Consider the following 57671-nt stretch of genomic DNA (forward strand, 5'->3'; position numbering starts at 1 on the left):
GTTTCCTTTAGTTTCCCCATCATTCCCATAAGATCTCCAAACATAATTTTATATTTTATTAATTTCAGTACAAAGCTATTTAATTTTCATATTTTTGAGGCCAATAATTCAGTTAAAATTTTTCACTTTTGAAAAACACTATATTCCCTCCTAAGGCTAAAATAGTCCCAAAAAAACTTGTTGCTCATAACGATGTTCGAATAGATAATTACTATTGGTTAAACGATAGAGAAGACCAAGAAGTATTAGATTATTTACATGCTGAAAATAATTATACTAAAAGTATTTTAAAACATACAGAAGCCTTTCAGAAAGACTTGTTTGAAGAAATGAAAGGAAGGATTAAAGAAGACGATCAATCCGTTCCTTATAAGTTAAACGGTTATTGGTATGTAACACGATTTGAGAAAGGTAAAGATTATCCTATTTATGCTAGAAAGAAAGAATTTATAGAAGCACCAGAAGAATTACTTTTCGACTGTAATGAGATGGCTAAAGAGCATTCCTATTTCAACTTAGGTAGTATTTCAATAAGTCCAGACAATACACTTGCAGCGTTTTCTATAGATACTGTAAGTAGAAGGCAATATATTATTCAAATAAAGAATTTAGTTACTGGAGAAATTTACCCTGAAAAGATACTCAATGCCACAGGAAGTGTTACTTGGGCTAACGATAATGAGACTGTTTATTATTCTCGTAAAGATGAATTAACGCTTCGTTCTCATAAAATTTATAGACATAAGTTGCATACTCAAGTAGAAGACGATATTGAAGTGTATCATGAAACAGATGAAACTTTTAATACGTTTGTTTATAAAACGAAGTCTAGAAAATATATAGTCATTGGATCTTCAAGCACCTTAACTTCAGAATATCGTATTCTAAATGCTAATAATCCTAATGAAGAATTTCGTTTATTTAGTAAGAGAAAAAGAGGTGTAGAGTATGCAATTGCACATTATAGCGATAGCTTTTATATTCTAACAAATAAAGACAAAGCTCATAATTTTAAACTACAAAAAACAAAAGAAACACAAACCGAAAGTAAATATTGGCAGGAGCTTATTCCACACAGAGAAGATGTTTTGTTAGAAGATATTGAAATTTTTAAAGATTACTTAGTTGTTAGTGAAAGAGAACAAGGCTTGAATAAAATTAGAATTATAAGTTGGAATGGAGCAGAGGATTACTATCTGCCTTTTAATAGCGAAACTTATACAGCAAATACAGGAAATAACCCAGATTTTAATAGTGAGTACCTACGTTATAGTTTTAACTCTTTAACAACACCAAGTTCTGTAATTGATTATAATTTTAAAACTAAAGTTCATGATGTTAAGAAAGAGCAAGAAGTTTTAGATGCCAATTTTAATAAAGAGAATTATGCTTCAGAGCGTATTTGGGTTACTGCTAGAGATGGTGAAAAAGTTCCAGTATCTTTAGTTTATAGAAAAGACATGAAAAAAGAGTCTGGAAATCCTTTAATGCTTTATGCATATGGATCTTATGGTTCTACAATAGACCCATATTTTTCTACTGTTAGATTAAGTTTATTAGATAGAGGTTTTATTTATGCTATTGCTCATATTCGAGGAGGAGAATATTTAGGACGTGATTGGTACGATAATGGGAAGCTTTTATCTAAAATGAATACTTTTTTCGATTACATTGATTGTTCGAAATACTTAATTGAAAAAAAATACACAACTCAAAAGCATTTATATGCTTATGGAGGTTCTGCTGGTGGTCTTTTAATGGGAGTTATAGTAAATTTAAATCCAGAATTATATCATGGTGTTTTAGCAGCAGTTCCCTTTGTAGATGTCGTTACAACAATGCTTGACGACACCATACCATTAACAACAGGAGAATATGACGAATGGGGAAACCCAAATAATAAAGAATATTACGATTATATGAAATCGTACTCTCCATACGATAATGTGTCTAAACAAGATTATCCTAATATATTGGTTACTACAGGTTTGCATGATTCGCAGGTACAATATTGGGAACCAGCAAAATGGGTAGCTAAGCTAAGAGAATATAAAACAGATAATAATCTTTTATTATTGCATACAGACATGGATTCTGGTCATGGTGGAGCTTCTGGTAGATTTGAAAGTTTAAAAGAAGTAGCCTTAGAATATGCTTTTATATTAGATTTAGAAGGAATTTCTTATTAAGAAAAAAAATATGTATTTTTGCAAGGTTTTAGGATACTATAAATTATATTGTAGTAGCTTTTAAATAACATGTATGGAAAATAATAAAAAAGTTTTTAATAATGTTCTAGAATTAGTTGGTAATACACCACTAATCAAGCTAAATAAAATAGCATCTTCTTTTAAAGGAAACTACTATGCAAAAGTAGAAGCTTTTAATCCTGGTCATTCATCTAAAGACCGAATTGCACTTTATATTATTGAGCAAGCAGAGAAGAAAGGTATAATAAAGCCTGGAGATACTATTGTGGAAACTACTTCAGGAAATACAGGTTTTAGTATTGCCATGGTAAGTATTATTAAAGGTTACAAATGTATTCTTGCTGTAAGTTCTAAATCTTCTGCAGATAAAATAGACATGCTTAAAACTATGGGAGCACAAGTATATGTGTGCCCAGCACATGTTAGTGCAGACGACCCAAGATCTTATTACGAAGTTGCTAAACGTTTACATGAAGAAACGGAAGGATCTGTTTACATCAACCAATATTTTAATGAGCTAAACATTGATGCGCATTACCATTCTACAGGACCAGAAATCTGGAATCAGACAGAAGGTAAAATAACTCATTTAGTAGCTTGTAGTGGTACTGGTGGAACAATTTCTGGAATTGGTAAATATTTAAAAGAGCAAAATCCAGATATTAAAATCATTGGTGTAGACGCTTATGGTTCTGTTATTAAAAAATATCATGAAACTCAAGAGTTTGATGAAAAAGAAATATATCCATATCGCATTGAAGGATTAGGAAAAAATTTAATTCCTACGGCAACAAAATTTGAAGTTATAGACGAGTTTGTAAAAGTTACAGACGAAGAAAGTGCTCATACTGCTAGAGAAATAGCAAATACTGAAGGACTTTTTGTTGGTTATACTTCTGGTGCTGCTATGCAAGCTATAAAGCAATTAAACGAAGATGAAACTTTTACTAAAGATTCTAACGTTGTTGTAATATTTCCAGACCATGGTTCACGTTATATGAGTAAGATTTATAGCGATAAATGGATGAATGATCAAGGGTTCTTTGATACCATTCACCAGGAAGCTGCTGAAAGTATTCAAATTATTAAATAACTAAAGATATAACGATTGAATAGGTAATTTCCTATTTTGTTAATAATAGTGCATAAAAAGATTATGTTGTAAACATATAAATATCTAATTTTGCACCAACCAACTATGATTAATAGCTTATATGAAAGACTTATTCGATAAAATTTATAGAGATAAAGGACCACTTGGAAAGTGGGCTTCTCAAGCAGAAGGGTATTTTGTGTTTCCAAAATTGGAAGGCGAGATATCTAATAGAATGAAATTCCAAGGTAAAGAGGTTATTACTTGGAGTATTAATGATTATTTAGGTTTAGCGAATCATCCTGAAGTTAGAAAAGTTGATGCTCAAGCTGGAGCAGATTACGGTTCTGCTTACCCAATGGGAGCACGTATGATGTCTGGTCATACAGATTTACATGAAAAACTTCAAAACGAATTAGCAGCTTTTGTTAATAAAGAAGCAGCTTACTTACTAAACTTTGGTTACCAAGGTATGGTTTCTACTATTGATGCCTTAGTAGCTAAAGACGATATTATTGTTTATGATGTGGATGCACATGCTTGTATTATTGATGGCGTGCGTTTGCATATGGGAAAACGTTTTACATATAAACATAACGATATTGTAAGCTTAGAAAAAAACCTTGAAAGAGCTACTAAAATGGCTGAACAAACTGGAGGAGGAATTTTAGTGATTTCGGAAGGTGTGTTTGGTATGCGTGGTGAACAAGGACGTTTAAAAGAAATAGTTGAACTTAAAAAGAAATTCAACTTTAGATTTTTTGTTGATGATGCTCATGGATTTGGAACTCTAGGTAAAACAGGAGCAGGAGCAGGAGAAGAGCAAGGTGTTCAAGATGGCATAGATGTGTATTTTGCTACATTTGCAAAATCTTTAGCTAGTACAGGAGCCTTTATTGCTGCAGATAAAGAAATTATTGATTACTTAAAATATAACTTACGTTCTCAAATGTTTGCAAAATCTTTGCAAATGCAATTAGTTGTTGGTGCTTTAAAGCGTTTAGATATGCTTAAAACTATGCCAGAATTAAAAAACAAACTTTGGGAAAACACCAATGCGCTTCAATCTGGATTAAAGAAAAGAGGTTTTGATATTGGTACTACACAAAGTTGTGTTACTCCAGTATATTTAGAAGGAAGTATTCCTGAAGCTATGGCTCTGGTAAGAGACTTAAGAGAAAATCACGGCATTTTCTGTTCTATTGTGGTGTATCCAGTAATTCCTAAAGGAATGATTTTATTGCGTTTAATACCTACTGCTACACATACATTAGAAGATGTTACTGAAACTCTTGATGCTTTTGATGCTATTAGAGAAAGATTGGTAAACGGAACTTACAAAAGAATGTCAGCTGCTGTAACTGCAGCCATGGATAAATAAACACTAAAATGTATATTTTAAAAAATCCGATAGTGTGATGCTATCGGATTTTTTTTTTGCTAATTATCTTTTTCTTTGTTTTTCATTATCTGAAAAAAAAGTCAGATGTGCTATTCCATCACTATTCTCATCAACCTTATCTGCTTCTCGTTCAAGAATTTCATAAACTTTATTATTGAAGTCAATAAAAATTTCTTTTTCCTCAATCCATGAAGGAGAGTTAATAACTAGTTCACGGGATTCTGTAATATCAATTTTAAGTTTCTTATTTAATTGAGCTATAGTTTGAATAACCCCAAAATCAAGATTTTTTAAATCTTCAATGAATTTATTGATATCCGAAACATTATTATTCAATTTTTTATTCAAAAGTCTCCTCAATTTTAAATTTAGCATTGTCTTAAACATTTCTTCATATGTCTTACTGAAAAACTATATAGCTACAACTCTTTTCTAAACGTTTTTCGTCGTTTAATAATTTCACAATCAAAATCTTTCCAAATTTGTTGCGAAGCAAAATTGTCTACTAATTCAGGGAGTCTAATACAAGTTTCTATATCGTGTTTTTTAAATGTTTTGTAAAACTCATTAAAGATAATAGCTGTAACCCCTTTATTATGATAATGTGGGTTTACACCAATTAAATAGAATAGTGCAGTTTTACTATGCTTTTTAGCTTTTAGCAATTCTAAAAATCCAAAAGGAAACAACTTACCTTTTACTTTTTGTAAAGCTTCAGAGAAAGAAGGTAGAACTATTGCAAAAGCTATCATTTTATCATTTTTATCAAAAACGAACTTAACGTATTCTGGATTAATAAAATTGATGAATTTCTTTTTAAAGTATTCTTTTTGTAAATCTGAAATGGGTACAAATGTAGATAGTTTCGCGTAAGATTCATTTAACAATTCAAACATATCATCTATATGTGGTACAATTTCTTTTGTTTTAGTGAATTTGCTTGGTCTTAGCTCAAAACGTTTAGTTATTATATCATTCACTCTTGTAAAACGCTCTAAAGGAATGGTTTTAAAAGAGAATTTACTTTCTATGTATTCCTTTTCCGGTAAAAAGCCTAGTTTCTCAAAATGTGTTATATAATAGGGATGATTATACCATGTTGCCATAGTGCCAATATGATCGAAACCATATGTTAATGCACCATTTTTATCAAGATTAGAGAAACCTACAGGACCTTCAACAAATGCTAAGTTGTTTTCTTCTCCTATTTCAAAAACTTTATCAAATAAGGCCTTAGATACTTTAAAATCGTCGATAGCATCAAACCAGCCAAAACGCATTTTTTTAACATTTTGCTCGTTTATCTCTATCTTATTTATAATAGCAGCTATACGACCAACAATAGCTTTTCCTTTAAAAGCTAAGAAAAAGTGAGCATCAGCATGCTTAAATGCTGGGTTTTTATCTGCACTTAGCGTTGCAACTTCATCAGAAATTATTGGTGGAACCCAATATTTAGAATCTTTGTATAATTGAAAAGGAAAGGTTACAAATGTTTTTAACTCTTTCTTATTTGTTACTTCTTTAAGTGTAATCATAGGTTTAAAAACATCAATTTAGTTTTCAGAATCGAAATCTACGTCTTCTTTTTTACGTTTATTCTTTTTCTCTCCTCTAGCTTTATTTTCTTGTCTTTCTAGTTCGTCTTCTGCCGAAGTACCATCGTCTTTTTGTTCCTTATCCTTATGGAAATCTAATCTGTACGAAGCGCCTAAAGTTACAGCAAAAACAGATGGAGTATCTTTGGTATTAAAGGTAAATGCTGTGTCTAATTGTAAGTTTTTACTCCATAAATAAGCACCACCAAAGCGAATTAAATTGTCAGCATAAAAATCACTACTAATATTTTGAGATTCAGCAAAAATAGCCCATTGATCTGTAATGGATTTTGTTAGAGTTAAAATAAACGAAAAGTCTGATTGGTCTGTACCAATCCGATCTTTTATAAAATTCATTACAAAAACCCATCCTCCAGAAAAGTTGTTTTGGGTTGCAATAGCCACTTTTGGACTAAAACCTTCTACACCTACTGCTGTGTATGGATTATCAGAAGTATCATAATTACCACCAACATAAACAGCAACTGCAGGAATTAAATATTTCCATTTAAAACTATGGTTTGCCTTCCAGCTATATAAATTGGGTTTATCTTCTTCATCATTTTTAAATGGATCGTAAACCAAATATTTGGCTCCAAAAGTTAAAGTTTTAAAATTACTAAATGAATCTTCGTTTGGAACTGTATTGGTATAAGTTCTATTTGTAGATTGAAATGTAGTCTGTAAATTCAATTCTAATTGTGGCCATAATAAGCCATATCTTGCTGTAAAATCTATACCATAACTTTTATCTTCTCTATCAAGTAATGCATGGTTTTCGTTTAGCATATATGGACCTCCTTCAACCTGAATAACATTGGTTCCTACTGAAAAAGCACTTTGTGAAACTCCAGGTCTATTTGAGTTAATTACTTCAGTATATTGCGAATATCCATGGAGAGAAAAAGCAAAAGCAAATAAAAATACATGAATTTTTAATGGTTTCATATGTAAAATGTTTTATTGATTTGGAGCACATTTATTTATAAGTCGTTCAAAATAATTGCTTTATAAATAAATTGAATTGTACTCTTTAATTGCTATTTTGTTTGAATCAAATATATTGATTTTATATTTTTTTTAAGTATTTATTACAGATTTTAAAAAATGAGATTTGTATTTTTGTTTAAAATTACATTTATGCTACAGTACGCATCTATAACAGGAGTTTTAAGAGTTATTTTAATCATACTATTAATATATTATGGAATTAAAATACTCTCAAGAATTTTTGCTCCTTATTTAATGAAGTATGTTGCCAAAAAGGCTGAAGAACGTTTTGGCGGACAATTTGGACAGTATCAAAGTCCTAAACAAGAACAAAATAAAGAAGGAGAAGTTACAATAGATAAAGTGCCAAAAACTTCAACTTCAAATAAAAAGGTTGGTGAATATGTAGATTACGAAGAAATTGATTAATTTTCGCTTTCAAAGTTTAATACATATTCATGTCATTTTCAATAAAAAAAATACTTCCTCATATCCTAGTTTTAATAGGATTTATAATTATTTCCTTAGCTTATTTTAGTCCTGTTTTAAAGGGAAAAGCCATTTATCAAAGTGATATTGTTCACTATATTGGTATGGCTAAGCAGCAAAAAGACTTTAAACAAGCTACTGGAGAAGAGACATATTGGACAAATAGTGCTTTTGGAGGCATGCCAACGTATCAACTTGGAGCCCATTATCCAAATAATTACATTAAAAAACTAGATTTAACACTTCGGTTTTTACCTCGCCCTGCAGATTATCTCTTCTTGTATTTCTTAGGATTTTATATCTTACTTTTAGTTTTAAAAGTTGATTTTAAACTAGCAACTTTAGGTGCTTTGGCTTTTGGTTTTTCAACCTATCTCATTATTATTCTTGGTGTTGGACATAATAGCAAAGCGCATGCTATTGCTTATATGCCTTTGGTTTTAAGTGGCATTCTATTAACCTTTAGGAAGCAATATGTTCTTGGATTTTTACTAACAGCTGTTGCTATGGCATTGGAGTTGGTAGCAAACCATTTTCAAATGACTTATTATTTGTTCCTTTTAGTTTTAGTTTTAGGAGCAGTTTATTTATTTGATGCTTATAAAAAAACCGAATTAAATCATTATTTTAAATCTTTAGGGATATTGATTTCTGCAGTTGTGTTAGCTATAGGTCTGAATGCTACAAATATTCTAGCAACTCAAGAGTATGCTAAAGAAAGTAATCGTGGACAAAGCGAATTAACTATTAATGCTGATGGTTCTCCAAAAGAAATTACTACTGGATTAGATAGAGATTATATAACGGAATATAGTTATGGTATTCTTGAAACATTTAACTTATACATTCCAAGATTTTTGGGAGGTGGAAGCCATGAAGATGTTGGTAAAGACTCAGAATCCTATCAATTCTTCTTAAAACAAGGAGTCCCTCCACTAGAAGCTAGAGAATACACAAAACAAACACCTACATATTGGGGAGAACAGACCATAGTAGAAGCACCAGCTTATGTTGGAGCTGTCGTGTTATTTTTATTTGTGTTTGCTCTGTTCTTAGTTAAAGGTCGTTTAAAATGGTGGTTAGTTGGTGGATCCATTTTGTCTTTAATTTTGTCTTATGGAGATAGTCAGCCTTTTAAATTTATAACCGATTTCTTTATTGATTATGTACCACTTTATAATAAGTTTAGAGCAGTAAGCTCAATTCAGGTAATATTAGAACTTTGTATTCCTGTTTTAGCGATTTTTGGACTTGTTAGGCTGTTTAACAATTTTAATAAAGATGAAGAAAAACAAAAAGCTTTAAAATATGCAGTTGGTATAACAGCTGGACTTGCAGTTATTTTCCTATTGTTTAAATCGTCTTTATTCAACTTTATTGGTGGAAGTGATGGGTTCTATCGTCAGAATTATGGACAACAATTTATGGATGCACTTATTGCAGACAGAAAAACGTTCTTTACACAAGACACCTTAAGAACACTTGTATTAGTGTTACTTTCAGCTGGAACTATTTATTTGTTCTTAAAGAAAAAACTTTCAGAATCTAAAGTGATTATAGCATTTGCAGCATTAATTTTAATTGATTTGGTTGGTGTTGACAGACGTTATGTAAATAACGATAACTTTGTATCTTCTATTCAAATGAATAAGCCATATCAAGCTACAGAAGTTGATAAGGCCATCATGCAAGACCCAGAACACTTTAGAGTTTTTGATTTAGTTTCTAGATTACCTGCAAAGTCTTCCTATTATCATAATTCTTTAGGTGGTTATCATGCAGCAAAATTAAAAAGATACGATGAATTATATGACTTCTATATAGCAAAAAACAATATCAACGTGTTAAACATGTTGAATACTAAATATATTATAGCCGAAGACGAAGAAGGTCAGCCTTTTCCCTACACAAATCCAGACGCAAATGGTAATGCTTGGTTTATTGAAGACTTGAAGTTTGTTAGTTCTGCTAATGAAGAAATTCTTGCTTTAGATAGTTTAGATACTAAACGTGTTGCTGTTATGGCTTCAGATAATGACTATGCTGCTTATTTAAAGGAAGACATCATGATTGATACAGCTGCCACAATTAAGGTAGAAGAGTATAGTTCAAATTTTATAAAATACAATTCTTCAAGTGCTGTTGATGGTTTTGCGGTTTTTTCAGAGATATATTATGGAAATGGATGGAACGCATATATCGATGGTGAATTAAATCCTCATTACCGAGTAAATTATGTGTTAAGAGGTATGAAAGTGCCAGCAGGACAACATGTTATTGAATTTAAATTTGAACCACAAGTTATTAAAACAGGAAGTGCCATTGCTTTAGCAAGCTCAATAGCATTCGGTTTGTTACTTATAGGAGGATTGTTCTATAATTTTAAGAAAAAAGATTAGTTACCACTTTAGCCATGACCTAAATTAAAAATGACCAAAACTAAGGTTCTTATCATCACTTATTATTGGCCACCAGCTGGAGGCCCAGGTGTTCAACGTTGGTTAAAGTTTGTAAAATATTTACCTGAGTTTGGTATTGAGCCTATTGTATATATTCCTTCTAATCCTAATTATCCAATTATTGACGAAAGTCTAATTCAGGAAGTTTCAGACAATATTACCATTTTAAAGCAGCCCATTAAAGAACCTTATAAGTTTGCTGGATTTTTATCTAAAAGTAAATCGAAGACTATAAGTAAGGGTATTATTCCGGAAGAAAAGAAACAGACAGTTATTGAAAAATTATTATTATTTGTTAGAGGTAATTTTTTTATTCCTGATGCTAGAAAAAGCTGGATTAGACCTTCTGTACAATACCTAGACACTTATATTGAAGATTATAATATTAAAACCATTATAACTTCTGGTCCTCCACATAGCTTGCATTTAATTGGTTTGTCTTTACAGAAAAGTACTGGTGTTAAATGGATTTCAGATTTTAGGGATCCTTGGACAACTATTGGTTATCATAAACAATTAAAATTAACAAAGTTAGCTAAGCAAAAACACAAAAATCTAGAGAAAAAAGTATTGCTGGCATCAGACAAAATAATAGTAACTAGTGAAGTTACAAAAAATGAGTTTTCTAGTATTACTAACAAACCTATAGAGGTCATAACTAATGGTTACGATATATCTTCAGCAAAAATACCAGAGTTAGATAATAAATTTACATTATCTCATATTGGATCATTACTTTCAAAAAGAAACCCTGAAGTTTTATGGCAAGTATTAAAGGAGCTTATTGAAGAGAATCCAGAATTTGCTAAAGATTTAGAACTTCATTTTGTAGGTTCGGTAAGTAAAGTTGTTCTAGAATCTATAAATTTACATAGCTTAAGTAATTATGTAATTAATCATCCTTATGTGTCACATAACAAGGCTATTGAATTTCAAAAAAAATCACAAATATTATTACTTATTGAAATAGATTCAGAAGATACTAAATGCATTATACCAGGAAAGTTATTTGAATATATGGTTTCAAATAGACCAATAATTGCTATTGGTCCACAAGGTTCAGATGTTGAAACACTAATTAAAGAAACCAATACTGGAGACTATTTTTTATATGATGCTCACGATGCTTTAAAAAGTGTTATTATAAATCATTATAAATCTTATAAAGCTGGTAATTTAAAATCTCATGCTATAGGTTTACAGAAGTATAGTAGAAAAATGCTTACAGAAAAATTATCTAAATTATTACAATGGGAATAGTTGTAAATCAATCAATAAAAAATACGGTTGTAACGTATATAGGGTTTGGTGTTGGAGCTATTAACGTCTTGTTTTTATATACGTCTTTTTTAAGTGATGAGTATTTTGGATTGGTAAGCTATCTACTTTCAACAGCTAACATTATGATGCCATTAATGGCTTTTGGTGTACATAATACCATAGTAAAGTTTTATTCATCATTTAAAACAAAACAATCGCAGAATAGTTTTTTAACCTTAATGTTATTCTTGCCTTTATTGGTAATTATACCCTTTGGATTGATTGGCCATTTTGCGTTTAATTTCATAAGTGCTTGGCTAGCTGGAGATAACATTATTATTATCGACTATGTGTGGCTTATTTATATAGCTGCTATTACATTTGCATATTTCGAGATTTTCTACGCTTGGTCAAAAGTGCAAATGCAAACAGTATTTGGTAATTTTATGAAAGAAGTGTTTCATAGATTAGCTACTACAGTTTTACTTCTCATGTTAAATGCTGATTTTCTTACTGTTAATCAGTTTATATATAGTGTGGTAGGTGTTTATGTAGTACGAATGATTATTATGAAACTGTACGCATTTAGCCTGCGTTTTCCAAAGTTTAAATTCGATAGAATTCCTAATCTTGTTAGCATTTTAAAATATACTACTTTAATTATTATTGCTGGATCTGTAGCTAATATTATCCTTGAAATAGATAAGTTTATGATAAATCGTTATGTAGCTATTGAAAATGTAGCGTATTATGGAGTAGCAATTTATATAGCAACAGTAATTGGCGTTCCTTATCGTTCTATGCATCAAATAGTCAATCCTTTAACGGCAAAACTTTTAAATGAAAAAAACAAAGTAGATTTAAAAATACTTTACAAGAAAAGTTCTTTAACATTGTTTATAATAAGTGGGTTTATCTTTCTTTTAATTATTCTAAATATTAATGAACTCTATAAATTAATAAATGAAAGTTATGTCGATGGGTTAGTAGTAGTATTTGTAATTAGTTTAACTAAGTTATTAGACAGCATTCTTGGTAATAATAATGCTATTCTCTTTAATAGTGATTATTATAGAATGGTCTTAATTCTTGGTATTTTTCTTGCAGTTTTAACCATAATTTTAAACATTTTATTTATTCCTATCTATGGAATTAATGGTGCTGCTTTTGCTACTTTTATTGCTATATTTTTATATAATTTGGCAAAGATTGGATTTGTTTATTATAAATTTAAAATGCTTCCATTTAGTGTAAATACTATAAAAGTTGTTTTACTATTATTAGTTAGTCTTGGTGTGTTTTATTTTTGGGATTTTTCTTTTCACCCAGTTTTTAATATTGCATTAAAATCCATACTAATTTCTGCTAGCTATGGTTTAGTAGTGTATGTATTTCATCTATCAGATGACATATCTGTTTTAATAAATAAGATTTTTTTTAGAAGTAAATAAAATCTCTTAAAAGAGAAAATCCCACGAGCTTGCTTTGAGGCATACCACTCGCAGGACTTTCCAACTAACCAACCAAAATCTAATTATCTTTTGCTTCTAGTATTCGAAGCTATTTGTCTGTTATTGTCACTCTTATTATATGTACGATTATTTTTAGCCTTTGGTTTTCTTTCAGGTACATTGCGTTTTACTAGAGGTTTTGTTGTATTATCTCTAGTTTGTGTTCTAGGCTTTACAGCCACAGAATTATTTGTTCTAGGCGAATTAACTTGTGTGCCATTTCTAGGTTTTACAGTATTATTTCTAGTTCTAGGTTTGGTCGTCACAGAGCTATTCGATCTAGGTGCATTCATTTGAGAACCTTTACGTGGTCTTACAGTATTTGTAGCAACTTGATTATTTGTTCTTGGCTTCTCGCTTCCAACATCGCGTCTAGGTGTGTTATTTGCTCTACTTGGCAGTGTAGCCAATTCACTTTGTCTAGAAATAGTATTACCACGTCTACTCGCAACAGCAGTTGTGCGTCTATAGTTGTTAGTATATGGTTTTGAATATGCATATCTAACAGGAGCATAATATTGTCTGTATGGTGTATGATATACAACACAATGGTTATAAGCAGGAACTCTATAATATGTATGCCATGGTCTATAAACATAATATCTGTTGTAAGAGTTTATATATCCTGTATAATGAGAGAATCTGTAATATCTATTATAATGAATAAAAAGGCCTCCAACTCGTGTTACATATCCATATCTGTTATAATTAACATTTACATTTCCAATTTGAGTTACTCGACCATAAAAATCATAATAAATTGGTACGTGTTGGATTTGAATGATTGCTCCAAATTCATCGTATTGTAAATAAGGGTTATAATCATAACCAGAGTTAAAACTGATGCTAATTCCTGGAGCAGATACATTGATATTTGGTCCATAAGATGGCATATAAAAATCAAATTGACCATCTGGGAAAACAGAAAACTCAATACCATTTTCAACAAATATGAAAGAATTACCATAACCTCTCCATGTTGTTGAATTGTCTATTTGGTTTGGTTTGTTGGTGTTTGATGCACTAACAGTTAGTCCTCCAAGAACTAAAGCTGTTATTAAAAACATAAATTTTTTCATAATTGTTAATTTTAAATGAAACTTGCTCAATATAAAACAAACAACATGCCAAAATTTAAAACACCAATAACCTTTTGTTTTAATTAGCTGATAATAAAATAGTTAAACAAGATGATTGTTCTATTAATAATTTTTGTGGCTTCATAAAAACCCTTAAATGAATTGGTATAGGATTTGATTAGTATTTATTATCTTTAAAAAGAGTATTTTTATAACCTACACAATGAACTTTTTTATAATGATAGAAAAAATTAAATTTCATATAGTTTACCTCTTATTTATTTCAATAACAATAAGTGGGTATTCGCAAACAATTACTGGTTCTGAAGAAAATGAGGAAAGTAAGGAGTTGGGAATAAAAGCAGATAGTCTTAAAATTAATGATGGTCCTTATGTATTTATTGAGAATGATGTTCTAATTGAAAAAAGCATTATAGATGGAAAGGTTTTTAGCAAAGAATTGCCATTAGACGCTTATAGAATAGAATTCACTCCAGAAGAATCAACCTATGAAGATGTTGAGAACATAGTCGTTTTAAGCGATATTCATGGTCAGTTTGATTTAGCTATCGAAATTTTAAAAAACAATAGAATTATTGATAACAATTTAAATTGGAATTTTGGAAATGGACATTTAGTTATTGTTGGAGATATTTTTGATCGTGGACCTAAAGTAACTGAAACGCTTTGGTTTGTTTATCACCTAGAGAAACAGGCATTAGAAAGTGGAGGCAAAGTTCACTTTACTCTTGGAAACCATGAATACATGATACTTCATAAAGATTTAAGATATCTAAATAGTAAATATAGAGTTACTTCTTATTTGTTAAAAACTAATTATACAGATTTGTTTAATAATCAAACTGTTTTAGGTCGTTGGTTAAGATCGAAGCCAACTGTATTAAAAATAAATAAAGACACCTATGTTCATGGAGGATTATCAAAAGCGTTTTTGTCTTTAGGATATAATATAGAAAACGTAAACAAATTAATGAGAGAATCTATAGACATTTCAAAAGAAGAATTAAAAGCAACTTCATTTTACGATAATTATTATAGATCTTCTGGGCCAATATGGTATCGAGGTTATTTTAACGACAATCTACCAAATAGTGAAATAAAAGAAATTTTACGACTTATTAAATCTAAGCACATTATAGTAGGACATTGTTCTAATGAAGAAGTGGTTCAGCTTTATAACGAGAAAATATTTGGTGTAGATTCTAGTATTAAAAATGGTATTTACGGAGAAGTTTTATTAATAAATGGTAAAGAATATGTTCGTGGTACCATGGAAGGGAAAAAGGAATCATTTAAAATTGAGTCCACTAATATAGATTAATATGAAATTCTTATTAAAATCTATTTTATTTCTAACTCTAATTTTTTTAATAACTGCATGTTCTGGGACTAAGAACTTTAATGCAAAAAATCTTAACGAAAGTGGTTTCACTAAAGCAGAAATAAATTTAATCATGCAAAGAGATAGTTCAATACCTATGCGTGTTTATAAGATTAATAGTAAATCTGATTCTCTTTTATTAAGAACAAAAAGTTCACATGTTACAGTAAATCCTAACGATCCTATTCTTCAAAATTTTGTAAATAGATTATACAGTACAGTTAGAGATAGTATGTCTTTAGGTGTTGGTATTGCTGCTCCTCAAGTAGGAATTTTAAAAAATATTATTTGGGTTCAAAGATTTGATAAAGAGGAATTTCCGTTTGAAGTTTATTTAAATCCAAAAATAATTCAGTATTCAGATCAAAAGCAAACATTTATAGAAGGTTGCTTGTCCATACCAGACAGGTCTGAAACTTTATATAATCGCTCTTATTCTATACAAATAGCGTATGATACCATGGAAAATACACATAAAACGGAAACTGTTGAAGGGTTTACATCTGTCATTTTTCAGCATGAAATAGATCACTTAAACGGTATTTTGTATTTAGATCATTTAGAAAAGGAAGTAAAAGACTCTGAATAATTTCTTTTTCTTACATTTATAAAACCAATTTTTAAAAAATGTCAACCAACCAAACTACTTGTAAAAATTGCGAAAAACCCTTTGAAAGTGACTTTGCTTTTTGTCCTCATTGTGGTCAAAAGTCTAAAGACGAGCTTACAATTGGTGTTTTGTTTTATAATACGATTAGCAACTATTTTTCTTTTGATGCGCGTTTTTTTAAGAGTTTTATTCCTTTATTAATTAAACCAGGTTATTTAGCTAGTAAGTTTATTGAAGGTAAACGCCTATTATATCTGCATCCAGCTCAGATGTATTTATTTATATCAGTCATATTTTTCTTTTTATTTACCATTTTAGTTCGTCCTCAAACTGAAAAATTAGACAAGGAATTAAAGAAAACATTTGATAAACCTCTTATAAATGATTCAATAATTAAGAAGCCTGAAATGGATTCTTTAGATATTGAGAATTTGCTAAAGCCTTTAAAGGATAATCAGAAAGTAATTGGAATGGATGAAGCTGAATTAAAAGTTTTAGACTCAGTACTTAAAAACGACTTGAGTTCTAATTCTAATGATTTAACTTTTGATTTTGATGAAAAGAAAGTGGACTCTTTAATTGAAATTGGTGCAACAGATCAAGAAATTTATAAAGCTATGGGTTTAGAGGAAGATGCTGGTTCTTTTAAACGACGCTTGTATACTCAAATGCTGAAATTCTATAAAAAACGTGATGGAGGCAGTTTGTTAGGTGCTTTTTACGATAGTATCCCTTTAGCTATGTTTATCTTGTTGCCAATATTCGCATTGCTTTTAAAAATCTTTTATTGGAGACGTGGTACATTTGCACATCATTTAGTATTTAGCTTTTACTTTTTCTCCTTCCTATTTATGTTGTTTAGCATCATTATAGGAATCAACTTTATTTTAGATATACCAGACTGGATAGATTGGCTTATTATCTGGTCTTCGTTTTTCTATCTATATGTTGCTTTAAGACGTTTTTATCAACAAGGTTGGTTTGTAAGTTTTTTTAAATGTAGTGTGGTGTCTTTTACCTTTTTGATGATGGTATTACCTTTTGCTGCAATTATAGTAGGTCTAGTAACGTTTATGTATTATTAGAAATCAGAAAAATTAAAGTTTTTCTTTTAAATATTTTCCAGTAATTGAATCTTTGTTTGCTACAATTTCTTCAGGAGTTCCTAAAGCCACTAAATAACCACCATTTTCACCACCTTCAGGACCTAAGTCAATAATATAATCAGCACATTTAATCAATTCTAAATTGTGTTCTACTACAAGTATAGAATGTCCTTTTTCAATCAATGCATTAAAAGATCTTAGGAGCTTTTGTATATCGTGGAAGTGTAATCCGGTTGTAGGTTCATCAAAAATAAATAAAGCATTATCACTTTTACTTCCTTTGCCTAAAAACGATGCTAATTTAATACGTTGAGCTTCACCTCCAGAAAGGGTAGAAGAGCTTTGTCCTAATGTAACATAACCTAATCCAACATCTTGAAGAGGTTGTAATTTTCCATGAATTTTAGTTTGTTCATGTTTTTCAAAAAAAGCAATGGCATCATCAATCGTTAGATTTAAAATATCATCTATACTTTTTTCTTTGAAATTTACTTCCAATACTTCTTTCTTAAAACGTTTCCCATTACAAGTTTCACAAGTTAGGTGAACATCTGCCATAAATTGCATTTCAATAGTCACTTCGCCTTCACCTTTGCAGGTTTCACAACGTCCACCATCTACATTAAAAGAGAAGTGCTTGGCTTGGTAATTTCTTATTTTGCTTAATTTCTGACTAGCATATAAAGCACGAATATCGTCGTAAGCTTTAATATAAGTAACAGGATTAGAACGAGACGATCGACCTATTGGGTTTTGGTCTACAAATTCAATCTGTTTAACATTGCTGAAATTTCCAGTTAATTCTGAAAAATGTCCAGGTTTATCACCAAAATCCGTAAGTTTCTTTTGAAGTGCTGGAAACAATATTTTCTTTACCAAAGTGCTTTTACCACTTCCTGAAACACCAGTAATAACAGTTAACATTCCAAGAGGTATGGTAACATCTATGTTTTTTAAGTTGTTTTCCCTAGCTCCAAGAATATTTACTTGATACTTAGAAGTTCTTCTTTTTTCTGGAACCTTAATTTCTAGTTTTCCATTTAAATATTGTGCAGTTAAAGAATCTGAAACTAAAATATCCTGATATGTTCCAGTTGCCACTACATGACCTCCAAAAGTTCCAGCTTCTGGACCTATGTCAATAATTTCGTCGGCTTCTTTCATAATGTCTTCATCATGTTCAACCACTATAACTGTATTTCCTAAATCACGAAGAGATTTTAATACACCAATCAATCTTTCGGTATCTTTAGGATGCAGACCAATACTAGGTTCATCCAGTATATACATGGAGCCAACCAAGCTGCTTCCAAGTGAAGTTGCTAAATTGATTCTCTGACTTTCACCACCAGAAAGTGTATTCGATTTTCGATTTAGAGTTAAGTAGTTTAAACCTACATTTTCTAAGAATAACAAACGATTGTTTATCTCTTTAAGTAAGCGTTTAGCTATCTTTAATTCGTAGTCGTTTAATTCTAATTGATTAAAGAAATTTGCTAGCTTATTTAAAGGCATATCGACTAAATCTGTAACCGTTTTACCACCAATTTTTATATATTCAGCTTCTGGCCTTAAACGTTTTCCTCGACAGGTTTTACATTTTGTTTTTCCTCTGTAACGAGAAAGCATCACACGATTTTGAATTTTGTAAGCTTTAGATTCTAGTTCTGCAAAAAATGTATTTAAGCCTTCAAAATATTCATTGCCATTCCAAATAAGTTGTTTATGCTCATCACTTAATTGAAAATAAGGTTTATGAATTGGGAAATCGAATTTATGTGAATTGTTTACTAATTCATCACGATACCAACTCATGCTTTCACCACGCCAAGCGAAAATAGCATTTTCAAAGACTGATAAGGCAGTGTTTGGAATAACTAAATCCTCATCAATACCAATAATATCTCCATAACCTTCACATTTTGGACAGGCTCCATATGGATTATTAAAACTAAACAGATGGACATTAGGTTCCAGAAAATCGATGCCATCAAGTTCAAATTTATTACTAAAAAATTGTTGCTTATTATCTTTTAAAAGTTCAATATAACATTCGCCTTTTCCTTCAAAAAAAGCTGTTTGTATGGCATCAGCTAAACGATTATAAAAGTCTTCTTCATTTTTTGTGATGATTCTATCTACAACTAAAAAAACAGTTTTATTTTTAGAAATATCTGTAGCTTCTTCAATTCTTAAAACATTATTATCTACTTTAACTCTAGCATAACCTTGTTGTTGCAAGACTTTTAGTTTATCGTTCATGGAACGATCTTTTTCTAAATGAATAGGAGATAGGAGTAGTAATTTTTCACCTTCATTAAACGTTTTAATGTATTTTAAAACATCTGCTACTGTATCTTTTTTAACTTCATCACCAGATACTGGAGAATATGTTTTTCCAATTCGAGCAAATAATAGTTTTAGATAATCGTAAATTTCTGTAGAAGTACCAACAGTTGAGCGAGGATTGGTTGAATTAACTTTTTGTTCAATTGCAATAGCTGGAGCAATGCCTTTAATATATTCAACTTTTGGTTTATTAAGTCTGCCTAGGAATTGTCTTGCATAACTAGATAAACTCTCAACATATCTACGTTGACCTTCAGCATAAAGTGTATCGAAAGCTAAACTAGATTTTCCAGATCCAGATAAGCCAGTTATTACAACTAATTTGTTTCTAGGAATAACAACATCTATATTTTTTAAATTGTGCAAACTAGCACCTTTTATAATAATGTTTTCTTTTGGATTTACTTCAGAAATATTAGCTATCATAAGTTGTTTCAACAATAATTCTGCAAAGATACTATAAGTAAATCAGCCTAAAAAATGGAATGTTATCGAATATTTTTTGTAAAAAAATAATATTTTATTTGCAATTTGTAGTAGAATGTTATTATATTTGAAACTTACTAATCTTAAAATCACTAGTCTAGCCTATAGCATAATTTTACTTTTTAAAACTATTTAACCCCAAGCATAAAGGATTCTTTATGTTAAAAAGTAATGATTATGCCAAACGAACTTATCACAGACGCTACATTAGTTAGGAACTACATAAATGGTGATGAACCTGCTTTAGAGAAACTTATCATCAGACATAAACAACGTGTTTATAGTTTTATTTATTCGAAAGTATTTGACAGAGATATTGCTGAAGATATTTTTCAAGACACCTTTATTAAAGTAATTAGAACTTTAAAAAAAGGTAAGTATAACGAAGAAGGTAAATTTTTGCCTTGGGTTATGCGCATCTCCCATAATTTGGTAATTGACCATTTTAGAAAAAATAGCAGAATGCCAAAATTTAGTAATGCTGGCGATTTTAATATCTTTTCTGTGCTTAGCGACAGCTCGCTAGATGCCGAGAAGAGTATTATAAAAAGTCAAGTAGAGTCTGATGTTAGAAAGATAATTGAAGAACTCCCAGACGATCAAAAAGAAGTATTAATGATGCGTATGTATAACGATATGAGTTTTAAAGAAATATCTGATAAAACTGGCGTTAGTATTAATACAGCTCTTGGAAGAATGCGATATGCATTAATTAATATGAGAAAGATTATTGATAAACATAATATTATTTTAACCAATTAAACAATAAAATATAATTTGTTACGTTAGTAAGGTAAATAACCCATAATTAATATTTAATGGCAAAACTTTACTCTCAAAAAAATCCCCAAAAACAAATTAATTTGAACCCAAAGGATGAAACAATTAAGTTTCTTCTTGATTATTCTAAGGCTTTAAGTGTTATAAATTGTAATAAGATGAAGTTTGAAGCACTTCTCAACTAAACTTTGAAAAAGTCCTAATTAGTCGTTAGGACTTTTTTGTTTTATAATAGTTATTTAAAACCGATTTTCTACCAATTGTTTTAGTAATAATATCTTTTTCTAAATCCCAACCTCTAGCAGGCGAATATTGACGACCATACCATATAATTTGAAGATGTAAATCGTTCCATAATTCTTTAGGAAACAATCTTTTAGCATCTTTTTCTGTTTGAACAACATTTTTCCCATTTGTAAAACCCCAACGATACATTAGTCTATGTATATGTGTATCTACTGGAAAAGCAGGAATACCAAAAGCTTGAGATAAAACAACTGCTGCAGTTTTGTGTCCAACGGCTGGTAACTCTTCTAGTTCTTCGTACGTTTTTGGTACTTGACCATTATGTTTGTCAATTATTATTTTTGAAAGCCCGAAAATACCTTTGCTTTTCATTGGAGATAAACCAACAGGTTTAATAATTTCTCTAATTTCTTCAATAGATAATTTTACCATATCATATGGATTATCTGCCTTTGCGAATAATAATGGTGTTATCTGGTTTACACGTACATCTGTACTTTGTGCAGACATTAAAACGGCAATTAATAAAGTGTAAGGATCTTTATGATTTAATGGAACAGGAATAGTAGGATACAGTTTGTTTAACGTATTTATAACAAAATCTACCTTTTCTTGTTTAGTCATAAGTTGTATTTTTGCAAAAATTAAAGTTTAACAAATATACTATGACAAATTTAGAACCAGGAGATAAAGCACCAGATTTTACTTCTAAAGACCAAGATGGAAACACTATTTCTTTAGCAGATTATAAAGGAAAAAAACTGGTTTTATTCTTTTATCCAAAGGCTAGTACACCAGGTTGTACAGCAGAAGCTTGTAATTTAAGTGATAATTACTCAAGATTCCAAAAAGCAGGTTATGATATCCTTGGAGTAAGTGCTGATAGTGAAAAGCGACAAACTAATTTTAGAAATAAATATAAGTTTCCTTATCCATTATTAGCAGATGAAGATAAATCCGTTATTAAGGCCTTTGGTGTTTGGGGACCAAAAAAATTTATGGGACGTGAGTATGATGGTATTCACAGAACCACATTTGTTATTGATGAAAATGGTATTATTGAAGATGTTATATTAAAAGTAAAAACTAAAGAGCACACTAATCAAATATTGAAATAAAAAAAGCGACCAATTTTGGTCGCTTTTTAGTTTGAAAATTATTTTTTATTCATCTCTAAAAACTTCTTCAGTTTCGCAACCAAATAAACTTTTTTCTTTTATTAATTTTGAAACACCTTCAGGTAACATAGCTTCCCAGCCTTCTTCACCATCTGCTATCATTTTTAAAACTGTTCTTGAAAAAACCGATAAAATACTTGTGTCATAATCTGCAATATCTATAACCTTTCCATTGTATTTAAAGAATTTATACAATTCCTTCATTCTTGGATGTACTTTTAGGTTTTCACTATTTGTTATTGTACCATCTTCATTTTGCATAGGATATAGATACACTCGTAAATCCTTGAAGAATAGTTTTCCAAAGGCTTCTAAAATACCACCACTTAAATGACGATAATATTTTTCATCGAAAATATCCACAAGGTTGTTTACTCCCATTGCAAGTCCCATACGACTTTTTGTGTATTGAGAGAAGTATTCTACTAATTTATAAAATTCCTGAAAATTTGAGATTAAAACAGTTTGCCCTAAAGAACAAAGAAGTTTTGCCCTATCCATAAAATCTTGTTCATCAATTTCTCCTTCAGCACGTAAATTGGATAATGTTATTTCAAAAACTACTTGGGTTTTATCTAAATCAACTTTATTTTCTTTAATAAACATGTCGTAAGATTTTTGAAACATGTCCATATTTACTTTAGTAACAGGTCTAAAACTACCTCTAAGAGCTAAGATGTTTTTCTTATAAAGAACCCTTGCAGGTAGAACATTATTACCATCTGGTGCAAACATAACGGCATCTGTCATGCCATTTTTAACTAATTGTAAGCTCATTAAACGGTTGTCAACATCTTCGAAAACTGGTCCAGAAAAGTTAATCGTATCAATTTCTAATTGATCTTTGTCTAAATGGTCGTATAAATAACGCAGCAACTTTTTTGGCTCATTGTATTTATAGAAAGCGCCATACATTAAATTAGTACCTAAAACACCTAAAGTTTCTTGTTGCAATCTAGCATCATTCTCTTTAAAACGTAGGTGCAAAATAATTTCGTTATAATCTTGATCTGCTTCAATTTGATACCTTATACCAACCCAACCATGTCCTTTATATTTTTTGGCAAAGTCAATAGTTGTAACAGTATTAGCAAATGAAAAGAATAATTTATTAGGATGTTTATCTCTAGTTAATCTTTTTTCAATAAGACTAATTTCATGATCTAACATTTTACGTAAACGCGCTTCAGTTACATAACGGCCATCATCTTCAATACCATAAATAGCATCACTAAAATCTTTATCGTATGCAGACATTGCCTTTGCAATAGTACCAGAGGCACCACCAGCTCTAAAAAACTGTCTTACAGTTTCTTGACCAGCTCCAATTTCTGCAAATGTCCCGTAAATGTTTTCATTTAAATTTATACGAAGTGCTTTAGTTTTTAATGAAGGAATCTCTTCAAACTCTTTATCTCCTTTTAAGCTAATTTCCATTCTAGATTGCGATTATTTCTTAAACACAAAGGTATTAAATTACCATGTTAAACAAAAAAATAACCTTATTTTTGTTTTAAAATAAAAAGGATTGAAAATTACATTTTTAGGTACAGGAACTTCTCAGGGGATCCCAGTTATTGGAAGCTCTCATCCTGTTTGTTTAAGTACAAATTCTAAAGATAAAAGGTTACGTGTTTCGGTATTAATAGAGTGGGATAATTTTTCCTATGTTATAGATTGTGGACCAGATTTTAGGCACCAAATGTTGAAAGCCTCTTGTACAAAACTGGATGGCATACTTTTTACACATGAACACGCAGATCATACTGCAGGATTAGATGATATTAGACCTTACTTTTTTAGACAAGGAGATATTCCTATTTATGCGCATAAGCGTGTTATAAGCGAGCTTAAGCGAAGATTCGATTATATTTTTGAAATAGAAAACAAATATCCTGGTGCTCCTGGCGTATCAATTAATGAAATTGAAAACAAGCCTTTTAAAATTTCAAACTTGGAAGTTATACCTATTAATGGGTTACATTATAATCTTCAAGTATTTGGATATAGATTAAATAAGTTTGCATACTTGACTGATATGAAAACTCTTGAAGCTAAAGAAATTAAAAAACTTAAAGGTTTAGATGTTTTAGTTGTAAATGCTCTAAGGGAAACGCCACATATTTCTCATTTTAATTTAGAAGAAGCTTTAGATTTTATAAAAAAAGTAAATCCTAAAAAAGCCTATTTAACACATATTAGTCATCTATTAGGTTTTCATGACGAAGTACAACAAAAATTACCAGAAAACGTTTTTCTGGCTTACGATAACTTACAAATTACTATATAATGAAGAATAGAATATTTATGTATCTTTTTATTTTCACGCTTTTACTTGTTGTTTTTCAATATGTAAATTCAAAAAACATTATTGAATCTTATGATGACAAATACGAAAGAAGTCTAGAAAAATACTTGATTTACCAAGATACTATTTCAAATTTAAGAGATCAGGTTTTAACCTTATCTGAATTTAAACTAGATGAAACAGAAGCTGCTTTAACTTATTTTGAAGAAAGAGGATATGACGTTACAGAGTTAATACCTTTTATAAAAGATGAAATATATGAGTTAAATGTTATGAAAGGAGAGGAGCATCCATTAATACCATATGCTTCTATGTCTGGAGGAAAAATGCTTATAAATTCAATTAGACTCTTAAACCATAAATGGATAATTGCTAATTTTTCAGATGGAAGGTATTGGGGAGAATTGTTTATAGCTTATGAAATAACTGAAGACGAACAATTAAAATTTAGATTAATCGAATCGTTTTTATACCCAACACAATAAAAATTAAATTCTATCGACTAACCATTTTCTAAATTCGTAAAAGTTTTGTGGTGCTACACCATGTCCAACTGGAAATTCAGAATACTGATGCTCAATATGCAGTGCATCTAAAAACTTAGGAGCTTTCCTAGCCCATTCAACAGGCAATACTTGATCAACACTACCATGAGAACAATAAAAACTTAAATGAGAATAGTCTTTCTCTGAGACATTATCTGGAATAATATTCGAGTTTATATAACCACTCAAAGCAATTACTTGTTTCACTTTTTCAGGATAGGTTAGAGCTACAGCATAACACAAAATAGTACCTTGACTAAAACCTAACAAAGTAACATTGTCTTTATTTACAGGATACTTGCTACATGCTTCATCTATAAAATTGGCTATTAAATCTCTAGAAGATTTTGCCTGTTCGTCATCACTCCATTTGTTTTGTTCTGCATCAAAATTAATTGCATACCAAGCATTTCCATAAGGTTGTAATTGATAAGGTGCTTTTAAAGAAATTATAAATAGTTCTTCAGGTAATTCTGAAGCAAACGAAAACAAGTCGTTTTCATCGCTACCATAACCATGACACATAATTAATAATGGTGCGTTTTCTTTTAAAGTAGAAGGTCTTGTAATATATGATAAACTCAAATTTGTAATTTTTTAATTAATGTTTTTAAACCATTCTTGGAATTTTTCGCCTAATAAAGGAATAGGTTTTGCTTCGCCTTTAGCAGCATGGAACATTCCAAAAATCCAACAAACAAATGTTATTATCCATAAAATGGTTCCTAACCAACTATTTACATAGGCTTCAATAACGTTAGAAGATATTAGCATAATAATTAACCCAAGCATTTGTCTAATATGGAAAAAAGTGAATGGATTCTTTTTTTCAAGATTCATTATAATGGCTATAATTAATCCAACAAATGTTAAATAGCTAACTATAGCTAATGTTCTTCCTTCTTGTATAGTTTGTTCTGTCATGAATTTAATTTAAAATCATTTTATTGTTGGAAATAATACCATACACATTTCCTTTTATGGCTCTATTTAAGAAGATACTATTTTTTGAAGTAGATATAATGTTTTCTAATCCAAAGGTACTATTTCCACTAGGATTGAATAAGCTTAAATCTGCTCTATTACCAATTTGTATTGGTTTGGAAACAATACCAAATCGTTCTTTTCCTTTAGTTAATAATTCTATGGTTTTTTTAGTGCTGAAAGCAGTATTTAGAATTCCAAAGGCAGATTCTAAACCTATTGTTCCATATTTGGCAAAATCGAATTCTATTTTTTTATGTTCAATATCTAATGGATTATGGTCGCTAGTAACCATGTCAATTGTTCCATCTTTAATTCCTTCAACTAACGCGTCAATGTCTTTTTGAGTACGTAAGGGAGGCAATACTTTAAAATTTGTATTAAAACTTGTTAGGTTTTCATCTGTTAGAGTAAGGTTGTGTATGGCTACACTACAACTTATATTTAACTTTTTTTGTTTTGCAGCTCGAATTAATTCAACAGATTTAGCAGTAGAAATTGTTGGAATATGTAGTTTCCCTTCAGTATATTCTAAAAGGAATAAATCTCTTGCTATTTGAAGCTCTTCAGCCATATTTGGTAAACCTTTTAGACCTAAAGATGTGCTGGTAATTTCTTCATTCATGACACCATTTCCAGAAATCTTGTTTTCCTGAGGAAAAGAGCAAACCAAACCATCAAAATTGCTTGCATATTGTAAAGCTATTTTTAAAAGATTTGGATTTTCAATGGGTTTCTGATAATCGCCAAAAGCAATAGCTCCTGCATTTTTCATATCGAATAACTCGGCTAAATCGATACCTTTTCCTTCTTTGGTTAATGCTCCAATAGGATATAAATTAACAGCATGTTTTTCTGCTTTAGATTTTATAAAAGAGACATCTGCATTACAATCTATAACTGGATTAGTGTTTGGGTTTAATGCAACAGATGTAAAACCTGAAAGAGCAGCAGTCTTTAATCCATTTTCAATAGTCTCTCTTTCTTCATAACCTGGTTGACCAAAACTTACACTAGAATCAAACCATCCTTGAGATACACAAAGATTATCTAAATCTAATTCTTTAAAGTTTTTGGTGTTTTTAATGCGTTTAGAAATTTGAGAAATCGTACCATTTTCAATTAAAATATCGACTGTTTGATTATGGAAATCGCTTTTTGAGTCAATAATAGTGGCAGATTTTAAGAGTACGTTCATTTAAAATATTTTAAGATGAGCATTTCAATTGCTAAAAAGACTAGTGCAAAAATAACAAACCATTTCCATAGCTCGTTAATTTTTGAGTCACTTTTTAAAGTATCGAATAATTTAGCTACTGAATCTGATTGGTTAATATGATTTATTGATGATAAATCTTGATACTGTAAAGAACTTTCTTTTCTATTGTAATTATAGCTTACATTTTCAATTAATTCTGTTTTATTATTTACATTATAAGTACCTGCTATTGTAGGTATTTCGTTAGTTATAATAGATACTTTATTATTAAAATATTGTTGTTGTGGAATAATGTTTTCTTCACCAAAAGACAAGGATAATATCTCGTCTTGTTGTAAAATTACTGGTATATCGAAAGTGTTTTCTTCTCCAATAGTATAATATAAATTAGATGTTTTTAAACTCTGTTTTCCAATGTTATAAAGTGTTGGAACTATTAAAGGAGAGTTTTTAAAATTTGAATTTTCAGAATTTAAAGCCGAAGCAAAAACAAACACATTGCTAGTGCTTGCCAAAAATGGATTACCATCTTCAAATTGAAGTGGAGCAGTCGTGTTTCTTGAATTTATTGGATAATAACTTGATACTTTTGGATACTGAAAATTAGTTACTCTTTTATTAAAAACATCGCTATATAGTGGATGCGAATAATTGATTGTAGTCACTTTCTTTTCAGTCTTATTAATAGGACTCATTTGAATATTATAACTCAATAAAAAGTCATTATATGTTTGAAGACTGTTGTTTGTTGATGGTATAATTAAAACAAAGCCTCCATTATTTGTATACGAAATTAATGCTGTTTTTAAAGAAGAAGGAATACTTTCCAACTCGTTAAGAATAATAAGATTTTGATTTTCAATTTGGCTATAATTTAATTCATTTAATATAGTTGAATTAAGTTGAAATTCTCCATCTGTATAAACACGTTTTAAGAAGTCTTCATTAGATTCAGAGATAGAAAGGACTTTTGCTTTATTGGGTTTATTGATATTAAAAAATAGTGAGTTATCAAATGGTAAATTAGAATCATCAATTACAATTTCTCCTATAATTTTCTGGTCTCTACTTAGAGTGAAGTTTGCAACAGCCGTTTCTTCGATATTAATTGAAGTCTTTGTAATAAGTTGTCCTTCACTATATAAAGATACAGGCACATTTTCTATAACATTACCTTGATTAATAATATTGACAGTCAATTCTAAGTTTGTTGCTGTTTGGTTTGAAATAAACAAACTATCAATTTGTAAATTGTTTGTGGAAACAGGCTTTAATTGTACTGTGTTTATATTAATAATGGAGTCTAAACTTGGATTAAATTGAGTTTCTTTAATTTGAAAATCTGAAATAATAATTGCTTGTTTCAAGATTCCAGAATCAGGACTAAATAAATTTTTACACTTTAATAAAACAGCATCATAAGACAATTGGCTTGGAGCAAAATCTAATTGAAGTAATTCGTTTTTTATAGCATCAATAGATGTGTTTCTGTAAGTGGCATTGTTAGTGAAGAGAGTAATTTTTTCACTTTCATCAATGTTTTCAATAAGATCTTGAATAGCCCTTTTAAATAGCTCACCTTGTTCTCCTTTCGCTTGCATGCTAAAAGAATTATCAAGATAAATAACGGTTTCTTTTTTTGTATTAAAAGTATTTGTTTTTGAGGTGTATGGTTGTGCAAAAGCCAAAATTAAAGCAGCTAAAAGAAGCATTCTAGCAGTTAATATCAGCCATTTTTTTAGTTGAGAACTTTTTCGAGTTTGAGAGGTTACTTTTTTTAGGAAAGCCACATTTGTAAAGACTTCTTTTTTAAACTTTCTAAGTTGAAATAAGTGAATAATAATTGGGATAAGCAGCGCAAATAAAGCGTAAAGAAGTTCGGGATGTTTAAACTGCATTCCTGTTGTTTATTTACAAAAATAGTGTTTACAATGAAATAGAAAACCTTTTAACAACAAATTAATTATTTAACAAAAGAAAAAGTAATCTTGCATGGCTTGTTTATTTGCGTTTTTAAAAAAGGTTCTTATAGTTTGTTGTGACTTTTTATTAGCTACTGTTATAATGCTTTGAGCATTTTCAAGCTCTTTCAAATAATTAAAACTGTATAGTTTTTTTTCATAAATATGCTTACCTATTTTCTTTGGATTGTTGCATATCCAAATAAAGTCTACATTTTTATTAATTAATAGTTTAGCAATATTTTTGCCTTTATTTCCTGCTCCCCAAATTACTAGTGGTCTTGAAGCATTATAATCTAGTTCAAGAAAATATTTCAGTTTTATTTCTAAAAAATAATTTTGAGCATAGTGTTCATGAGTTCTGGAAGTTCTGTTGCTGTAATCTCTCCAGTAATGTAACACTTTGTTGCATGGAATAACTTTTAGTTGGTATTTGTAAAACCTAAAAGTTAAATCGTAATCTTCAGGATAATCATCTGGATTAAAAGCATCACATGCTAATAAATCGTCTTTATGAACCATCCAGCAAGGAGATGGAATAACACATTCTTTGTATATTTCAGAATAGTTGTTCCCATCTAAAGTTAGTTTATTAAGCCAGTTTTCATAATTTTTGTATCCATCATTAATACCTTCTTTACTAAAGTAGCTCACTAAACCAGTAGCAAGATGTTTTTTACCATGTAATAATAAATTGTTTAGTAAAATTTCCAGTTTATTAATAGGCATTATATCATCGCTATCCATTCTGGTAATATAAGTGCCTGAACTTTTTTTAAAAGCTAATCTTAATGCTGCAATAATTCCTTCACCATTATTTTTAAAGAGCTTGATACGCTTATCTTGTTCAGTATAGTTATTAACTATTTGATAGCTATTGTCTGTAGAACCATCATCTATTATAATCAATTCCCAATGAGTATATGTTTGATTTAAAATAGAATCCAGGCATTCAGGTAAAAACAGAGCTGTGTTTTTAAATGGAATAAGAATGCTAATCAAATGTTTTTGCATAAGGCGAATATAGCAATAACTCATTTTAACAAAAAGTTAAGGTTTAAATATGTAACACATTGTATTTTTGAGCGTCAAAGTGATATACTAAAAATTAAAAAATGAAAAAACTAATAACCATTTTTGGAATCAGTATGATTCTTGTTGCCTGTGGATCTTCCACAAAAACCTCTGCAGACCTTGCAGTAAGCACACCTATTGAAGCTTCAATAGATTTAACTAAAGTAACTGACGATAAAGCTCCTGTAACAATCAATCCAGGTAGATTTACTGTAGAAACTGTAACTTATAGATTACCTAAAGTAGTACAAGGAACTTATTCTGTAAGTGATTTTGGAAAGTATGTAGACGATTTAAAAGCATACAACTATGAAGGAATTGAAATAGAAGTAAATAAAGTAGATACCAATACTTGGACAATTAGTGGAGCTACTAATTTAGATTACATCACATATTATGTTAACGATACTTTCGATGTAGAAGTTGCAGGTGGAATAGGAGGAGACACACCTTTTTCTCCGGCTGGAACTAATATTGAACCAGACAATTACGTGTTAAATTTACATGGTTTTATTGGTTATTTCGATTCTTTAAAAAATAACCAATACAAAATAGATATCACTGCTCCAGCAGATTTTGTTAGAACATCTGCATTACAAAATGTAGCTGAAAAAACAAGTGAAGATGGAAAAACTATAACTACTAGTTATTTTGCTCCAAGGTATTTTGACGTTACAGATAACCCAATGATGTATGGTAATCTTGATGTTGAAGAATTTGAAGTTGGAGGTATTAAAGTGGTTTTAAGTGTCTATTCTCCAAATCAAACACATACAGCAAAGCAAATTGGTGAAACAATGAAAACCATGATGCAAGCTCAAAAAGCGTATTTAGGAGATATAGACAGTACGCCTCGTTACGATATTTATTTGTACTTATCTCGTGGTGAAGCAGATTCTCCTAAAGGATTTGGTGCTTTAGAACATCATACATCTACTGTTGTTGTAATGCCTGAAGCTATTCCAGCTGCTGCACTTGCTGAAAGTATGGTAGATGTGGTTTCACATGAATTCTTTCATATTGTAACGCCTTTAAGTGTTCATTCTGAAGATGTTCACTATTTCGATTATGCTAATCCAACATTCTCAAAACATTTATGGATGTATGAAGGTGTTACGGAATATTTTGCAACGTTATTTCAAGTAGATCAAGGTTTAGTGACTGATGAAGAATTTTACAGTAAAATAATGGGTAAAATTCAAACAGCTTCTGCAATGAACGACACTATGAGTTTTACTATTATGAGTGAAAATGTATTAGACGAACCTTATGCAAGTCAGTATTATAATGTGTACCAAAAAGGTGCTTTAATTGGTATGTGTATTGATATTTTAATGCGTGAAGAAAGCAATGGAAATAGAGGTATTCTTTCTTTAATGAAAGAATTATCTACTAAATATGGTAAAAACAAACCATTTGTAGACGATAACCTTATTGCTGAAATTACAGAAATGACTTATCCTTCGGTTGGTGAGTTTTTACAAACTCATGTAGTTGGAGACTTACCTATAAATTATAATGAGTTCTTCGCTAAAGTTGGACTTGAAATGGGAGAAAGTAAAGTAGAAACAAATTTTGTACAAAATAATGGAGCATTAATATTTGGAGCTAATCAAGAAAATGGAACTATTTATTTTAATAATTTAGTTTCTCAAAATAGTTTTTGGCATGACAATGGTGTAAAACCAAACGATGTTGTTAAATCTGTTGAAGGAGAAGAAGTTACTATGATGACTGCAAATACTGTTTTCCAAAAAGTATTTATGTGGCAACCTGGAAAAGAAGTTGTAGTTGTTTTAGTTAGAGAAGGAGAAGAAGTTGTTATTAATGCAACGGTTGAAACATCTTATACAATAGGAAAAACGTTAGTTCCTAATCCAAATGCTACAGATGCTCAAACTGCATTGCGTAAAGCATGGTTAAAAGGATAAAAACAAAAAAGATATATTTAAAAAGCCTGATAATTTTTATCAGGCTTTTTTTTGTTTAGTACTTAGCAGCTCCTTTAGCAGCTGAATCTTTTATAAACTGCCTGATGTCGTCTGTGGAAGTTTTTAAATCTTCATTTCTTAAATACATCATGTGCCCACTTCTATAAGCTTTAAAATAAATTCGATCCTTCATTTTACCACTAGGATCCATTTGCCAAGCCGTATATTTTGCAGCAAAATAAGTAGTAGCTCCATCGTAATATCCAGATTGCACTAACACTTTTAAATATGGATTTTGTGCCATGGCTTGACGTAAACCATCTCTAGTGTTATCGTTTTGTCTATCCCAAGGATGCACATTCCCAAACATATTGTATTTTATGTCTGTTTTAAAATTTAGCTCTTCTCTTAGATAATAATTTATTGCAGGTGTAAAAGAATGTAGCCAAGAGGTTAATTCTGCACTATAATCAGGGGAAGTTCCTGCATCCATTTTATCAATTCCTAAATAGCGTGAGTCTAGTCTCCCAATGGTATAACCTTCATCTCGTAATAGTTCTTTCCAAAAGAAATTTGTTGGCACATTTAGATTATAATCTAAGATGGAATTTTTGTCTAAACCAGAATAGAAGCTCATTTTCTCAGCAACTGCGTCTTTTTCTTCTGCTGAAATAAAACCACCTTTTGCTAAAGCTGGCATTAAATTATTTATAGTATAAGTTTCTACTTCAGGTAAGATTTCTAATAAATCTTTTTGTTGTAAAGAAGCAGGCAATGCTTTTTGATGCCAAGCTGCAGCTGTAAAATATGGTAAATTTAAAGCAGAGTAAATAGGCTGATTGGTCGAGTATATTTTATAATCGGCTGGAGATACTAAAATCACACCATTTAAATACATCCATTGATTGTTTTGTAATTCGTTAGATAAGCCCATAACTCTTGGTCCTCCATAACTTTCTCCAATTAAATATTTTGGCGATTCCCAACGGTTATTTCTAGTTACAAAAGTATTCATCCATTCGGCTAAATAGGAAATGTCAGCATTTATCCCGAAGAATGTTTTTCTATCAGGAAGTTTTCCATCTTTATCTTCAACCATTCTGGAATAACCTGTATTTACAGGATCAATAAAAACAATATCTGCAACATCTAAAATAGAGTTTGGATTGTCTTTAACGCCATAAGGTTGAACTGGATAACCTTCATCATCAATATTCAAAACTACAGGTCCAGTATAAGCAATGTGCATCCAAACAGATGCAGAACCTGGTCCACCATTAAACGAAAAGATAATAGGTCGTTTTTCCTTTTCGCTATTACTCTTTTTATAATAGGTGTAAAATAGCGTGGCAATTGGTTCTCCTTTGCTGTTCCAAACTGGTTGTGTTCCTGCTGTTGCTTGATAAGAAAGACTTTGTCCTTTTATTACAACATTATGATTGGTAACAACCATCGTGTCCAAAGGGATTTTTTTTACTTGCGAAAAAAGCAAACTTGTAGAAATTGTGGCTAATAATAAAAAGATATTCTTCATAGGTTATCATTTAAGTTTTAAATATAAAATGTTTTATTGGAAGCTGTTTTCAAAATATGTTAAAATCCTTCAAAAACTCCTAAACCAAACAAAGCAAAATCATATTTTACAGGATCTTCAGAATCCAGTTTTCTTAAGCTATTATCTAATTCTTGTAATGCTTTAGCATCGTTTTGTTTGCGTTTTAGTAAACCCAATTTTCTGGCTACATTCCCAGAGTGTACATCTAATGGACATGATAATTGGGAAGGAGATATGTTTTTCCAAATCCCGAAATCCACTCCAGTATTATCATTTCTAACCATCCATCTTAAATACATATTAATTCTTTTTGCTGCCGAATTTTTCAACGGATCACTCACATGTTTTTGAGTTCTAGGTAAATGCTCTATTTCAAAAAATACCTTCTTAAAATGATGGATTGAGCTTTGTAAAGAGTGTTTTTCATTATTTTTAGAAAATACACTTTCCAAACCTTGATGCGATTTATAAATATGCTGTAAACCCTTTATAAATGTGATAAAATCGATTCCATTAAATGTTCTATGAACAAAAGGTAATAAGGCTTCTAAATCTTGTTCTTGATGGTTCATAACAAATTCGTAAGGAGAATATTCCATGAAAGTCATCATCTTTTTGGAATTGTTGATGATACTTTTTCTATTTCCCCAAGCTATTGTTGCAGTTAAAAAACCTGAAATTTCAATATCTTCTTTTTTGCTAAAAAGATGTGGAATTTGAATAGGATCGCTTTCAATAAAATCTGGACGATTGTATTGTAAAACTTTCGCGTCCAAAAACTCCTTTAATTCTGTTCTGTTCAATTTTGTAAACTTTGAATCCTTAAAAATAGGTATCTATTTTTACAAATTCGAAGAATCTCTTTTGAATTATTCATATAAAAAAAACTAACTTCGTTACTCTTATTTTCAATTCAAAAAACAAATCATGTCTGCTGATTATTCCAACATAAAAATTCAACCAGAACAAGCTAAAAAAATATCGAAAAGCCTTTATAATATAGAAGGTAACGTAAAGCCTTTGCCTGGAGAACTTGATTTTAATTTTCTCATTAAAACCCATTCAGAAAAATATATTTTAAAAATTAGCAGACCAGATGAAGACTTGGAATATTTAGAATACCAGCAAGGGATCCTTCAATATCTTTCTAATGGAGAATTAAATTCACCTAAATTTTTTCCAGATATTCATGGAAATATGATTAGTTCTATCAAAGACAATTCTGGAAATACAAGACATGTAAGATTATTATCTTGGATTGATGGTAGGTTATGGTCTTCGGTAAACCCAATTAAAGACGAGTTGCTTTTTAGTTTAGGCAATGAAGCTGGTAAAATAACCAAAACTTTAACAAGTTTTCAGCATCCAAAAGCACATAAACAATTTGAATGGGATTTAGAACAAGCCGAATGGACATATAAACATTTAGGTTTATTTACAATTGAACAACAAAACATTATTTCATATTTTCAAAAACAATATCAAGCCTTTCAAAATAATTATAAAGAGCTTAGAAAAAGTGTTGTTCATAATGATGTAAACGACAATAATATCCTAGTTTCTTCAGATTTAATAAATCCTGAAGTGAATGCAATTATAGATTATGGAGATGCAGTTTATACACAAACTATAAACGATTTAGCAGTTGTTATATCTTATGCCATCATGAACAAACCAGATCTGCTATCAGCATCTTTACCAATAATTTCTGGATATCATAAAGCATTTCCATTATTAGAAGTAGAACTTCCGTTTGTATATAATTTGGTTGCAATGCGTTTAGTAATTAGCGTGACTAAATCGGCTTTAAACAAACAAAAGGAACCTGAAAACTCATATTTGTTGATAAGCGAAAAACCTGCTTGGTATGTATTAGAAAAATGGATGCAACTAGATGAAAACTTGGCTCATTATAGTTTTCGTGATGCTTGTGGATTTGCAGCTCATCCAAATGAAGAACCTTTTTTAAAATGGGCAGAAAATCAGGATGTTTCCTTAAATGATTTCTTTCCTACGCTCAATTTTAATCACATTCACACTTTAGATATGAATGTTGGTAGTATATGGTTAGGTAATGAAAAGGAGTACAACGATTTAGAATTAACAAGTTTTAAAATTAATAGGCAACAAGCTGAAATGCCAAAAGCTTTATTAGCTGGAGGTTATTTAGAAGTCAGGCCATTTTATAGTACGAAAGCCTATCAAAAAGAAGGAAATTCTGGGCCAGAACACAGAACAACACATTTAGGCGTTGACTTTTGGGTGAAGGAAAACACACCAATTCATGCGCCATTTGATGGAGACGTTTTTAGTATTTACAACAATGGAAACAATAAGGATTATGGGCCAACTTTAATCTTAAATCATCAAACAGATTCTGGAATTCCTTTTTATAGCTTGTATGGACATCTGTCTGAGAGTAGTTTGCATTTAGTTACACAAGGGCAAAAAATTAAGAAAGGTGATTTGATTGCTTATGTTGGAAATGCCAATGAAAATGGCGATTGGTCACCACATTTGCACTTTCAATTGATGTTAGACATGTTGGATAATACACGCGATTTTCCAGGTGTGGCTTTTCCGAAGAATGTGTCGGTTTGGAGTAGTATGTGTCCAAATCCGAATGTCTTGTTTAAATATGAAGGGTTACATGAACATCAAAATAAATCTAACAGTGAACTTATTGATTTCAGAAAAAACCATCTTGGCAAAAGCTTGAGTTTATCTTATAAAAAGCCATTAAAAATCTTAAGAGGTTCTGGTGTGTATTTGATTGATGATCTAGGAAGAAAATATCTAGATACTGTAAATAACGTGGCTCATGTTGGTCATGAGCATCCAAGAGTTGTAAAAGCTGGACAGGAACAAATGGCAGTTTTAAATACGAATTCTCGCTATTTACATGAAAATATCCATGTTTTTGCAAAGGAATTATTAAGAACATTTCCTAAAGAACTCTCCGTTGTGCATTTTGTTAATTCTGGTAGTGAAGCTAACGAACTCGCTTTGCGTATGATAAAAGCTTATACGAATGCTAAAGACATGATTGCTTTAGAAATTGGTTATCATGGAAACACCAATGCGTGTATTGATATTAGCTCTTATAAATTTGATGGAAAAGGAGGTCAAGGAGCTCCAGAAAACACGCATATTGTACCACTTCCTGATAGATTTCGAGGTTTGTATCAAGGTGAGAATACAGCTGAACTATATTCGAAACATATTGATGAGCAGATTAAAAACATACACTCAAAAGGAAGGAATGTTGCTGGCTTTATTTGCGAAAGCATTATTAGTTGTGGAGGACAAGTAGAGTTGCCTGAAAACTATTTAAAGTTAGCCTATCAATCTGTTAGAGAAGCTGGAGGACTTTGTATTGCAGACGAAGTACAAACAGGTTGTGGACGTGTAGGACAGACGTTTTGGGGATTTCAGTTGCATGATGTAATTCCAGATATCGTTACTATTGGAAAACCTATTGGAAATGGCCATCCACTAGCTGCAGTTGTATGTACCCAAGAAGTTGCCAATGCATTTGCAAATGGCATGGAGTATTTTAACACCTTTGGTGGAAACCCAGTTTCTTGTGCCATTGGAAATGAAGTTTTACGAGTTATTAAAGATGAAAAACTTCAGGAGAATGCTTTAAAAGTTGGAACTTATTTAAAAGATGCATTAATAACGCTTCAAAAAATATTTCCTATTATAGGAGATGTTAGAGGACAAGGATTGTTTTTAGGTTTTGAATTAACAGATGAAAATAAAAATCCTCTGACTGAAAAAGCAAGCTATTTAGCTAATAGAATGAAAGATTTTGGCATTTTAATGAGTACAGATGGGAAAGATAACAATGCTTTAAAAATTAAGCCACCAATGGTGTTTTCAATCGAAAATGCAGATGAATTATTAAATAGGTTAAAACAAATACTTCAAGAGGATTTTATGAAATATTAATCAATTTCCTTTAAGTAAAAACCATCTTTTAAATTCTCAGTTCTTTGTTGAGGCATCACTTTAAAATGGGTTTTAAAATAATCTAATTGTTGCTTGTTTAAAGCAGGTAGTTTTGTGTTTCCTGTTCCCCAAAAAAACTCGATGTTTGTTGGTGTGTTAATCTGTGTGTTCTCAAGGTTTAAAGTTTTATATTCTGTTTTAAATTGACTGTTTTCATGTGGCTCAATGAGGTAGCTAGTTAAAAATGTACTCGTTTTAAGATTCGGAATAGTAAAAAACAAAGGAATCGTTATGAGTATCGTACTAACGACTAAAATGCTTTTTACAATTTTTTCAGATTTAATAAATTCAGCAATAAGAAAAAGCGAAAGTATTAATAGAAATGGTACATAGAATCTAAATTGAGGAGATGTTATAAACAGTATAAAAAGCTGTAACCATGCAATTCCATATATAAACAAGATGGCTTTATTACTTTTAAACTTCTTTAAGAATAATAAGAATAACACTAATACTAATAGTATGAGCTTATTAAATAAACCATCTATTCCTGTTTGTAATATCCACCCTTTAATTAAAGTTACATAAGAACTAGTGTTATAGACTTCTGGAGTTACAGCATAACCGTAAGCTTTAGCATAATTATAAAAGTAAGTCTCGATGTTTGTAGGCAAGCTCCAACTAGCTTTTAAGCCTTCAATTCCTGCTAAGGGATAAATTGGATTTCCAGTAATCAAAATGTTTTTAATAATAATCAAACTTATAGTTAGAAACACAACCATACTTATTTTAAACGTGTATTGTTTCACATGTTTATAATGCTTGATATAGATAATCAATGGGAATAGCACAAAAACAAGCGTCGTGGCTTTAATAAGAATTAAAAATGAAGTAAGTATTACTAAAGAAACGATTCCATTTTTACTGCACGCATGGTAATTCATCAAAAAACCATAGAACACAATTAATGACAAGACATAAACAGCTAAATCTGGTGATGGTGAACTATCAAACTGAAACAAAAACACATTAAAAATAGGGAAGAGGCCAACAACTAAATTCAATGGATTGCTTTTATACTTATAATATTCATTCAACTTTACAATTACATAATAATTTCCAAGTAAAAGACAAAGACCGTTTATGTCATTAAAATTATTATATAAAAAACTAAAATTAAAGGCACTTTGCAAGATGTGCCAACCACTAGTTTGCCCTAGAAATAAATGTAGATTTATAAGTCCATTTACAAACCCGAACTCATTTAACCAAGCTATGGTTTGTATATAATAAGATTCATTATCTAACAAGAAAGGAGGTGAAGCAGATTGTGCTAAAACAAGTATAAATATAACAATTAATATCATTTTAAAGAACTTGGATAATTTTTCAAGTTCATGTTTAAAAGAATTTATATAATTCTTTATTTGTGAAGTGTTTACAAAAATTAAAACAATTATAAAAAATAAAAGGAACGTACAAAATTGCCAATTAATTGCTGAAAACACAGACCAAAATCCAGCTAATAAACTGATGCCAAATAAGCCATGAAATAATACTAAAATATGATTGACATCTTGTAGTTTTAATAAGCGATTGATGCTTACTCCAGCCACTAAAGTAATTGCTAAAATATAAATCCAAGAAAGAAGTATGAATAGCATGTAGTTTGATTAGTTAGTCTACCACTAATATATAATTTTTCCATCAACCATGGTCAGTTTTCTATCTGCCATGTCTGCTAGTTCTTGATTATGTGTTACAATTACGAAGGTTTGACCAAATTCATCTCGTAGCTTAAAAAATAATTGATGTAAGTTTTCGGCAGATTCGCTATCTAAATTCCCCGAAGGCTCATCGGCAAAAATAAGTTCCGGATTATTAATTAAAGCTCTGGCAACAGCAACACGTTGTTGTTCGCCACCCGAGAGTTCGTTAGGTTTGTGGTGGTATCTGTCTTTCAATCCTAAAAAATCTAATAATTCTTTAGCTCTTTTTTCAGCTTCATTTCTCTTAGTTTTTTTAATATAAGCTGGAATACAAACATTTTCTATAGCTGTAAACTCTGGTAAAAGTTGATGAAATTGGAATATAAACCCAAGATGTTCGTTTCTAAACTTAGCCAAAGCTTTATCGTTTAACGAACTAATACTTGTGCCATTTATTATAAAGTCGTTTTTTTCTTTTGAAGAAGGTTTATCTAAAGTCCCAAGAATTTGAAGTAAAGTTGTTTTTCCAGCTCCAGAAGCACCAACAATAGATACTATTTCACCTTTTTTAATATTTAGATCTACACCTTTTAATACGTGTAAATCTCCAAAGTATTTATGAATGTTTTTTGCCTGAATCATTTAAAACCTAATGTTGTGGTGAATTTAAGACAATAAGACGTTCTGTACAATTATCAACTGTTTTTCTTTTTAAAAATGTTTTTAACATTATTGTAGTCAATAAAATATACAACTCTTAATGAGAAGTTATGATCTATTGGTTGATCAAATAGATTGTTCACACTATCAAAATATGTATCTCTAGAAGCGTTAGAATAATCGAATAAACTGTTTCTGTAGAGTGCAGTTACTGTACTTCCAGGAGCAAATTGCCATGAATAGCCAAAATCTAGATTCCAAGTATTAAAATTTACGTTTGGGTCGCTTATATCTTCTAATGTGTATCCATCTTCAGTACTTAAACGTCCATCATTTTCTAATGTATATAATTGATTATTGTAATCAACAACACTCCAATAGTTCCTAAAGGTTAATGATAAGGCGTGCAACACATTAAAATTATAGTTAGCGGTTAAGCTATTAACTAAAGTTGTTCTGTCTCTTTGTCCAAAAATAATTTCGTTATTTAAATCTTGAATATAACCTCTTCCTCCATTAGAATTATTAAAGTCAATACTATATATAAGAGTAAACCTATCGTTAAAACGTACTCTAGGACTTAATCTAAAATTAAAATTAAACATGTCTCTATCATCTTCAAACATGGTCCCAAAACCTAAATTAATATCGTAAGCAAAGGTCTTATTGTAATTTGAAGATATCCATGTACTAGAATTAACCCAATTCTCATAAATAAAATAACGTCCTTCTGTACGTGCTTCAAAATAATCGTATTGTTTTCCTACTTCATAATTGATACTTCCACCATAAGCAAGAAGATTTTTATTTTGAAAGTAAAGACGACCACCAATATTTTTTCCTGTGTAAGTATTTGGATTGTATAACATTCTATAGTTCGCCCATATATTGTAATTGAAACCTATAAGATTACCTACTGGTTCGAAAATGCGATATGAGAAATCGGCACTAAAATTACTGTAGTTATTTCTGAAATTTATTCCTAAATCATTAATATCATAATATTCATCTGCTAATTCATATTCAAAACTGTATTGATAGTTGCCACTAATTTTCCCTATTTCAAGTTCTGTATTAAATCCATTCTGATTGCCTTCTTCTAAATTCAAAAAACTATGTTTTACTGCTGCTTCAACTCCAATGGTGTTATTCTTATTAGCATAATCTAACAAAACAGCAGTAACATTAGCATCACGAAAATGACCATTTCTAGTAACATTTGTATTAATTAAACTTATGGATGAATTTCCGTTAAACTGTTGATCTATAACAAAAATGTTATAATTAGCTAGAGGTTCTACAACTTGTTTACTAGATAAATTGGTAATCGTGTCTTTAATTGTAGCAAAGGTTTTTTCGGTAATAGCATTAAAAACACCAACACCTAGTCCATTTTCAGTTCTCCCAGAAATTTTAAATGCGTTAATTGTCTGTACTTTATTTGGATAATCTGTTACAATTTCATCTTCTTTTAAAGTTGGATTTCCTGTAGGAGCATTTCCAATTCGCCTAGAATAAAATAAATTGCCTTTTGTAAATAGGTCTACGCCTTCTGTAAAAAACTGACGCTGCTCAGAAAATTGCTGTTCAAAAGGGCCTAAATTTAATTGTACATTATCGAATCCAACTTGACTAAAATCGGGTATTAACGTAGCGTCTAATGTGAAATTTTCTGTGATACCATATTTTAAATCAAGTCCAATATTGTATTCATCTTCAATATCATTGTCTCCTTTTTTACTAATTACTGTTGAAGCATAAGGATAAAGCATTAATCTAACAGGAGGTTGAATATCTTTTAAACCCTTTAATTCTCCATGATATAAGCTTGTTCTACCAACTGAAGGGTCTATTGGATTCCAAGAATATTGAGATCTATTAGTTCTAAATTGTCTACGAAATTGCAATCCCCAAACATGTTCTTTTTTATTTGAAAAACGTAAAGCAGAATATGGTATTTTCATTTCTACAATCCAACCATCTTCAACTATTTTTACTGAACTTTCCCATACTGCATTCCAACCAAAATCTTGACCAATATTTGGCGATGAGATTGCATCTGCTTGATTGCCTGTTGGAAAGACATAAAATTCTGTATCGTTTTGAGAATCGTTATTTGGATTGATTATAACACCAAAAAAATCGTTAATACCAAAATTATCACGACTTTGGAATTGTTTCATAATTTCATCTGGATGATCGTATAAGTAAGCACCAAAATATATAGCGTCGTCATCATAAGTTACACGAACTATAGATTTCTGATAATCTTTTTCAGCAACACCAACATCTGGGTTATATTGTATGAAGTTTTCAGCTAACTCTGCATTTTCCCAAGCAATGTCGTTTAATATACCATCAATTTTTGGAGCAATTGTAGCTCTTTCAATATTCAGCGATTTTTTTTCTTGACTAAAACTTTTAGATACAAATAGACATAATGTTAATAGGAGTACAATATGTTTCATTTTGTGATTGATTGGTTGATTGATGTAATTATGACAACTTAAAAGAGACTTTATTACGATTTAAAAGAAAACAAAATTAAAATTGTATATAGGATTTTATGCCAACTAAAAGTTAAAAACTCCTATAAATATGTTAATATTTAACATGGTTCGTTATAGTGTTGTCTGAGAAAATGGCACAAATTAATTTATGGAATACTATTTGCTAATAGTTTATTATTTAACATATTAATAAATGAATTTAGACAAAAACTCAAAAACAAAAAAACTATTAATAGGCATCTTCTTTGACTTATTAGGATATGTATCTTATGTATTCCCACCATTCGATTTTATTTGGGCACCATTATCTGCTTATATTATGACTAAATTATATCCTGGTAGAGCAGGAAAAGTAGCAGCTGTTGGTTCCTTTATTGAAGAGGCTTTACCAATGATAGATTTTATACCTTCTTTTACTATCATGTGGTTATACACATTTGTATTTTCAAGTAGTAAGACTAAACAAGTAGTAGAGATTGAAAAATAAAAGCCTTCTGAAATATATTGCATCAGAAGACTTTTAAATTTTTATAATGTGTAGGTTATTCCAACACTAATGTTTCTACCCATATTATAAATGCCTTCCGGTTTTAGTCTAGAAAGATGATTTATATATTTTTTGTTAGTTAAATTACTACCAGATACTGTAATAGATAAGTCTTTTTTGAAAAGAGACACAACGCCTCCAAATCCAGCACTTAATAAATTATAACCACTAGTTGTAGTCTCAAACTGGCTTACATTATTCTGATTAAAAGTAGATCGAAGTGCAATAAATGCATATTGTTTTTGAATCTTTTCACCATCATTTTCTATTCTAATCGTATTTGTTAATGAATTTGCAGGAATTAATGGTAAATATTCTCCATTGTCTTGTTTTCCAGTTACAGATTCAAAACTGCTTTCAAAATGAAGCCAATCTATAGGATGTGGATGTAAATGAAATCCAATCTCACCTCCATATAGCTTTGCATTGTCTTGAACGTAGTTATAGACTGGTTCATTATCTATAAAAGTGCCTTCTGGCAATAAGAATATATAATTATTAACTATGTTATAGAATCCGTTTGCAAAAAACTCTATATGCTCGTTTTTAAATTCTAAGGATAAGTCTGTTTGAAAGTTTTGCTCACTAGTTAAATTCTCATTTCCAATCTCAAATCTATTAGTTCCTTCGTGAGTTCCATAAGAAGTCAATTCAGCAAGATTTGGAGCTCTAAATCCAGTAGCAAAATTGACTCTGGCAGTTATGGTATTTGCTATTTTAGTTTTTACACCTAAAGCGCCATTAAAACTGTTAAAGTTTTTATTAAAACTATCTACCACATCTATAACACGATTATCAAAACGAAGACCTAATTGAACGTCTGCTTTATCAAAATGAATGTGAGACATGGCAAAGAGTCCAAAATCGTTTGTAGTGGCATCTGGAATGAGTTGTTCTTCACCATAATTCGTGTTTATTTGATTCATACCTTGTGTACCAACAATAGTTTCAAATTTACCATAAACAGGTAATTGATATTTAATATCGTAATTAAAAGTTTTCAGTTTCATTTGAAGCGCTGCTTCTAAAGCTTCGTCATCATGTTCTTCTTCTTCTTCTTCTTCTTCAGAATGTTCCTCATGACCATCGTGGTGTTCTTCAAACTCCTTTCTGTTATTATAGATATAACCTAAATTAATTTCTAAACTAGAATTATCAAAAAAGACGTTTGACTTAGAGCTAAATACATGATTGGTGATTTCTTGATATGGCAATTCTGGTGATTTACTTTTAGTTTGCTCGCCAATTTCTTCAGGTATCCCTAATTTAGAATTATTTACATTATATCTAAATTCAGTTTTAATTTTAGAATCTTGATAACCAATTCCAGCTTTAAAATCCTGTTCTTTAAAACGTGTATTAGTTACTCTATAGTCTGCAGTATCATAATCTGAATGTTCACTAAGACTTCCTCTAAAAAGAAATTTAAGATTTTCACCAGAACTTTTGTACCCCAAATTTGTATTATAGCCTAAAGTATTGCTAAAATAGGTTGCATTTAAATCTCCAGTTTGCGTATTCTGTTGTGCAAATTTTTCAGGATTTATATAAAGTACACCACCAAGAGCGTCACTACCATAGAGTAGAGAAGCAGGTCCTTTAATAACTTCTATGCTTTCAATTCCAGAATCGCTCAAGCCTAAACCATGCTCGCTTCCATATTGTTGATTTTCTAATCTAACTCCTTGTGTGTAAACCAAAACGCGATTTGAACTCAATCCACGAATAACTGGTTTACCTATACTCATTCCTGTACTTATACTTTCTACTCCAGCTATATTTGTAATACCATCTGAAAGGGTTATAGCGCCTTTGGCTTTTAAATCTGTAATTTTTTCCTGTTCAACCTTCATAACATTTTCACTCTGTAGTTTATGAAATGGTGTTGAAATAATAATTTCTTCCATCTCTATAGCAGAAGAATTCAAAAAGATTTCTAAAGATTCTGTTAATGGAATTGATATGGTTTTTGAATAAGATTCGTAACCTATAAACGAGCAGACTATTTTATAGCTACCAGTTGGTAAGTTGTTTAGAAAGAAATAACCAGATTCGTCAGTAGTAGCTCCTTTCTCAATTTGTGGTAAATAAATATTAGCAAAAGCAATTGGTGTGTTAGTGTTATTTTCTAAGAGTGTTCCTTCAATAGAATGTTGTGCAAAAATACTTGATGCAAAACATAGAAGAAACAAAGTTGTTATTTGTTTCATTTTAAATATTATATAAGTTAAAAATATGCTGTAATTTAGCTGAAATAATTAACTGTTATAAGGAGGTCCTCTAAGAGAAAAATGTAATGTTTGGAAAGAATCTAAAAACAGATATTCTGTAAAGATGTCTTGATAATTATCTTCTAAAACAAAGAAATTAAAAGACTGAATTGAAAAAGTATATTGATTATTAAGGTTGAATTTATAAAACGTACAATCAACATCTAACGTATGCAAATGTGTTTTTGATTCCCCTTTACAAACTTCATGTTCATGATGGCTAAAAATATGCGCAAACTTAACAGTAGAAGGCATTAGTAATGTCAACACTAAAAGAAGTGTTGTAAATTTAAATGCGATATGTTGTTGTGTTTTATGCACTAATCTAAAAAGCGTTTTAACCCAAATCTTCTAAGCATTTTCTTTTCAAATTCCCAGAAAAATTTAAATTGTCCAAAAAGCCATCCAATACAAACTAAAAGTATCTGATAGAAAATTAGGCCAATAATAATATATAAAACCCAATAGACTGTAATATTTAAGTTTTCTTTAGTAATTCCAAGAAGCTTTATAATTGGTCTTCCTACAAATAGAGAAGAAGTTCCTGTAATTGCAAAAACAATAAAAATGCGAATCAGTTCCCATTTATAATCCACAACCCACTTATTTTCAAGTTTTTTAAAAAGGAATAAAATAAACTTTAATAGAATATAGAAGAGAGTAGCAGTAGTAGCTATTGTAATATAAATATTAAAATCTTTTAAGATAACATTAGCTAGCCTATAAGAACTATAAATTAATCCTAATACTCCTATTAAAGGAAATATAAGCTGCCAGTTTTTCTGTATTTCCCAGGTTTTTTTGAATGTTTCCATGAGCGTTTTTAAAAATGCAAAGATATTCTAAATTCTAGGAATAAAACTAGTTAATTGTTGTTTATAGGTTAATTGAAAGTATATGAAATAGTTATACAGCTTATAGTTTACTTCGTATCCATAATCAATAGTTGGATCATAAAAAATTAATGAATCATATAAGCCTGATTTATATCTTAATGGCTGATTTGCTCTTTCATTCCATGCATCGACGTATTGTTTATTTCTAGATTCCAGAAAACTCTGTTCATAATATCCTTCTGGTTTGGCTCTGGTTATTAACCAGGTGTTAAATCCAGGTTCTATGATTATTATTTCATATTCAACGTCTTCGTTGGCTATTCTAACAGTATCGTTTTCAATAACGTTTAACTGTTCTTCAGTTGTAGTAGTCTCTTTAACTTGATTTGTTTTGCAACTATAGAAAAGACCACAAATTAATAAGATGTAAATAATTGATTTCATGGCATTTGTTTTATTTTAAATATACAAAAATCATATCTTATTTCATTGATATTGAATGGTTTTAACATAAAAAAAAGTCAAACATAATGTTTGACTTTTAAGAATATTTACATTCGTTTATTATTTTCCAAAAAGTCCACCAAGTAAGCCTGCAAGACCACCTTTCTTTTTGTTTCCTCCTAAAACCATTCCAGCTACATCGTCAACAATACTACCATCTCCATCTGCATCTAGAATTGATTCTAAGAAACTTTGTTCTTGTTGTGGAGAATTACCACTTAATAATCCGCCAAGTAAGCTTTCAATACCTGAAGAGTCATTAACATTATTTTCTTTTGTTTGCTTTCCTAAGACTCCCATTAATAGAGGAGCAGCTACTTTTAAAATATTTGCTACAGAATTTGCATCCATTCCAGCTCTAGCTCCAATTGCATTTTCAACATTTTGTTGTTTTCCACCTAAAACGTGACCCAGTATTTTACTACCATCTTCTATAACACTCGAATCTACTCCTCCTGCAAAAAGACCTCCAAGATTATCTAAAATACTACCATCATGTTTGTTGTTTAATGCACTAAGTAAACCTTCTGCTCCTTGAGGTGAAGATGCATTGCGTTTCATTGCTTGCATTAAAACAGGTAATGCCATAGTTAATACATCGTTTGTTTTGCTCTCAGGCTGATTGGTTTGTCCTGCTACACCATTTATAATGGCTTTACCCATATCGCTATTTAATAAATCTAAAATTCCTGCCATTTTTTTATATTTTTATTGAAGTGTGTAAATTACAAAAAAAGCCTATAAGAAATAATACTTATAGGCTATTAATGTCTTGTTTGTTAAAAAGTTTATACTTTTTCAGTTTTTAATAAACTGATAATTTGTGATGCTAATTCGGTTCCAATTCTATCTTGAGCCTCATTAGTTGCTGCTCCAATATGTGGTGTTAAAGATATTCTACCATTCATTAACACTTGAATGGCTGGAGTTGGTTCTTCTTCAAAAGTGTCTAAGCCTGCAAAAGCCACTTTGCCACTTTCTAGGGCTTTTACTAAAGCCACTTCATCGATAACACCTCCACGTGCAGCATTAATAATACCAACACCATCTTTCATCATGTTAAATTGTTTTTCTCCAATTACATATTCATCTTGTGCAGGAACATGTAAAGTAATAAAATCAGCTTGTTTTAAAATGTCTTTGGTGTGTTCTGTTTCAATTTCAACATTAATAAACTGACCATTGTAAAACTCTACTTTTATGTTTGCTTTACCAACATACTTATCGCTAGCAATCACTTTCATACCTATACCTAAAGCAATTTTTGCTACTTCCTTGCCAATACGTCCAAAACCAATAATACCAAGAGTTTTTCCTCTTAATTCAATACCTTTTGCATAATTCTTTTTTAGAGATTTAAACTGCGTATCACCATCTAAAGGCATGCAACGGTTAGAGTCGTGTAAAAATCGAACACCTCCAAATAAATGAGCAAAAACCAATTCAGCAACAGATTGAGAAGAAGCAGCTGGAGTATTTATAACATGGATGCCTTTACTTCTAGCGTATTCTACATCAATATTGTCCATGCCAACACCACCACGACCAATAATTTTAATGCTTGAACATCCATCTATTATGTCTTTACGTACTTTTGTAGCACTTCTAACTAATAAAACGTCTATTTTTTTCTCATTGATAAAATTCACTAATTGCTCTTGTGCTACTGTAGTTGTAAGAACTTCAAAACCTCCTTTTTCTAAGGCATCTATTCCACTTTTTGAAATTCCATCGTTTGCTAATACTATCATTTTTTATGCTTTTGTTTCTAATTCACTCATAACTTCTACTAATACTTTAACGCTATCTAATGGCAGCGCATTATACATGGAAGCTCTATAGCCACCAACACTTCTATGACCATTTACTCCATTGATTCCAGCTTCTTTAAGCATGGTTTCAAAGGTTTCTTTTAAGTTGTCGTTTACTAAGGTAAAAGTAGCATTCATATTAGAACGATCTTCTTTTACTGAATATCCTTTAAATAATGGATTTAAATCAATTTCAGAATACATAACTCTTGCTTTCATTTCGTTTAATTCTTCAATTGCTTTTACGCCACCAAGATTTTTTAACCATTCTAAAGTTAACATGGATACGTAAACAGAAAAAACAGGAGGTGTATTAAACATGCTACCTTTATCAATATGAATTTTATAATCCATCATTGATGGTATTTTTCTAGATACTTTACCTAGTATATCTTCTTTTACAACTACCAAAGTAGTTCCTGCTGGACCCATATTTTTTTGAGCTCCTGCATAAATTAAATCGAATTTCGAAAAATCTAAAACACGTGAAAAAATATCACTACTCATGTCGCAAACCATTGGAATATCGCACTTTGGAAACGATTTCATTTGCGTTCCATAAATGGTGTTATTAGATGTGCAATGAAAATAATCGTACTCAGTAGGAATCTCATATCCTTTCGGAATGTAATTAAAATTAGCACTTTTAGATGAAGCAACTTCGTAAACATCATCAAATAGTCTAGCCTCTTTAATGGCTTTGTCGCTCCAAGTTCCAGTATTTAAATAACCAGCTCTTTTTTCTAATAAATTAAGTGCAACCATTAAAAACTGAGTACTTGCTCCACCTTGTAAAAACAAGGCTTTATATCCTTTTCCTTCAAGACCTAAAAGTTCTAAAGCTAAAGATCTTGCCTTTTCCATAACATCTACAAAAGGTTTGCTTCTATGGGAAATTTCTAATAAAGACAAACCGTCATTGTTGAAATCCATTACAGCTTCTGAAGCTTTTAAAAATACTTCTTGTGGGAGAATGCAAGGTCCTGCACTAAAATTATGTTTTTTCATGGTATATTTTTTAACAATAGCAAAGGTGATAATTTCTTATAAACTATGCAGAAATTATTCGATAATTTATCAACTAAATTTTTAACAAAAAGGCAATCGTATCAACATCATCTGCATAATCCCATAGATTAGGAATTTGCGTATCTCCAAAGCCTATATTGTTGGTAAACAAACCGTTTGAGACAACACACTGTATTTTGTCAGAATCGGTTTCTAAGGTGTTTTTTAAACTTTCCAAAGTCTCGTAATGTTCATAAAAAACAGTTGCAATAGGAGATGAGTAACTTCTATCTTCTTTAATCATTAAGAAGCCATTCTCCAGCATATCAAACTCGCTCATTAAATACACTGCTTTGTTGTAGTCGTAATTATTAGCATATTTAGCTTCGTTGATAATAGGATGCCAAGCATACATAGCTTTAAAGAACCCTTCAAAATCATAGTCATTTGGAACAAATAACTTAGAAACGTTTCTGCAACCTAAACCATAATACCTAAAAATATCGTTTGATAATTCTAAAAGTTCTTTTTCTGTTTCATCTCCAGTTAGAATAGCTACCGAATTCCTATTTTTTCTAATAATAGAAGGCTTGCCTTTAAAGTAATATTCAAAATAACGAGCTGTATTGTCACTTCCTGTAGCAATAACAGCATCAAAATTCTCTAACCTATCTTCAGTAAATGAAATTTTCCCTTTTAATTTAGGAGCAATATGCTCTAAATATTTAGCTAAAAAGGGTAATAAATGTTTGTCGTTTGACGATTGCTTGATAACAACATCGTGACCAGAAATTAAAACACTTAAAAAATCGTGGAATCCAACAAGTGGAATATTTCCAGCCATAATTATAGCTACTTTCTTAGCCTTAACATCTTTAATATGATACTTCTTAATCCATTTATTAATATTACTATAGGTCAAGGCTTTAGACCAGTTCTCTAATGCATATAAAATATTTTCATCTGTAAACCAGCCATTGTGTTCTTTAGCCAATTTAATTTGATGTTTAAAGCCATCAAAAAACAAATCGTTATAAAGAACTTCTTCTTTTTTAAAAAGTCCATTTCTTGTATACTGACTTAAAAAGTCTCCTAATTTAACAAACGCTTGGATTCTTTCTTCTAAATTCATTATAAGGTTTGGTTATGAATTGTTTTGGCTTTATTTTTGCAGCTGCAAATTTAAGATAAAAATCGCTATGGCAATAATTATAACAGACGAATGTATAAACTGTGGTGCTTGTGAACCAGAATGTCCAAACACTGCTATTTATGAAGGAGCAGACGACTGGAGATATAAAGATGGTACAAGTTTAACAGGAGATGTAGTTTTAACAAACGGAAAAACAGTAGATGCAGATGAAGCCCAAGAACCTATAAGCGACGAAATTTATTATATTGTTCCAGATAAATGTACTGAATGTAAAGGTTTTCATGAAGAACCTCAATGTGCTGCAGTTTGCCCAGTAGATTGCTGTGTTCCAGATGATGCACATGTAGAGACAGAAGAAGAACTTTTAGGAAAACAACGCTTTATGCATCCAGAAGATTAAATGATAAACGTTATTATATATTTAGAACCTCAAGTAAATGCTTGAGGTTTTTTGTTTATAATTATTTATAAGTACTATTTTAATTCTAATTGTATAGTACTTTAACTCTTAATAATTTTTTTTCGATGATTTAAACCCCAATCCATTAGTTCTGCAATTAAGTTGTCTAAAGATCTTCCATGCTCTGTTATTGAATATTCCACAGTTATAGGTTTTGATTTAACAACTTTTCTATTAATTAGTTTATTAATCTCCAAATCTTGTAAATCTTTAGAAAGTTTTTTTGATGCAATGCCATTCAAAGCTTTTTTAAGTTCCATAAATCTCATTGTCCCATTAAGTAATAATGTAACGACTATTAATATTTTCCATTTACCAGTAATAAGTTCCATTGTATCTTTAATTGCTAATATTTGTTCTACACATTGATCTGACAGCACTAAATTATCTTCTAATTTCATTTATTGGGTATTTATGGTTTCGTTAAAGATATCAGTTTCCTTAAGGAAACGTATAGTACGAAGATAATTATATGTAATTAAATTTACGATCTAAATTAAATATAATATTATGGCAGTAATTATGAAAGTAGATTTTCCTCATAAAGAAGTTTGGGGAAAAGAAATGGCAGTTCAAATGAAAGAGCTTGCACAAAGTATTGTTAATGAACCTGGTTTTATTTGGAAATTCTGGACTGAAAATAAGAATGAAGAAATAGCAGGAGGTGTTTATATGTTCGATTCTCGAGAAAATGCAGAGAATTACCTTAAAATGCATACAAATAGGTTGATGAAATTTGGATATTCAGATATTAGAGGAAAAGTATTTGAAATTAATGAAGAACTTTCAAGTATCTGTAAAGCGCCTCTGTAATTAATAATAAGGTTTAATAAATTTAAAATCTTTTATTACTAACCAATAAATTTTCATATACAAACAATTTCCATTTCCCTATTCAAACTATTCAAGTAATTAGTTACCTTTGCACTCGCAAAAACCAGAGTCTTGGTATTTGCATCTTTAATCTAATTATCTTAAGAAAATGAAAGCAGGTATTGTAGGATTACCAAACGTCGGGAAATCGACCCTTTTTAATTGTTTGTCTAATGCTAAAGCGCAAAGTGCTAACTTTCCGTTTTGCACCATAGAACCTAATATTGGTGTTGTAAATGTTCCAGATCCTAGACTTCAAAAGCTTGAAGAATTGGTAAATCCTGAGCGTGTATTACCAGCAACTGTAGAAATTGTAGATATAGCAGGATTGGTTAAAGGAGCTAGTAAAGGCGAAGGTTTAGGAAATCAGTTTTTAGCAAATATTCGTGAAACAGATGCTATTCTACATGTATTGCGTTGTTTTGATAACGATAATATTGTACATGTTGATGGTAAAATAAATCCAATTAGCGATAAAGAAACTATCGACATGGAATTGCAGTTAAAAGACTTGGAAACAGTCGATAAAAAACTGGATAAAGTAAAACGTGCTGCCAAAACTGGTAATAAAGATGCTCAAAAAGAAGAAGCTATTTTACTAAAAATTAAAGCAGGATTGGAAGCAGGAATTTCTGTGAGAGCATTAGAGTTTTCGGAAGAAGATTATGATGATTTTGTGAAGCCTAGTCAGTTTATTACAGACAAGCCTGTTATGTATGTTTGTAATGTGGACGAAGGATCTGCTGTGTCTGGAAACGCTTATGTAGAAAAGGTAAAAGAAGCTGTAAAAGATGAAGCTGCAGAAGTTATTATTTTAGCAGTTGGCACAGAAGCAGATATTAATGAGTTAGACGATTACGAAGAACGTCAGATGTTTTTAGCAGATATTGGTTTAGATGAACCTGGTTCTTCAAAATTAATTCGTTCTGCATATAAGTTGCTAAACCAACAAACGTATTTTACTGCTGGAGTTAAAGAAGTTCGTGCTTGGACTATAGATGTTGGAGCAACTGCACCACAAGCAGCAGGAGTTATACATACGGATTTCGAAAAAGGTTTTATTAGAGCAGAAGTCATTGCTTATGACGATTATGTGCAGTTTGGTAGTGAAGCTAAAGTAAAAGAAGCTGGTAAAATGCGTGTAGAAGGAAAAAATTATGTTGTTAAAGATGGCGATGTGATGCACTTCTTATTTAACGTATAAAAATTAAATTCCCCCTAATTTATTATAAATGAAACATGTTTTATTAATCGTTTTGATTAGCTGTCTATATATAAATGGCTTTTCTCAAGAAAAAGTGCAATCTGCAAGTGTAGAATCATCCGTGTTTGGTATTCAAACAGGTATAGCAGGCTTATGGGTTCATGGTGAGTTTAAATTAACCAATAAATTTGCTTTAAGGGCAGAATTGGGATTAGATTTGGGAATATTGGAAAATAATTACACGAATGAAACTGGTATTGGATTAATTCCAGTTATTACTTTAGAGCCACGTTTTTATTACAATTTAAACAAACGTCTTAACAAAGGCAAACGCATAGATGGCAACAGTGGAAACTTTATAGCTCTAAAAACCAGTTATAATTCAGACCTGTTTTTCATTGCATCAAATGAAGATCTTAATTTAGAAACAGATTTTATGATTATCCCAACTTGGGGAATAAGAAGGAGTCTAGGGAAACATTTTAACTACGAAGCTGGTTTTGGTTTAGGGTATATTCATTACAGAGAAGAATATTATAGTGATAATAAAAGCGACGTAGCTGTTAATATTCATGCAAGAATAGGATATAAGTTTTAAACTTATTTTTTCTTAAAGAAACGTCAATTCATAGAAAAGCCAATGTTCTCAACAACATTGGCTTTTTATTGTTAATTACTTTGTATCTTCTGTATTTTATTTTTTATTACTAAACCTTATATTAGCAACGTATCAAAAAATTGCACCAAGTTTATGCCAGAACAATCTAATTATACCGAAGACAACATACGCTCCCTCGACTGGAAAGAACACATTAGAATGCGTCCTGGTATGTATATTGGGAAGTTAGGAGATGGATCTTCACCAGACGATGGAATTTACATACTTTTAAAAGAAGTATTAGATAACTCCATAGACGAATATGTTATGGGAGCTGGTAAAACTATTGAGGTATCCATACAAGGTAATAAAGTTATAGTTCGTGATTATGGTCGTGGTATACCTTTAGGAAAGGTTGTGGACGTGGTTTCTAAAATGAATACAGGTGGAAAATACGATTCCAAAGCGTTTAAAAAATCGGTTGGACTAAATGGTGTTGGAACCAAGGCTGTAAATGCTCTATCATCGTTTTTTAGAGTAGAATCTACGCGTGATAATAAATCTGCTTCGGCAGAATTTGAACAAGGTAATCTTACCATTCAAGATTTGTTGGATGATACATCAAGAAGAAAAGGAACTAAAGTTTCTTTTATACCTGACGATGTTATTTTTAAAAACTATAAATATAGAAGCGAGTATGTAGTAAAAATGCTCAAAAACTATGTGTATTTAAACACTGGTTTAACTATTGTTTTTAATGGTGAAAAATATTTTAGCGAAAATGGACTTAAAGACCTGTTAGCTGAAAACATTAAAGATACAGATATGCTTTATCCAATTATTCATTTAAAAGGAGACGACATTGAAGTAGCAATTACACATAGCAAAACACAATATAGTGAAGAGTATCATTCTTTTGTAAATGGACAAAACACTACGCAAGGTGGAACACATCTGTCAGCCTTTAGAGAAGCTCTTGTGAAAACTATTAGAGAGTTTTATGGTAAAAACTACGAAGCTTCAGATATCAGAAAATCTATTGTTTCGGCTGTTTCGATAAAAGTAATGGAACCTGTTTTCGAAAGTCAGACAAAAACAAAATTAGGCTCTACAGATATGGGAGGAAAGCTACCAACTGTTAGAACTTTTATAAACGATTTTCTAAAAACACAACTAGATAATTATTTACATAAAAACCCAGATGCAGCTGAAAAAATTCAGCGTAAGATTCTTCAGGCCGAACGCGAGCGTAAAGAACTTTCAGGTATTAGAAAATTAGCTAAAGACAGAGCTAAAAAAGCAAATCTTCATAATAAAAAATTGCGCGATTGCCGTGTGCATTTTGGAGATACTAAAAACGAAAGAAACTTAGAAACCACATTGTTTATTACTGAGGGAGATTCAGCTTCTGGAAGTATTACTAAATCTAGAGACGTAAATACTCAAGCTGTTTTTAGCCTAAAAGGTAAACCTTTAAATTCTTATGGTTTAAGCAAGAAAATAGTTTACGAAAACGAAGAATTCAATCTCTTGCAAGCTGCTTTAAATATTGAAGAATCTCTAGAAGATTTGCGTTATAATAATGTTGTAATAGCTACAGATGCTGATGTGGATGGTATGCATATTCGATTATTATTAATTACATTTTTCTTACAATTCTTTCCCGAAATTATTAAAGAAGGTCATTTGTATATATTACAAACCCCTTTATTTAGAGTTAGAAATAAAAAGGAGACTATTTATTGTTATTCCGAAGAAGAACGTCGTGATGCTATTGAAAAATTAAAGCCAAAGCCAGAAATAACACGATTTAAAGGACTTGGTGAAATTTCGCCAGATGAATTTGTTCATTTTATAGGTGAAGATATTCGTCTAGATCCAGTCATGCTAGATAAAGACATGTCTATTGAAGAGCTGCTTTCTTTTTATATGGGGAAAAACACACAAACAAGACAAGAATTTATTATAGATAATTTAAAAGTTGAATTAGACTTAGTTGAAGAAAATATATGAGAACCAACAATGCAAAAGTAAAAAACATTATCGTATCGGTTTATTTTGTGCTAATTGTTTTAGCATTGCTTTCTGCAACGATATTTAGAGCATTTAGTGACTTAACACCTAATCCATTTGTAACTTTTCTAGTCATTATTCTAAGCTTTAGCGCTATTTTTTTTATTGTTCACTCTATTGCCAAATATTTTGAATATGATAGTGATGGGTTAAAGGTAATTGTTACAAACAAAGGGTTATTATTATCAGATCATTTTAACTATAGAGAAAAGACAGTTGAGTTTTTTAAAGATAGATTAACTGGCTTTAAATTTAAAAATTATTTCTTTTTTAAAACTTTAGTACTTTATATAAAAGATAGTAGAGGTTATATTGTAAAAGAAAAATTTAATGTGACTTTAGTTACAAGAAAAAAAAGAAAATATATAAGACAATCATTAACAAAAATGGTTAAACACAATAGAAAATCTGACGATTAATGAGCGAAGAGAACGATGATTTGTTAAATGAATATGAAGAAAACCATGAAACAATAACCAAAGTTTCTGGTATGTTTAAAGATTGGTTTTTAGATTACGCCTCTTATGTAATTTTAGAGAGAGCAGTACCAGCCATTGAAGATGGATTTAAACCAGTACAAAGACGTATCATGCAATCTATGAAAGATTTAGATGATGGACGTTATAATAAAGTGGCTAACATTGTAGGTCATACTATGCAATATCATCCACATGGAGATGCAAGTATTGCTGATGCTATGGTACAAATAGGTCAGAAAGATTTATTGATAGATACTCAAGGAAACTGGGGAAATATCCTAACAGGAGATAGTGCAGCAGCTTCACGTTATATTGAGGCACGTTTGTCTAAATTTGCTATAGATGTTGTTTATAACCCAAAAATAACAGAATGGCAGTCTTCTTACGATGGGAGAAGAAAAGAACCAGTAAACCTTCCAGTAATGTTTCCATTACTTCTGGCACAAGGAGGAGAAGGTATTGCTGTAGGACTTTCAACAAAAATATTACCTCATAATTTTATTGAATTAATAGATGCTTCAGTAAAACATTTAAAAGGTAAACGATTTACAATTTATCCAGATTTTCCAACAGCTGGAATTATAGACATTTCAAATTACAACGATGGTTTACGTGGAGGTAAAGTTCGTGTTAGGGCAAAAATTTCACAGCTTGATAAAAACACGTTAGTAATTACCGAAATTCCTTATGGCACTAACACATCTTCTTTAATTGATTCTATTTTAAAAGCAAATGATAAAGGTAAAATCAAGATAAAAAAGATTGAAGATAATACAGCTGCCGAAGTTGAGATTTTAGTGCATTTGCCTGGAGGAATTTCTCCAGATAAAACTATAGATGCACTTTATGCCTTTACAAGTTGCGAAAGTTCTATTTCACCTTTAGGATGTGTAATTGAAGATAATAAGCCTCTATTCGTTGGAGTTACAGAGATGTTGCGTCGTTCTACAGACAATACAGTTCAACTGTTAAAAAGCGAGTTAGAGATTAGATTAGGTGAGTTTGAAGAACAATGGCATTTTGCATCTTTAGAACGTATTTTTATTGAAAACAGAATTTATCGAGATATAGAAGAGGAAGAAACTTGGGAAGGCGTAATTAAAGCAATAGACAAAGGTTTAAAACCTCATACAAAGCACTTAAAAAGAGCAGTTTTAGAAGATGATATTGTTAGATTAACTGAAATTAGAATCAAAC

At 30.5% G+C, this 57671-nt stretch carries 51 protein-coding genes (2 of these 51 running past the window's edge); 24 read left to right on the forward strand and 27 right to left on the reverse strand.

Annotated features, from left to right (window positions below; genetic code table 11):
* Positions 1-44, reverse strand: partial view of a YbaB/EbfC family nucleoid-associated protein gene (locus tag LX78_RS05530; protein WP_109681648.1) — the 5' end (the start) only. Its footprint begins 280 nt before the window's first position; the window shows 44 of its 324 coding nt (coding positions 1-44); its start codon is at positions 42-44; its stop codon lies beyond the left edge, outside the window.
* Positions 45-128: 84 nt separating this feature from the next.
* Here LX78_RS05530 and LX78_RS05535 point away from each other — a divergent pair, with 84 nt between their 5' ends.
* The 3 genes from LX78_RS05535 (at position 129) to LX78_RS05545 (ending at position 4684) form a co-directional block, all read left to right on the forward strand.
* A complete protein-coding gene (locus tag LX78_RS05535; RefSeq protein ID WP_109681649.1) occupies positions 129-2189 on the forward strand; it encodes a S9 family peptidase in 2061 nt (686 codons plus the stop codon).
* Between the two features lie 73 nt (positions 2190-2262).
* On the forward strand, positions 2263-3303 hold the full coding sequence (locus tag LX78_RS05540; protein ID WP_109681650.1) for a PLP-dependent cysteine synthase family protein: 1041 nt from the start codon (positions 2263-2265) through the stop codon (positions 3301-3303).
* 121 nt (positions 3304-3424) lie between these two features.
* Positions 3425-4684: an aminotransferase class I/II-fold pyridoxal phosphate-dependent enzyme gene (locus LX78_RS05545; RefSeq protein ID WP_109681651.1), complete on the forward strand. Its 1260-nt coding sequence runs from the start codon at positions 3425-3427 to the stop codon at positions 4682-4684.
* A gap of 63 nt (positions 4685-4747) precedes the next feature.
* Here LX78_RS05545 and LX78_RS05550 read toward each other — a convergent pair whose 3' ends face one another.
* The 3 genes from LX78_RS05550 to LX78_RS05560 form a co-directional block, all read right to left on the reverse strand.
* Entirely contained in the window at positions 4748-5053 is a 306-nt protein-coding gene (locus LX78_RS05550; RefSeq protein ID WP_146192545.1) for a hypothetical protein, read from the reverse strand.
* A 71-nt stretch (positions 5054-5124) separates the two neighbouring features.
* Positions 5125-6243, reverse strand: a complete 1119-nt coding sequence (locus tag LX78_RS05555; RefSeq protein ID WP_109681653.1) for a GTP cyclohydrolase — start codon at positions 6241-6243, stop codon at positions 5125-5127.
* An 18-nt stretch (positions 6244-6261) separates the two neighbouring features.
* A complete protein-coding gene (locus LX78_RS05560) occupies positions 6262-7251 on the reverse strand; it encodes a transporter (protein WP_109681654.1) in 990 nt (329 codons plus the stop codon).
* A gap of 192 nt (positions 7252-7443) precedes the next feature.
* Here LX78_RS05560 and LX78_RS05565 point away from each other — a divergent pair, with 192 nt between their 5' ends.
* From LX78_RS05565 to LX78_RS05580, 4 genes are read left to right on the forward strand one after another with little or no spacing between them, the layout of a single operon-like run.
* Positions 7444-7722: a DUF4834 family protein gene (locus LX78_RS05565; protein ID WP_109681655.1), complete on the forward strand. Its 279-nt coding sequence runs from the start codon at positions 7444-7446 to the stop codon at positions 7720-7722.
* A gap of 29 nt (positions 7723-7751) precedes the next feature.
* The gene (locus LX78_RS05570; protein WP_109681656.1) at positions 7752-10181 is read left to right on the forward strand and encodes a YfhO family protein; all 2430 of its coding nucleotides are present in this window, start codon (positions 7752-7754) and stop codon (positions 10179-10181) included.
* A gap of 30 nt (positions 10182-10211) precedes the next feature.
* Entirely contained in the window at positions 10212-11501 is a 1290-nt protein-coding gene (locus LX78_RS05575) for a glycosyltransferase family 4 protein (RefSeq protein ID WP_109681657.1), read from the forward strand.
* Positions 11492-12952, forward strand: a complete 1461-nt coding sequence (locus LX78_RS05580) for a lipopolysaccharide biosynthesis protein (protein ID WP_109681658.1) — start codon at positions 11492-11494, stop codon at positions 12950-12952. The genes LX78_RS05575 and LX78_RS05580 overlap by 10 nt, the downstream gene beginning before the upstream one ends.
* Before the next feature lie 83 nt (positions 12953-13035).
* Here the strand turns inward: LX78_RS05580 and LX78_RS05585 are convergent, their stop codons facing one another.
* Complete coding sequence (locus LX78_RS05585) at positions 13036-14091, reverse strand: hypothetical protein (RefSeq protein WP_109681659.1); 1056 nt, start codon at positions 14089-14091, stop codon at positions 13036-13038.
* Between the two features lie 238 nt (positions 14092-14329).
* On the opposite strand from LX78_RS05585, the gene LX78_RS05590 reads away from it, so the two are divergent.
* The 3 genes from LX78_RS05590 to LX78_RS05600 are packed head-to-tail and all read left to right on the forward strand — an operon-like array spanning position 14330 to position 17188.
* Entirely contained in the window at positions 14330-15433 is a 1104-nt protein-coding gene (locus LX78_RS05590) for a metallophosphoesterase (protein WP_170109803.1), read from the forward strand.
* A 1-nt stretch (position 15434) separates the two neighbouring features.
* The gene (def, locus tag LX78_RS05595; protein WP_109681661.1) at positions 15435-16082 is read left to right on the forward strand and encodes a peptide deformylase; all 648 of its coding nucleotides are present in this window, start codon (positions 15435-15437) and stop codon (positions 16080-16082) included.
* 38 nt (positions 16083-16120) lie between these two features.
* Positions 16121-17188 carry a DUF3667 domain-containing protein gene (locus tag LX78_RS05600; protein ID WP_109681662.1) on the forward strand — a complete coding sequence of 356 codons (1068 nt, stop codon included), beginning with the start codon at positions 16121-16123 and terminating at the stop codon, positions 17186-17188.
* 12 nt (positions 17189-17200) lie between these two features.
* On the opposite strand, the gene uvrA is transcribed toward LX78_RS05600, so the two are convergent.
* Positions 17201-19984, reverse strand: a complete 2784-nt coding sequence (uvrA, locus tag LX78_RS05605) for an excinuclease ABC subunit UvrA (protein WP_109681663.1) — start codon at positions 19982-19984, stop codon at positions 17201-17203.
* A 237-nt stretch (positions 19985-20221) separates the two neighbouring features.
* On the opposite strand from uvrA, the gene LX78_RS05610 reads away from it, so the two are divergent.
* Positions 20222-20806 (forward strand): RNA polymerase sigma factor, encoded by a 585-nt coding sequence (locus LX78_RS05610; protein ID WP_109681664.1) that lies wholly within the window; start codon positions 20222-20224, stop codon positions 20804-20806.
* Between the two features lie 228 nt (positions 20807-21034).
* Here LX78_RS05610 and LX78_RS05615 read toward each other — a convergent pair whose 3' ends face one another.
* The gene (locus LX78_RS05615) at positions 21035-21694 is read right to left on the reverse strand and encodes an endonuclease III domain-containing protein (RefSeq protein ID WP_109681665.1); all 660 of its coding nucleotides are present in this window, start codon (positions 21692-21694) and stop codon (positions 21035-21037) included.
* Positions 21695-21735: 41 nt separating this feature from the next.
* Here LX78_RS05615 and bcp point away from each other — a divergent pair, with 41 nt between their 5' ends.
* Positions 21736-22188, forward strand: a complete 453-nt coding sequence (gene bcp, locus LX78_RS05620; RefSeq protein ID WP_109681666.1) for a thioredoxin-dependent thiol peroxidase — start codon at positions 21736-21738, stop codon at positions 22186-22188.
* 45 nt (positions 22189-22233) lie between these two features.
* Here bcp and LX78_RS05625 read toward each other — a convergent pair whose 3' ends face one another.
* Positions 22234-23685, reverse strand: a complete 1452-nt coding sequence (locus LX78_RS05625; RefSeq protein ID WP_109681667.1) for a nicotinate-nucleotide adenylyltransferase — start codon at positions 23683-23685, stop codon at positions 22234-22236.
* A 91-nt stretch (positions 23686-23776) separates the two neighbouring features.
* Between LX78_RS05625 and LX78_RS05630 the strand changes: the two genes are divergently transcribed.
* Both LX78_RS05630 and LX78_RS05635 read left to right on the forward strand, forming a co-directional pair.
* A complete protein-coding gene (locus LX78_RS05630) occupies positions 23777-24538 on the forward strand; it encodes an MBL fold metallo-hydrolase (protein WP_109681668.1) in 762 nt (253 codons plus the stop codon).
* Entirely contained in the window at positions 24538-25041 is a 504-nt protein-coding gene (locus LX78_RS05635; protein WP_245881481.1) for a hydrolase, read from the forward strand. Before LX78_RS05630 ends, LX78_RS05635 begins: the two co-directional genes overlap by 1 nt.
* 3 nt (positions 25042-25044) lie before the next feature.
* Here the strand turns inward: LX78_RS05635 and LX78_RS05640 are convergent, their stop codons facing one another.
* From LX78_RS05640 to LX78_RS05660, 5 genes are all read right to left on the reverse strand, one after another.
* On the reverse strand, positions 25045-25686 hold the full coding sequence (locus LX78_RS05640; protein WP_109681669.1) for an alpha/beta hydrolase: 642 nt from the start codon (positions 25684-25686) through the stop codon (positions 25045-25047).
* Positions 25687-25698: 12 nt separating this feature from the next.
* Positions 25699-26025, reverse strand: coding sequence for a DUF4870 domain-containing protein (locus LX78_RS05645; RefSeq protein ID WP_109681670.1), 327 nt, complete (start codon positions 26023-26025; stop codon positions 25699-25701).
* Positions 26026-26029: 4 nt separating this feature from the next.
* The gene (locus LX78_RS05650; RefSeq protein ID WP_109681671.1) at positions 26030-27283 is read right to left on the reverse strand and encodes a dihydroorotase; all 1254 of its coding nucleotides are present in this window, start codon (positions 27281-27283) and stop codon (positions 26030-26032) included.
* Complete coding sequence (locus LX78_RS05655) at positions 27280-29202, reverse strand: BatA domain-containing protein (protein WP_109681672.1); 1923 nt, start codon at positions 29200-29202, stop codon at positions 27280-27282. The genes LX78_RS05650 and LX78_RS05655 overlap by 4 nt, the downstream gene beginning before the upstream one ends.
* Positions 29203-29271: 69 nt before the next feature.
* A complete protein-coding gene (locus LX78_RS05660) occupies positions 29272-30279 on the reverse strand; it encodes a glycosyltransferase family 2 protein (RefSeq protein ID WP_109681673.1) in 1008 nt (335 codons plus the stop codon).
* Between the two features lie 101 nt (positions 30280-30380).
* On the opposite strand from LX78_RS05660, the gene LX78_RS05665 reads away from it, so the two are divergent.
* Positions 30381-32270, forward strand: a complete 1890-nt coding sequence (locus LX78_RS05665; protein WP_109681674.1) for a M61 family metallopeptidase — start codon at positions 30381-30383, stop codon at positions 32268-32270.
* Positions 32271-32325: 55 nt separating this feature from the next.
* Here the strand turns inward: LX78_RS05665 and LX78_RS05670 are convergent, their stop codons facing one another.
* Both LX78_RS05670 and LX78_RS05675 read right to left on the reverse strand, forming a co-directional pair.
* On the reverse strand, positions 32326-33804 hold the full coding sequence (locus tag LX78_RS05670; protein ID WP_109681675.1) for a S10 family peptidase: 1479 nt from the start codon (positions 33802-33804) through the stop codon (positions 32326-32328).
* Between the two features lie 59 nt (positions 33805-33863).
* A complete protein-coding gene (locus LX78_RS05675; protein ID WP_109681676.1) occupies positions 33864-34628 on the reverse strand; it encodes a TIGR02757 family protein in 765 nt (254 codons plus the stop codon).
* Between the two features lie 124 nt (positions 34629-34752).
* On the opposite strand from LX78_RS05675, the gene LX78_RS05680 reads away from it, so the two are divergent.
* A complete protein-coding gene (locus tag LX78_RS05680; protein WP_109681677.1) occupies positions 34753-37779 on the forward strand; it encodes an aminotransferase class III-fold pyridoxal phosphate-dependent enzyme in 3027 nt (1008 codons plus the stop codon).
* Here LX78_RS05680 and LX78_RS05685 read toward each other — a convergent pair.
* From LX78_RS05685 to LX78_RS05695, 3 genes are read right to left on the reverse strand one after another with little or no spacing between them, the layout of a single operon-like run.
* On the reverse strand, positions 37776-39443 hold the full coding sequence (locus tag LX78_RS05685; protein ID WP_109681678.1) for an LIC_10190 family membrane protein: 1668 nt from the start codon (positions 39441-39443) through the stop codon (positions 37776-37778). The genes LX78_RS05680 and LX78_RS05685 overlap by 4 nt on opposite strands.
* Before the next feature lie 24 nt (positions 39444-39467).
* Positions 39468-40130: an ABC transporter ATP-binding protein gene (locus LX78_RS05690; RefSeq protein ID WP_109681679.1), complete on the reverse strand. Its 663-nt coding sequence runs from the start codon at positions 40128-40130 to the stop codon at positions 39468-39470.
* A gap of 53 nt (positions 40131-40183) precedes the next feature.
* On the reverse strand, positions 40184-42616 hold the full coding sequence (locus tag LX78_RS05695; RefSeq protein WP_109681680.1) for a DUF5916 domain-containing protein: 2433 nt from the start codon (positions 42614-42616) through the stop codon (positions 40184-40186).
* 235 nt (positions 42617-42851) lie between these two features.
* On the opposite strand from LX78_RS05695, the gene LX78_RS05700 reads away from it, so the two are divergent.
* The gene (locus LX78_RS05700; protein ID WP_109681681.1) at positions 42852-43145 is read left to right on the forward strand and encodes a hypothetical protein; all 294 of its coding nucleotides are present in this window, start codon (positions 42852-42854) and stop codon (positions 43143-43145) included.
* 41 nt (positions 43146-43186) lie between these two features.
* Here the strand turns inward: LX78_RS05700 and LX78_RS05705 are convergent, their stop codons facing one another.
* From LX78_RS05705 to LX78_RS05740, 8 genes are all read right to left on the reverse strand, one after another.
* Entirely contained in the window at positions 43187-45415 is a 2229-nt protein-coding gene (locus LX78_RS05705) for a TonB-dependent receptor (RefSeq protein WP_109681682.1), read from the reverse strand.
* Between the two features lie 48 nt (positions 45416-45463).
* A complete protein-coding gene (locus LX78_RS05710) occupies positions 45464-45796 on the reverse strand; it encodes a hypothetical protein (protein ID WP_245881482.1) in 333 nt (110 codons plus the stop codon).
* Positions 45796-46290: a DUF6787 family protein gene (locus LX78_RS05715; protein WP_109681684.1), complete on the reverse strand. Its 495-nt coding sequence runs from the start codon at positions 46288-46290 to the stop codon at positions 45796-45798. Before LX78_RS05715 ends, LX78_RS05710 begins: the two co-directional genes overlap by 1 nt.
* Positions 46291-46317: 27 nt before the next feature.
* Positions 46318-46755 (reverse strand): DUF6146 family protein, encoded by a 438-nt coding sequence (locus LX78_RS05720; protein ID WP_109681685.1) that lies wholly within the window; start codon positions 46753-46755, stop codon positions 46318-46320.
* A gap of 120 nt (positions 46756-46875) precedes the next feature.
* On the reverse strand, positions 46876-47511 hold the full coding sequence (locus LX78_RS05725; RefSeq protein ID WP_109681686.1) for a DUF937 domain-containing protein: 636 nt from the start codon (positions 47509-47511) through the stop codon (positions 46876-46878).
* A 92-nt stretch (positions 47512-47603) separates the two neighbouring features.
* Positions 47604-48566 (reverse strand): D-2-hydroxyacid dehydrogenase, encoded by a 963-nt coding sequence (locus tag LX78_RS05730; protein WP_109681687.1) that lies wholly within the window; start codon positions 48564-48566, stop codon positions 47604-47606.
* Between the two features lie 3 nt (positions 48567-48569).
* Positions 48570-49634: a 3-phosphoserine/phosphohydroxythreonine transaminase gene (serC, locus tag LX78_RS05735; RefSeq protein ID WP_109681688.1), complete on the reverse strand. Its 1065-nt coding sequence runs from the start codon at positions 49632-49634 to the stop codon at positions 48570-48572.
* 73 nt (positions 49635-49707) lie between these two features.
* Positions 49708-50766 carry an acyl-CoA reductase gene (locus LX78_RS05740; RefSeq protein ID WP_185117700.1) on the reverse strand — a complete coding sequence of 353 codons (1059 nt, stop codon included), beginning with the start codon at positions 50764-50766 and terminating at the stop codon, positions 49708-49710.
* Positions 50767-50833: 67 nt separating this feature from the next.
* Between LX78_RS05740 and LX78_RS05745 the strand changes: the two genes are divergently transcribed.
* Positions 50834-51187 (forward strand): 4Fe-4S dicluster domain-containing protein, encoded by a 354-nt coding sequence (locus tag LX78_RS05745; RefSeq protein WP_109681690.1) that lies wholly within the window; start codon positions 50834-50836, stop codon positions 51185-51187.
* A 101-nt stretch (positions 51188-51288) separates the two neighbouring features.
* Here LX78_RS05745 and LX78_RS05750 read toward each other — a convergent pair whose 3' ends face one another.
* Positions 51289-51648, reverse strand: coding sequence for a winged helix-turn-helix transcriptional regulator (locus tag LX78_RS05750; RefSeq protein ID WP_109681691.1), 360 nt, complete (start codon positions 51646-51648; stop codon positions 51289-51291).
* A 109-nt stretch (positions 51649-51757) separates the two neighbouring features.
* Here LX78_RS05750 and LX78_RS05755 point away from each other — a divergent pair, with 109 nt between their 5' ends.
* From LX78_RS05755 to LX78_RS05780, 6 genes are all read left to right on the forward strand, one after another.
* Complete coding sequence (locus tag LX78_RS05755; RefSeq protein WP_109681692.1) at positions 51758-52060, forward strand: monooxygenase; 303 nt, start codon at positions 51758-51760, stop codon at positions 52058-52060.
* 169 nt (positions 52061-52229) lie between these two features.
* Positions 52230-53324 carry a redox-regulated ATPase YchF gene (ychF, locus tag LX78_RS05760; RefSeq protein WP_109681693.1) on the forward strand — a complete coding sequence of 365 codons (1095 nt, stop codon included), beginning with the start codon at positions 52230-52232 and terminating at the stop codon, positions 53322-53324.
* Positions 53325-53352: 28 nt separating this feature from the next.
* Positions 53353-53922 carry a hypothetical protein gene (locus LX78_RS05765; RefSeq protein WP_109681694.1) on the forward strand — a complete coding sequence of 190 codons (570 nt, stop codon included), beginning with the start codon at positions 53353-53355 and terminating at the stop codon, positions 53920-53922.
* Between the two features lie 153 nt (positions 53923-54075).
* Positions 54076-55935, forward strand: coding sequence for a DNA topoisomerase IV subunit B (locus tag LX78_RS05770; protein ID WP_109681695.1), 1860 nt, complete (start codon positions 54076-54078; stop codon positions 55933-55935).
* Positions 55932-56414 (forward strand): hypothetical protein, encoded by a 483-nt coding sequence (locus LX78_RS05775; RefSeq protein WP_109681696.1) that lies wholly within the window; start codon positions 55932-55934, stop codon positions 56412-56414. The genes LX78_RS05770 and LX78_RS05775 overlap by 4 nt, the downstream gene beginning before the upstream one ends.
* Positions 56414-57671: the beginning of a DNA gyrase/topoisomerase IV subunit A gene (locus LX78_RS05780; RefSeq protein ID WP_109681697.1), read on the forward strand. 1385 nt of this gene lie beyond the right edge of the window; the window shows 1258 of its 2643 coding nt (coding positions 1-1258); its start codon is at positions 56414-56416; its stop codon lies off the right edge, out of view. Before LX78_RS05775 ends, LX78_RS05780 begins: the two co-directional genes overlap by 1 nt.

The sequence above is a fragment of the Xanthomarina spongicola genome (assembly GCF_003148645.1).
Classification (GTDB): domain Bacteria; phylum Bacteroidota; class Bacteroidia; order Flavobacteriales; family Flavobacteriaceae; genus Xanthomarina; species Xanthomarina spongicola.

Bases quoted from the DNA above. Each gene is read 5' to 3' on its own strand.
- LX78_RS05600 (WP_109681662.1), top strand. From the start codon at position 16,121: ATGTCAACCAACCAAACTACTTGTAAAAATTGCGAAAAACCCTTTGAA.
- LX78_RS05565 (WP_109681655.1), top strand. From the start codon at position 7,444: ATGCTACAGTACGCATCTATAACAGGAGTTTTAAGAGTTATTTTAATC.
- LX78_RS05570 (WP_109681656.1), top strand. From the start codon at position 7,752: ATGTCATTTTCAATAAAAAAAATACTTCCTCATATCCTAGTTTTAATA.
- LX78_RS05685 (WP_109681678.1), bottom strand. From the start codon at position 39,443: ATGCTATTCATACTTCTTTCTTGGATTTATATTTTAGCAATTACTTTA.
- LX78_RS05750 (WP_109681691.1), bottom strand. From the start codon at position 51,648: ATGAAATTAGAAGATAATTTAGTGCTGTCAGATCAATGTGTAGAACAA.
- LX78_RS05695 (WP_109681680.1), bottom strand. From the start codon at position 42,616: ATGAAACATATTGTACTCCTATTAACATTATGTCTATTTGTATCTAAA.
- def (WP_109681661.1), top strand. From the start codon at position 15,435: ATGAAATTCTTATTAAAATCTATTTTATTTCTAACTCTAATTTTTTTA.
- LX78_RS05580 (WP_109681658.1), top strand. From the start codon at position 11,492: ATGGGAATAGTTGTAAATCAATCAATAAAAAATACGGTTGTAACGTAT.
- LX78_RS05610 (WP_109681664.1), top strand. From the start codon at position 20,222: ATGCCAAACGAACTTATCACAGACGCTACATTAGTTAGGAACTACATA.
- bcp (WP_109681666.1), top strand. From the start codon at position 21,736: ATGACAAATTTAGAACCAGGAGATAAAGCACCAGATTTTACTTCTAAA.
- LX78_RS05740 (WP_185117700.1), bottom strand. From the start codon at position 50,766: ATGAATTTAGAAGAAAGAATCCAAGCGTTTGTTAAATTAGGAGACTTT.
- LX78_RS05775 (WP_109681696.1), top strand. From the start codon at position 55,932: ATGAGAACCAACAATGCAAAAGTAAAAAACATTATCGTATCGGTTTAT.
- LX78_RS05725 (WP_109681686.1), bottom strand. From the start codon at position 47,511: ATGGCAGGAATTTTAGATTTATTAAATAGCGATATGGGTAAAGCCATT.
- LX78_RS05635 (WP_245881481.1), top strand. From the start codon at position 24,538: ATGAAGAATAGAATATTTATGTATCTTTTTATTTTCACGCTTTTACTT.
- LX78_RS05700 (WP_109681681.1), top strand. From the start codon at position 42,852: ATGAATTTAGACAAAAACTCAAAAACAAAAAAACTATTAATAGGCATC.
- LX78_RS05540 (WP_109681650.1), top strand. From the start codon at position 2,263: ATGGAAAATAATAAAAAAGTTTTTAATAATGTTCTAGAATTAGTTGGT.
- LX78_RS05690 (WP_109681679.1), bottom strand. From the start codon at position 40,130: ATGATTCAGGCAAAAAACATTCATAAATACTTTGGAGATTTACACGTA.
- LX78_RS05625 (WP_109681667.1), bottom strand. From the start codon at position 23,685: ATGGAAATTAGCTTAAAAGGAGATAAAGAGTTTGAAGAGATTCCTTCA.
- LX78_RS05680 (WP_109681677.1), top strand. From the start codon at position 34,753: ATGTCTGCTGATTATTCCAACATAAAAATTCAACCAGAACAAGCTAAA.
- ychF (WP_109681693.1), top strand. From the start codon at position 52,230: ATGAAAGCAGGTATTGTAGGATTACCAAACGTCGGGAAATCGACCCTT.
- LX78_RS05745 (WP_109681690.1), top strand. From the start codon at position 50,834: ATGGCAATAATTATAACAGACGAATGTATAAACTGTGGTGCTTGTGAA.
- LX78_RS05720 (WP_109681685.1), bottom strand. From the start codon at position 46,755: ATGAAATCAATTATTTACATCTTATTAATTTGTGGTCTTTTCTATAGT.
- LX78_RS05665 (WP_109681674.1), top strand. From the start codon at position 30,381: ATGAAAAAACTAATAACCATTTTTGGAATCAGTATGATTCTTGTTGCC.
- LX78_RS05705 (WP_109681682.1), bottom strand. From the start codon at position 45,415: ATGAAACAAATAACAACTTTGTTTCTTCTATGTTTTGCATCAAGTATT.
- LX78_RS05770 (WP_109681695.1), top strand. From the start codon at position 54,076: ATGCCAGAACAATCTAATTATACCGAAGACAACATACGCTCCCTCGAC.
- LX78_RS05650 (WP_109681671.1), bottom strand. From the start codon at position 27,283: ATGAACGTACTCTTAAAATCTGCCACTATTATTGACTCAAAAAGCGAT.
- LX78_RS05590 (WP_170109803.1), top strand. From the start codon at position 14,330: ATGATAGAAAAAATTAAATTTCATATAGTTTACCTCTTATTTATTTCA.
- LX78_RS05655 (WP_109681672.1), bottom strand. From the start codon at position 29,202: ATGCAGTTTAAACATCCCGAACTTCTTTACGCTTTATTTGCGCTGCTT.
- LX78_RS05755 (WP_109681692.1), top strand. From the start codon at position 51,758: ATGGCAGTAATTATGAAAGTAGATTTTCCTCATAAAGAAGTTTGGGGA.
- uvrA (WP_109681663.1), bottom strand. From the start codon at position 19,984: ATGATAGCTAATATTTCTGAAGTAAATCCAAAAGAAAACATTATTATA.
- LX78_RS05645 (WP_109681670.1), bottom strand. From the start codon at position 26,025: ATGACAGAACAAACTATACAAGAAGGAAGAACATTAGCTATAGTTAGC.
- LX78_RS05615 (WP_109681665.1), bottom strand. From the start codon at position 21,694: ATGACTAAACAAGAAAAGGTAGATTTTGTTATAAATACGTTAAACAAA.
- LX78_RS05560 (WP_109681654.1), bottom strand. From the start codon at position 7,251: ATGAAACCATTAAAAATTCATGTATTTTTATTTGCTTTTGCTTTTTCT.
- LX78_RS05715 (WP_109681684.1), bottom strand. From the start codon at position 46,290: ATGGAAACATTCAAAAAAACCTGGGAAATACAGAAAAACTGGCAGCTT.
- LX78_RS05730 (WP_109681687.1), bottom strand. From the start codon at position 48,566: ATGATAGTATTAGCAAACGATGGAATTTCAAAAAGTGGAATAGATGCC.
- LX78_RS05670 (WP_109681675.1), bottom strand. From the start codon at position 33,804: ATGAAGAATATCTTTTTATTATTAGCCACAATTTCTACAAGTTTGCTT.
- LX78_RS05555 (WP_109681653.1), bottom strand. From the start codon at position 6,243: ATGATTACACTTAAAGAAGTAACAAATAAGAAAGAGTTAAAAACATTT.
- LX78_RS05545 (WP_109681651.1), top strand. From the start codon at position 3,425: ATGAAAGACTTATTCGATAAAATTTATAGAGATAAAGGACCACTTGGA.
- LX78_RS05575 (WP_109681657.1), top strand. From the start codon at position 10,212: ATGACCAAAACTAAGGTTCTTATCATCACTTATTATTGGCCACCAGCT.
- LX78_RS05585 (WP_109681659.1), bottom strand. From the start codon at position 14,091: ATGAAAAAATTTATGTTTTTAATAACAGCTTTAGTTCTTGGAGGACTA.
- LX78_RS05660 (WP_109681673.1), bottom strand. From the start codon at position 30,279: ATGCAAAAACATTTGATTAGCATTCTTATTCCATTTAAAAACACAGCT.
- serC (WP_109681688.1), bottom strand. From the start codon at position 49,634: ATGAAAAAACATAATTTTAGTGCAGGACCTTGCATTCTCCCACAAGAA.
- LX78_RS05765 (WP_109681694.1), top strand. From the start codon at position 53,353: ATGAAACATGTTTTATTAATCGTTTTGATTAGCTGTCTATATATAAAT.